Here is a 53,645-nt window from a genome sequence, read left to right as displayed (position 1 = left end):
GCGGGCCTTGGCGTCGCCCTTGGCGGCCTGCTTGCTCAGGCTCACCAGCTGCAGCACTTCACGCGGCAGGGCGTTGCCGATGCCGGTGATGGCACCGGTGGCGGCGCAGTTGACGAAGCCGTGCACCACCTGGGTGTCGACGCCGACCATCAAGGTCACGTCGTCATCCTTCGACGTGATGTGCTCGGCGGCGTAGCGCAGGTCGGCGCCGCCGCCGAACTCCTTGAAGCCGATCAGGTTTGGGAACTCGCGGCGCAGTTCGAAGAACAGGTCGGCGCGAGTAGCGAAGCCGTAGTAGGGGCTGTTGTAGATCACCGCCGGCAGCTTTGGCGCGGCGGCGAGAATCGCCGAGAAGTGGTGCTTCTGGGCGATCAGCGAGGCGCCGCGGCTGAGCACGCGGGGGATGACCATCAGGCCGGCGGCGCCGACCTTGGCGGCGTGGGCAGCGTGGGCCACGGCTTCACGGGTATTCACCGCGCCGGTGCCGACAATGGTCGGGATACCGGCGGCCACCAGGCGGGCCACGCCTTCCTGGCGTTCGGCTTCGGTCAGCAACGGCCAGTCGCCCATCGAGCCGCAGTAGACCACGGCGCTCATGCCGGCCTCGATCAGCTCGCGGCCCTTGCGCACCAGGGCGTCGAAGTCCGGCTTGCGCTCGGCGGTGCAGGGGGTCATCAGGGCGGGCATGGTGCCGGTGAAGATGTTGTCGGTCATTGTTGTCACTCCTGGCGGTATTCAGTTGGGTAGAAAAGCCGGGGTCAGATGCCCCAGGCGAACGGGTCCTGTTCGTCGATCAGCAGGGTGCTGTCGGCGGTCATGTAGGCGCGGCCGGTGATGAACGGGCGAATACGATCGCCGTCGCGCTCGTAGCGGCCGTGGAACTGGCTGCCGGTGATGCTGGCCTGCACCCAGGTCTGGCCTTCTTCGAGCTTGCCGTCGGCGGCCAGGCAGGCCAGCTTGGCGCTGGTGCCGGTGCCGCAGGGCGAGCGGTCGTAGGCCTTGCCGGGGCACATGACGAAGTTGCGGCTGTCGGCATTGGCGTCGTCGGCGAACAGCTCGACATGGTCGATCGGCGCGCCGTTCTCGCCGGTGATGCCCTGGGCTTCGAGGGCCTTGAGCATGGCCCAGGTGTACGCGGTGAGGGTTTCGCGGTTGTCCAGCTCGATGCGCTGGCCGTGCTCTGCAACCAGGAAGAACCAGTTGCCGCCCCAGGCGATGTCGCCATGCACCACGCCGTGGCCGGGCACGTCCACCGCCACCTGCTGGCGGTAGCGGTAGGACGGCACGTTGCCGACGGTGATGGCGCCGTCCTCATGCAGGGTGGCGCTGACCTGGCCGACCGGCGTGTCGATCTTGTGCACGCCCGGCTCGATCAGGCCCAAGTGCTGCAGTGAGGCGATCAGGCCGATGGTGCCGTGGCCGCACATGTTCAGGTAACCGGCGTTGTTGAAGAAGATCACCCCGCAGGTGGCGTCGGCCGAGACTGGCGGGCAATACAGCGCGCCGACCAGCACATCGTTGCCGCGTGGCTCCAGCAGGCAGGCACGGCGCCACTGATCGTGCAGCTCGCGCAGTTCGTCGCGCTGCTCGGCCATGCTGCGCCCATGCAGCGGGGGGAAGCCTTTGATCACCAGGCGGGTCGGTTCGCCGCCGGTATGCGAGTCGATGACGTGAATCTGTTTCATGGGCTTGTCCATTGCTTGAAGGGTCAGGAGGCGACGGCGGCGGGGCGGCCGGTATAGGTTTCAGTGCCGGCTTCGCTTTCGTCCTCGCCTTCCAGGCGTACCAGGTGGGCTGGCACGCCGGTGGCGGCGCCCCAGTAGTAGATGCCCAGGGCGCAGACGGCCACGGCCAGGGTGTCGAACGGGTGGCCGATCACGCCCAGGCCGCCGAAACTGCCCAGCCAGGACAACAGAATGGTCACGGCGTAGAAGCCGATCAGCCAGGCAGACGAACGTACTTGCTGGGCCAGCGACAGGTGCTGGGTCGGGACGAAGCGGCCGCACAGCAGGTAGAGCACGAACATCACGATCTGCAGGGCCAGCAGCCAGGACACGGTGTTCCAGCCCGACCAGTAGACGATCAGTGCGGCGATGATGAACGACAGCGGGCCCAGCACGCCCATGCCCTTGACCCGGAACGGGCGCGGCATGTCCGGCGCATTGCGGCGCAGGGCGGCGACGGTGACCGGGGCCACGGCGTAACTCAGTACCAGGGCGGCGGAAACCACGTTGATCAGCGCTTCCCAGGAAGGGAACGGCAGGGTCCAGAACACCGACAAGGCGAAGGTCAGCCACAGTGCCGGGCGCGGGATGCCGGACTCGGCATCGATGCGGGTGAAGTACTTGAAGAAGGTGCCGGTCTGCGCCCAGCCATAGACCACGCGCGGGGTGGCGTTCATATAGATGTTGCCGCAGCCGCTGGGCGAGATCACCGCGTCGGCCACCACCAGGTAGGCGAGCCAGCCGACCCCCAGGGCCAGGGCGATGTCACGGTAGGGCAGGGCCAGTTCCGTGGTCACTGCAGCCCAGCCGTTGGCGATCATCTCGGTCGGCACGCTGCCGAGGAAGGCCAGCTGCAGCAGGGCGTAGATCGCGGTAGAGAGCAGCACCGAGAGGATCAGCGCGATCGGGATGGTGCGCTGCGGGTTCTTCACCTCGCTGGCCACCGAAATGATCGGCGTCAGGCCCAGGTAGGCGAAGATGATGCCACCGGCCGACACTGCCATTTCCACGCCAGACAGGCCGAATGGGGCAAACCCCTGGACTTCGAAGTTTTCCGGCTTGAAGAAGCTGAACAGCACGCCGATCACCAGCAGCGGCACGATGAACTTGAACACGCTGACCAGGTTGTTGGCCTTGGCGAAGGTCTTGACGCTGCGGTAGTTGAGGAAGAAGAACAGCCCCAGCAAGGCGAACTGCACCAGCCAGCCGAGCACGGTCGGGTCGCTGGAACCGGCCTTGGTCAGCCCCGGGAACCACGCTGCGGCGTACTGGCGCGAGGCGACCACTTCGATGGCGATCAGGCTGGAGAAGGCGATCAGGGTGATGAACCCCATCAGGTAGCCGAGCAACGGGCCGTGCGAGTACACCGGGTAGCGCACCACGCCACCGGCACGCGGCAGGGCGGCACCGAGTTCGCAGTAGACGATGCCCAGCAGCAGCACGGCGAACCCGCCGAGGAACCAGGAGAGGATACCGGCCGGGCCGGCGATGGCCGAGACGTGGCTGGCGGCGAACAGCCAGCCGGAGCCGAAGATGGCGCCGAGGCCGATGAAGGTGAGGTCGAGCAATGACAGCTGTTTCTTGAATTTGCCTGACATGGGTGCGCCTTTTTGTAGGTTTTGGATAGGCAGGTCTGATGTCACGTGATGCGGCTTTTTACAGCCGCGCTCTTGTCGTTTTGGGCGGCTTGCGTGGGGCATAGAGTGGACCCGAACCGGGGAGGGGTTCTTGATGGTTTTCTGCAGGGTGGATGACGAAATCGGCACAGTTGCTTAAAAGCCTGGCGCTCGGGAAGGGTAGATATATAGGCTGGAAGGCATGCCGCATAAGGGCTGTAGAGGTGCGTTGGTAGTGCTGGCCTCTTCGCGGGTAAACCCGCTCCTACAGGTACAGCACTGCTTTGAAGACGTGTGATATTTCTGTGGGAGCGGGTTTACCCGCGAAGAGTCCGGCAAAGCCGGTAGAGAACCTGAAGATGACCGATAACCCCCTGGCAACCCTGTACCAGTCCCTCGACCAGCACCGCCCGGCCACCCTGGAGGCCTTGCTGGGCGGTGTCTCGCTGCTGCTGCCGATCCTCGACGCCATCCCCAACGCCGCGATCTTCATCAAGGACCCGGCCGCCCGCTATGTGCTGGCCAACAACACCCTGGTCCAGCGCTGTGGCCTCAAGCGCCTGCAACCGCTGCTGGGCAAGACCAGCGCCGAAGTGTTCCCGGCGCAACTGGGCCCCGGCTACACCGAGCAGGACCGCCGCGTGCTCAAGGATGGCCTGGTACTGGAAGACCAGCTCGAACTGCACCTGTACGGCAGCCGTGAGCCGGGCTGGTGCCTGACCCACAAGCGCCCGCTGTACAACCCCGAGGGTGAGATCATTGGCCTGGTGGGCATCTCCGTCGACCTGCAGTCAGCCGCCGACACCCACCCCGCCTATCAGCGCCTGGCTGCCGTGGACGAGCATATCCGCCGCCATTTTCACCAGCCGGTCAGCATGAGTGAACTGACCCGCATCGCCGGCATTTCCGTGGCGCAGCTGGAGCGTTACTGCAAGCGGGTGTTCCACCTCACGCCGCGGCAGATGATCCACAAGGCACGCCTGGAGCACGCCCATCGGCTGCTGCATTCTGATTTGCCGATCACCGAAGTGGCGCTGCGCTGCGGTTACACCGACCACAGCGCGTTCAGCCGCCAGTTCAAGCAATTGACCGGCTTCACGCCCCGGCAGTACCGCCAGGCGACGGCGGATCAGGCCGGTTGAAACAGCAGCCTGGCTTCGTCGAAGCACTGCTCGGCAATGGCCGAGCGCGGTTCGCTGCGGCGCAGCAGCAGGCCGACCGGGCTGTGGATGCTGGCGTCGGCGATGGGGATGATGCGCATGTGTTCGCTGAGGTCTTCCAGGCCGCAGCCCAGCGGCATGATCGCGCAGCACACGCCGGTGTTGATGGCCTGCACCAGCTGGAAGGTCGAGTCGCTTTCCAGCACGGCATTGGGTTCCAGGCCGCGGCTACGGAAGCTCAGGTCCAGTGACTGGCGGTAGTGCATGCCCTTGCTCAGCAAGCCCAGGGGAATATCGCCGAGTTCGTCCCAGCGCAGGCTGTCGGCGTCGAACTGGAAGTGCTGGGTGTCGAACAGCAGGCCCATGGTGGTGGTGCCCAGTTCGATCACTTCGAAGAAATTGGCGTTGACCTGGTCGAGGTAGCAGATGCCCAGGTCGAGCTGGTTGCGGCTCAGGCCATCCATGATCTGCTCGGTGCTGTGCGAGCTGAGCTGAAACTGCAGCTCGGGGTATTTCTCGCGCAGCGGCAGCAGCAGGTGCATGGGGTTGAAGCTGGCCAGCGGCACGGTGCCCAGGCGCAGGCTGCCGACCACCTGGCCACGGCAGCTGGCGGCCTCGGCCTGCAGGCCATCATGGGCGGCGAGCAAGGTGCGGGCCCAGGCCAGGATGCGCTCGCCAGCCTCGGTGAAGCCCTCGAAGCGCTGGCCGCGCTTGACCAGCACCAGGTCCAGTTCGTCTTCCAGGTTGCGCAGGCGCATGGACAGGGTCGGCTGGGTGATATGGCACAGCGCCGCGGCCTGGCCGAAGTGGCGGGTCTGGTCGAGGGCGATGAGGAACTTGAGCTGCTTGATGTCCATGGAAGTGCCTGGAGTCTGGTTGTGCAGACCTTAACCCACGTCTGCGATAGATGTCATTGATCGGCCGGTTCGCCCTTTCGATTGGACGCCTGTCGGGCTTGCCTCTAGCGTGACGACAATGCCATTCAAGGAGCTTCACCGTGCGCGTCCAACCCGATGCGGTTTTCGTACCGCTGAACATCGCCGTGCTGACCGTCAGCGACACCCGTACCTACGACAACGACACCTCCGGCGAGCTGCTGGCCAGCCGCTCGGTGGAAGTTGGCCATCGCCTGGTGGCGCGGGCGCTGCTCAAGGACGACCTGTACAAGATCCGCGCCCAGGTGGCGACCTGGATCGCCGATGACGACGTGCAGGTGGTGCTGATCACCGGCGGTACCGGCTTTACCGGGCGTGACAGCACGCCGGAGGCAGTGCAGTGCCTGCTGGAGCGCAGCGTCGATGGCTTTGGCGAACTGTTCCGCGCCTTGTCCATTCTCGATATCGGCAGCTCGACCGTGCAGAGCAGGGCACTGGCGGGGATTTCCAACGGCACCCTGGTGTGCTGCCTGCCCGGCTCGACCGGTGCTTGCCGCACTGCCTGGGAAGGCATTCTGGTGGAACAGCTGGATGCGCGGCATCGGCCCTGTAATTTCGTCAAGCATCTGAAGCCCATCGAAGCCTGCGAAAGCCGCGGTTAGCCTGCACTGGCTTTTCGCGGGTAAACCCGCTCCCACAGGAATTGCGCCCAACCTGAGGCCTGTGCTGTACCTGGGGGAGCGGGTTTACCCGCGAAAGGGCCAGTACAGAAAAAGCCATTCGTCAGCTCAATACAAAGTCCACCGGCAGCAACACCGGTGGCAGCGGCTCCACTCCCAGGGCCCCCAGCACATCCCGCTCCACCGTGCGCACCATCGCATCCATCGGCAGGTCGTTCTCATCCCGCCCGAACGGGTCCTCCAGCTCGTTGCCGATCGCATCCAGGCCGAAGAAGGTGTAACCGACGATGGTGGTGAACAGGGGTGCCAGCCAGCCCAATGGCTCGGCCAGGGCAAATGGCAGCAGCAGGCAGAAGATGTAGATGGTGCGGTGCAGCAGCAGCGTGTAGGGGAACGGCAATGGCGAGCCTTTGATCCGCTCGCAGGTGGCCTGCACCTCGGTCAACCCGGCCAGGCGCTGTTCCAGCAGGGCATAGCGCCATTCGCTGATCTGCCCGTGTTCTGCCAGCTGTGAACAGCGCGTACCGATAGCGCGCAGGATGCCATCGCACACGTTGTGCGCGGCCACCGGGGCAGTGCCATCCAGCCAGGGGCGCGTGGCGTCCACTTCGCTTTCGTTGCGCAGCCGCGCATTCAACCCATGGGCAAACCCGCACAGGCTGCGCAACAGCTCGGCGCGTAGCTTCTCGTCGGCGATCGCCCCGCTTTCACGCACGAACGAGCGGGTCTCGATGATCAGCTTGCCCCAGGCCTTGCGGCCCTCCCACCAGCGGTCGTAGCAGGCGTTGTTGCGAAAGCTCATGAAGATCGACAGCGACAGGCCAAGCAGGGTGAACGGCGTGGCGCTGACCGGATAGAAGAATGCCGGGAAATGCCGCTCGACCAGTACGATCAGCGCGGCCAGCAAGGTGACCATCAGGCAGCGCAGGGCAATGCGCTTGACGATCGACCCCTTGAGGGTGAACAGCACGCGCAGCACATCGGGGCGGGGGTGGACGATCATGGAAATCCAGAGGCGGCCGTTCAGCCGCCGGTCATGTTCATGAAGCGCAGGATCTGCACCTCGCCGCCGACTTCGAAATGGTGGCGGTAGGGCTTGAGGTGCAGCGAGTCGCGGATGGCCTTCTCCAGCCTTGCAGCATCGCCTGGGTGGGCGCGCAGTACCTGCTTGAGGTCCATCGAGTGTTCGTTGCCCAGGCACAGCAGCAAGCGGCCCTCGACCGTCAGGCGCACGCGGTTGCAGGTGGCGCAGAAGTTGTGGCTGTGCGGCGAGATGAAGCCGACGCGGGTGTGCGCGGCTTCGGCCAGGCGCCAGTAGCGCGCCGGGCCCTGGGAGGATTCGGTGGATTCGATCAGGGTGAAGTGCTCGGCCAGGCGCTGGCGCACTTCGTCGCTGGAGCAGAAGGACTCGCCGCGCTCATGCTCGCTGATCACCCCCAGCGGCATCTCTTCGATGAAGGTGATGTCCAGCTCACGCTCGATGGCGAAGCGCACCAGGTCGACCAGTTCGTGGTCGTTGCGGCCCTTGAGCACCACGCAGTTGAGCTTGGTGCGCGTGAAGCCGGCCTGGCGTGCAGCATCGATGCCGGCGATTACCTGGTCAAGTTCGCCGGTGCGGGTGAGCTGCTTGAAGCGCCCGGCATCAAGGCTGTCGAGGCTGATGTTCAGGCGCGTGACGCCGGCGTCGAAAAGGGGCTGGGCCAGGCGCCCGAGCTGCGAGCCATTGCTGGTCATGCACAGTTCGCGCAGGCCGGGCAGGGCGGCGATGCGCCCGCACAGGTCGACGATGCCCTGGCGCACCAGTGGCTCGCCGCCGGTCAGGCGGATCTTGCGGGTGCCGAGGGCGACGAAGCGCTCGGCTACCTGGAACAGTTCTTCGAGGCTGAGGATCTGCTGGCGCGGCAGGAACTGCATGTCTTCGGCCATGCAGTACACGCAACGGAAGTCGCAGCGGTCTGTGACCGACATCCGCAGGTAGTCGATTTTCCGGTTGAAGCCGTCGATCAGGGCCCGGCTGTTCTGTTCCACGTTGGCGCTCGAAAGGAAATGGGGGCTACAGGATCCAAGCTATCGCCTGTGGGCAGCCCCGTCAAATTGCTTTCCCCGACCGATTCATCAATGCCCTCTATCACGGCTACAGGCCTTGCATTTCAAGGGGTGGATCGCGTCGCGGCCTTCGCGGGCAAGCCCGCTGCCACAGGGGAATCACGGGGGCCGAGGGCAGCGGTGTGCCAGTGGGAGCGGGCTTGCCCGCGAAAGCCGCGATGCGGTCTGAGGCCATGATCGAAATGGCCTATCAAGGGGTAAGACATTTCGATTGGACGGCACTATCACGGGGTCCATAGGCTGGAAAAAAGCACCGAAGCGTGAGGATGCATCGCATGAGCCAGGACCAACACATCAGGGACTACAAAGGCCCCGCCGCTGGCTGGGGCGCGCTGAAAAGCGTGACCAAGAGCTGGCTGGGCAGCGACAACGCCTTCAAGAACCTGCGGGCCATGCTCAAGACCAACCAGAACGGTGGTTTCGACTGCCCGGGCTGCGCCTGGGGCGAATCGCCGGAAAGCGACATGGTCAAGTTTTGCGAGAACGGTGCCAAGGCGGTGAACTGGGAGGCCACCGGCCGCTCGGTGGACCCGGCGTTCTTCGCCAGGTACAGCGTCAGCGCGCTGCTCGAGCAGACCGACTACTGGCTCGAGTACCAAGGCCGTTTGACCCACCCGATGCGTTACGACGCGGCCACCGACCATTATGTCGAAACCACCTGGCAAGAAGCCTTCGAGCTGGTCGCCCAGCACCTGCGCGCGCTGGATTCGCCTGACCAGGCCGAGTTCTACACCTCGGGCCGGGCCAGCAACGAGGCGGCGTTCCTTTACCAGCTGTTCGTCCGCGCCTACGGCACCAACAACTTCCCCGACTGCTCGAACATGTGCCACGAAGCCAGCGGCACCGGTATGTCGGAAACCCTCGGGGTGGGCAAGGGCACCGTGGTGTTCCACGATCTGGAGCTGGCCGATGCGATCTTCGTCATCGGCCAGAACCCTGGCACCAACCACCCGCGTATGCTCGAACCACTGCGCGAGGCGGTCAAGCGGGGTGCCCAGGTGGTGTGCTTCAACCCGCTCAAGGAGCGTGGCCTGGAACGTTTCCAGCACCCGCAGCACCCGTTCGAAATGCTCAGCAACGGCTCCGAGCCGACCACCAGCGCCTACTTCCGACCGGCCCTGGGCGGCGACATGGCGGCCATGCGCGGTATCGCCAAGTTCCTCTTGCAGTGGGAGCGTGAGGCCCAGGCCAAGGGCGAGCCGGCGGTGTTCGACCATGCCTTCATCGCCGAGCACACCAGTGGCGTCGATGATTACCTGGCGGCGGTGGATGCCACGTCGTGGGACCACATCGTCAAGCAGTCGGGCCTGACCCTGGCCGAGATCGAACTGGCTGCGCGCATGTATCGCAAGGCCGAGCGGGTGATCATGTGCTGGGCCATGGGGGTCACCCAGCATCGTCATTCGGTGCCGACCGTGCAGGAAATCGTCAACTTGCAGCTGCTGCGCGGCAACGTCGGCAAACCCGGTGCCGGCCTGTCGCCGGTGCGTGGCCACAGTAACGTGCAGGGTGACCGCACCATGGGCATCGACGAGAAGCCCAAGGCAGCGCTGCTCGATGCCATCGAAAAACGCTTCAAGTTCCGGGTGCCGCGTGCCCACGGGCACAATGCGGTGCTGGCGATCAAAGCCATGGAAGAGGGCCAGGCCAAGGTGTTCATCGCCCTGGGCGGCAACTTCGCCCAAGCCACGCCGGATACCCCGCGCACCCACGCGGCGCTGCGCAACTGTGCGCTGACGGTGCAGATTTCCACCAAGCTCAACCGCTCGCACCTGGTTACCGGCCGCGATGCGCTGATTCTGCCGTGCTTGGGGCGTACCGAGATCGACATGCAGGCCGAAGGGCCGCAAGGCGTGACCGTGGAAGATACGTTCAGCATGGTGCATATCTCTAACGGCCAGCTGCGCCCGCGTTCGCCGCATATGCGCTCGGAGCCGTGGGTCATCGCCGGCATGGCCAAGGCCACGTTGGGCAACCAGCCGATCGACTGGGAATACGCGGTCGCCGACTACAACCGCATTCGCAGCATGATCGCCGACGTTATCCCGGGCTTTGCCAATTTCAACGAGCGCTTGCAGCACCCCGGTGGCTTCCACCTGGGCAACAACGCGGCCGATCGCAACTTCCGCACGGCCACCGGCAAGGCGCGATTCATGCCTCACTCGCTGCCTGAAGAGCTGGTCAATGCCAAGGTGCTGGCGCGGGGCGACAAGCCGGACCTGATCCTGCAGACCATGCGCTCGCACGATCAGTACAACACCACGCTGTACGGGCTCGATGACCGTTATCGTGGGGTATTCGGCCTGCGCGAGGTGGTGTTCGTCAGTGAGGCGGACATCCGCCGCCTGGGCTTCGAGCCGGGCGAGCAGGTGGACCTGGTGTCGCTGTGGGAAGATGGCGTGGAGCGGCGGGTGTCGGGCTTCCGCCTGGTGCCCTATGACATTCCGGATGGCCAGGCAGCGGCGTATTACCCGGAGACCAACCCGCTGGTGCCGCTGGAGAGTTATGGCGAAGGGACTTACACGCCGACTTCCAAGTTCATCGCGATCAAGCTGGAGAAGGCCAAGGCCGGGAACCGGATCGAGGCGGTGCTGGCGGCTGACTAACTTGGATTTGCCAGGGGCCGCTTTGCGGCCCTTTCGCGACACAAGGCCGCTCCTACAGGAAATCGTGTTCCCCTGTAGGAGCGGCCTTGTGTCGCGAAAGGGCTGCAAGACAGCCCCGGCTATCTATGCACTGGAAAGGCCGTGGTGTATTTCATCTGCTCCATGGCAAAACTGGAGGTGATGTTCGACAGCCCCTCGGTGCTGTTGATCAGCTTCTTGTAGAAGCGGTCATACGCGGCGATATCACCCACCACCACCCGCAGCATGTAGTCCCAGTCCCCGGACATCCGGTAGAACTCCATCACCTCCTCGAACCCCTTGACCGTCATCGCGAACTGCTCCAGCCAGGCGCTGTCGTGGCGCTGGGTCTTGAGCTGGACGAACACGGTCAGCCCCAGCCCCAGGCGCTCGGGGTCGAGCAGGGCGACACGGCCGAGGATGTAGCCTTCTTCCTCCAGGCGCTTGACCCGCTTCCAGCATGGCGTGGTCGAGAGGTTGACCGCTTCGGCCAGGTCCTTGAGCGAGATCGAGGCGTCGCGTTGCAGCAGGGTGAGGATGTGTTGGTCGAAACTGTCCATGGCAGGGGCAAACCATCGAGAAAAATTTTCCCCAGATTACCCCAGGGCTAGGAAAATTTCCTGTACGGGCCTGGCATTGCCGCCGCGTCAGGTTGTTGCCATAGTTGCAGGCTTGAATCCTGCCAATGGGCCCGACCATGTCCGACAAGCCGCGTAATTTCGCCACCCGTGCCATCCACGCCGGCGAGCAGTCCAGTGTTGCCGATAACGCCATCTTCCCGCCCATCTACACCGCCAGTTCCTATATCAAGCGTAGCCTCGACGATAACCCCGAATATGCCTATAGCCGTGTTGGCAACCCCACTCGGCATGCCTATGAAAGCTGTGTTGCCGCGCTGGAGGAGGGTGTTGGTGCGGTGGCCTGTGCCTCGGGTGTGAATGCCACCGCCACGGTGCTGGAACTACTGCCCAAGGACGCCCACGTTGTGGTGATGAATGGCGTTTACGGCGGCACCTTCCGCATCCTCGAAGACTACCGCGGGCGCACATCGGGCCTGACCACTACTTATGTCGACCTCAATGACATCGAGGCGGTGGCAGCGGCGATCAAGCCCGAGACCCAGCTGATCTGGATCGAGTCACCGACCAACCCGCTGCTGCACCTGGTGGATATCAAGGCGGTCTGCGACCTGGCCCGTGCCCGCGGCATCCTCACCTGTATCGACAACACGTTCTGCTCGCCGTGGAACCAGCGGCCGATCACCCTCGGCGTGGACTTGGTGATGCACTCGGCGAGCAAGTACATCGGCGGCCATTCCGATCTCACCGGGGGCGTTGTGGTCGCAGCCAACGACCAACTGCTGGCGCGGCTGCGCAAGATCAGCATGGCGGTCGGGGCGATCCAGGGGCCGTTCGACTGCTACCTGGCATTGCGCGGGCTGAAGACCCTGGATGTGCGCATGGAGCGCCAGTGCGCCAACGCGTTGCAGGTGGCGCGCTTCCTCGAGGGTCATCCGCAGGTCGAGCAGGTGTATTACCCGGGCTTGGAAAGCCATCCGCAACATGCGTTGTGCAAGCGCCAGATGCGTGCAGGCGGGGCAGTGGTGGCGATGAAGGTCAAGGGTGCCGACCGCGCAGCGCTCAACCGGCTGGTCGAGGCCTTGCAGATCTTCGTGCTGGCAGACTCGCTGGGCGGGGTGGAGAGCATGATCAACCACTCCTGGAGCATGTCGCACAACTCGTTGAGCCCGGCGCAGAAGGGCGAGATGGGGATCAGCGAGAACCTGCTGCGGCTGTCGGTGGGGATCGAGGATTACCGCGACCTGATCGAAGACCTGGATGGCGCGTTGAAGGCTTCGGCTGCGGTGTAAGGGCTGCTGGCCCTTTCGCGGCTGAAGCCGCTCCTACAGGTTATGCGCAGATCCTGTAGGAGCGGCTTTAGCCGCGAAGAGGCCGGTAAATTCAATTAAGGGTTGTCAGGCCTTGGGCGGATGGATGATCCGCTCGATCTTGTCCTTGAGCAGCAGCCTTTCCTTGCGCAGGCGGTTGACCGCCTCGTCGTTGGTGCCATTGGCCTCGGCGGCCAGCACTTCCTTGTCCTTGGTGTTGTATTCCTTGTGCAGCTTGTGAAGGTCCTGATCCTTGTCAATGAGTGCCTGGAATGCGTCAGCGGTAATGTGCAGGTCAGCGAGCAGATCATGCGGAACTGGCATTTCTTCACCTCTGTCAGGGTTGTCGGTAAGGTCCTGATCTTTGAGGATAGCCGCCTTTGCGCAGGTGGGGGACTGGGGTAGGCTGTCGCATTCCTTCCCGTGCCTGGAACCTGCGCCATGCCTCACCTGAACCTGGAATACAGCGACAACCTGTGTGATCTGAATGTCGATGTCCTGCTGCTGCGCCTGAACCACGCCCTGGTCGGCAGTGGCCAGTTCGCCGACGAGGCCGACATCAAGAGCCGGGCCCAGGCCTTCAAACAGTACCGGGTGGGTATCGCGCCAGATGAGCGGGCCTTCGCCCATGTGCGCCTGGCGATACTCAGTGGCCGCTCGCCGGAGGTGAAGCAGCAGTTGTCCGGCAGCTTGCTCGAAGTATTGCGCGAAGCCATCCCTGCTCGGGCCGGCGTGGACATCCAGTTGTGTGTCGAGGTGCTCGACATCGACCGCGAACCCTATGCCAAGCTGCGTCTGCCTGGCTGAACGAGCGCTGAATGACGTTAATTTAATGAAAAAAAAGACATCGGCTTACGAAATTGTTACCGTCTTTTTCACGAAAAATTGATGGTGCGCTTTCTAGAGTTTCGCGACTTTCCCACAGTGCCATAAAGGCCTGGGGGTTGATAATGACTCTTGATTGCGAATGCCGATGCTCAACTTCAAATCCCTGCGGACTGAATGGGTCACGCTGTTGGCCAGCGTTTACCTGCTGGTTGGTCTCAACATATACCTCTGGGAGCACCTGCAAGAGGTGGTACCCGCAGGGCTTTCAGGGCTTTGGCTGAGCCTGGCGTTCGCCGTGCTGATGCTGTTCGCGTTCAACCTGGTATTGACGCTGTTCGCCTTCCGTTATGTATTGAAGCCGCTCTTGATCGTGTTGTTCTTGAGTGGCGCAAGTGCCGCTTACTTCATGAACCAGTACGGCGTACTTATTGATGCCGGCATGTTCCGTAACATGGCCGAGACCAATGTTACGGAAGTGCGCGATCTGATGTCGTTCAAGTTCGCCGCTTATATTCTGTTGCTCGGCGTATTGCCCTCGATAGTGCTGTGGAAAGCGCAGATCGCCTACCGCCCGTGGCACCGCGAATTGCTGGGCAAGCTGGTGGTCAGCGGTGCCTGCGTGGTGGCCTTGGGCTCGGTGGCACTGATCAACTATCAAGGGCTGTCGTCGCTGTTTCGCAACCATCACGAACTGCGCCTGATGCTCACCCCGAGCAATGTCGTCGGCGCGACCATCGGTTACGTCAACGAGCGCGTCGGTACTGCAGCGCGGCCGTTCCAGAGTTATGGCGAAGATGCCAAGCGTGATGTGGCCTGGCAGAAACACGCGCGCAAGTCGCTGACCGTGCTGGTGGTGGGTGAAAGTGCGCGGGCCGATCACTTCGGCGTGCTGGGCTATGACCGCGATACCACCCCGAACCTTGCCAGGCAACAGGGCTTGCTGAGCTTCTCCGATGTGCATTCCTGCGGTACCGAAACCGCCGTCTCGGTGCCCTGCATGTTCTCTGGCATGAAACGCAAGGAATACGACGCCCGTGTGGCGAAGAACCGCGAAGGGCTGCTGGACATCCTCCAGCGTGCCGGCCTGGCCGTGCAGTGGCGCGACAACCAGTCGGGCTGCAAGGGCACCTGCGACCGCGTGCAGTTCATCGACGTCAGCAACCTCAAAGTCCCGCAGCTGTGCGCCAACGGCGAATGCCATGACGAAATCCTGTTGCAAGGCCTGGGCGAGCTGATCGACAACCTCGACAAGGACACCGTGCTGGTGCTGCACCAGATGGGCAGCCACGGCCCCGAGTACTTCAAGCGCTACCCCAAAGACGGCGAGCGCTTCACCCCGGTGTGCCAGAGCAACGCGCTGAACCAGTGCAGCGAGCAGGAAATCATCAACGGCTACGACAACACCCTGGCCTACACTGACAAGGTGTTGTCCTCGCTGATCGATACCCTGCGCAGCAAGCAGGACAAGGTCGACACCGCAATGATCTACCTGTCGGACCATGGCGAGTCGCTGGGCGAGTACAACCTGTTCCTGCACGGCACCCCGTATGCCATTGCCCCGGAACAACAGAAGCATGTGCCGTTGCTGACCTGGTTCTCCGACAGCTACAAGGAGGACTTCGGCCTCGACACCGACTGCCTGGCCAAGCTCAGCGATGCACCGCTGTCGCAGGACAACCTGTTCCACTCGATGCTGGGCCTGCTGCAGGTGCGCACCGAGCTCTACCAGCAGTCGCTGGACATGTTTGCCAGCTGCCGGCCGTGGTTGACCGCCCAGCGCTGAGGCCGTTCATCTAAACCAGGGATGGCGCAGGTTTCACCAGCAGGGCCCGCGCCGTATATACTGCGCGCCAATGTTTGTGGGAGAGCCTTGTGGCCATCGAAATTCACTGGATCCGTGACGACCAGACCCTGGCCGAACAATGCCGCAAGTGGCGCGAACTGCCCTTCGTGGCGCTCGACACCGAATTCATGCGGGTCGACACCTTCTACCCGAAAGCCGGCCTGGTCCAGGTCGGTGACGGGCAGCGGGCTTTCCTCATCGATCCGTTGCTGATCGGCGACTGGCAGCCGCTGGGCGAACTGCTCGACGACAGCAGCGTGGTCAAGGTGCTGCACGCCTGCAGCGAAGACCTTGAAGTGCTGCTGCGCCTGACCGGCAAGCTGCCGCAACCGTTGTTCGACACCCAGCTGGCGGCCGGCTACCTGAACCTCGGTTTCTCCATGGGTTACTCGCGCCTGGTGCAGGAAGTGCTGGGCATCGAGCTGCCCAAGGGCGAAACCCGCTCTGACTGGTTGCAGCGCCCGCTGTCTGAAACCCAGGTCAGCTACGCTGCCGAAGATGCCGTGCACCTGGCCGAGCTGTTCGCTGCCCTGCAGCCACGCCTGTCCGGCGACAAGTACGCCTGGGTGCTGGACGATGGCGCCGAGCTGGTGGCTGCGCTGCGCCGTGAGGTCGAACCCCAGACCCTGTATCGCGACGTAAAGCTCGCCTGGAAGCTGAGCCGCCAGCAACTGGCGGTGCTGCGCGAGCTGTGCGCCTGGCGCGAGCGTGAAGCGCGCAGCCGCGACGTGCCGCGCAATCGCATCCTCAAGGAACACTCGCTTTGGCCCATGGCCAAGAGCCAGCCAGACAACCTTTCGGCCCTGGCCAAGATCGAAGAAATGCACCCGCGCACCATCCGGCAGGACGGCGCCTACCTGCTCGAGCTGATCAAGCGCGCCGGCAACCTGCCGCCCGAGCAATGGCCACAGCCGCTGCCTGAGCCGCTGCCGATCGAGGCCGCCGGTATCCTCAAGCGCCTGCGCGCCATCGGCCAGGCCGAAGGCGAGCGCCTGGGGATCGCCCCCGAGCTGATGCTGCGCAAGAAAGCCCTGGAAGCCCTGCTCAAGAGCGGCTACCCCAATGGCCCCTACCAACTGCCCGATTCGCTGCGCGGCTGGCGCCGTGAGCGGATGGGCCAGGCCCTGCTGGACGACCTTGCAGGCGCCGGAGACAAGCAATGAAACGTATCTGCTCGATCTACAAGAGCCCACGCAAGAACGAAATGTACCTCTACGTGCTCAAGGCCGAAGGCCTGGAACGCGTGCCAGAGGCGCTGCTGCCATTCTTTGGCAAGCCTGTGCACGCCTTCGACCTGGTGTTGACCCCCGAGCGCCAGCTGGCCCGCGAAGACATCACCAAGGTGCTGGAAAACCTCGAGAGCCAGGGCTATCACCTGCAGATGCCGCCTGCCGAGGACGAGTACATCGAGCACTTGCCCGAAGAGCTGCTGCGCCGTAACGACCCGGTCTGATCATGCGCGTACTGATCGCTGAGCATGATCATGCTCGATACGCCGAGTTATTGTGCCAAGCCGTGCCTGAAGTGGAAATCCTGACCAGCGACGACTCCGCCGAACTGGCCCGCCAGGCGCCGCAGTGCCCGGTCTGGCTGGGCCAGCCGGATTTGCTGGCGAGCCTGTTGCGCCAGGGCCACAAGCCGGCGTGGATGCAATCGACCTGGGCCGGCATCACGCCGTTGCTGGCCGAGGGCCTGCCGCGTGATTACCGCCTGACCCGCGCCGTGGGCATCTTCGGCCAGGTGATGGCCGAATACATGCTGACCTACATGCTTGGCCACGAGCGCGAAGTGCTGTCGCGCCTGGTCAGCCAGGTCGAGCGACGCTGGGATGACCGCCCGGGGCGCACCCTGGAGGGGCGCAAGGTGCTGATCGTCGGCACCGGCGATATCGGCCAGCGTGTGGCGGAGTTTCTCGTGCCGTTTGGGGTGACCCTCTACGGTATCGCCAGCAGTGCCCGCGAGCAGGCGCCGTTCGTCGAGGTTGCCGGGCTTGCGGATTTGCCGCGCATGGTCGGGCAGGTGGACTACGTGCTCAACCTGCTGCCGGATACGCCCGCAACCCATGACCTGTATGACGCCGCACTGTTCCAGTGCTTCCAGCCCACAGCGCTGTTCATCAATGCCGGACGCGGCGCAGCGGTGGTCGATGCCGACCTGGTCGAGGCGTTGAAGGAAGGGCACCTGGCCGGAGCGGTGATCGACGTGTGCCGGCAGGAACCGCTGCCGCAACGGCATCCGTTCTGGACTGCCTGGGGGTTGTTGCTGACCGGCCACAGTTCGGCGCCGACCTCGCCGGCGGCGATGGTGCGGTTGTTTGCCGAGAATGTGCGGGCGTATGCAGAGGGGCAGGGGTTGCGCGGGGAAGTCGACTTCGCCCGGGGCTACTGACTTCTTGGCCTGTACTGGCCTCTTCGCGGGCTTGCCCGCGAAGGCGCCAGTCCAATCAACACAAGGATTACAGGCTGAAATCACCCTCAGCTGCCAACTCGCTCAGCGGCCGGCGCGAGCTCGGCAATTCGCGCGCCTGCAGCGCTTCGTCCAGGCTTGCCTTGTCGCCCAGCTTGCCGATCGCCACCATGGCATGCAGCTCATAGCCTTCAGGAATCTTCAGCGCCTGGCGCGCCAATGCCTGGTCGAACCCGGCCATGCCATGGGTGTGCCAGCCGCTGATGCTGGCCTGCAGCGCCAGGTGGCCCCAAGCGGAACCGGTATCGAAGGTGTGCCACAGTGCCGGCTTTTCTTCGCTGGCACCTGGCGCGGCGAAGGTGGTCTTGGAAATGATCAGCACCAGCGCCGACGCCTGCTGTGCCCAGCTGCGGTTGAACGGCACCAGCAGGCTCAGGTAGCGTTCCCAGTTCGGCGTGTCGCGGCGTGCATAAAGGAAGCGCCAAGGCTGAGAGTTGTAGGCCGATGGCGCCCAGCGTGCCGCTTCGAGGAAGCTCAGCAAGGTCTCTTCGCTGATCGGTTCGGCGGTGAAGGCGCGCGGCGACCAGCGGTTGATGAACTGCTCGTTGATGGCGTAATCGGCAATGCGGGGGGTGGCGCTCATGGTGGCTCCTGCAAGTGGATGGCAAAGCACGCACGCTACTGCGTCCGCCTGGCACTGACAAGCGGTCTGGCGTTGCCGAAGGCCAGGCTCTAGACTGGCGCCGCCGCGCGCCGCGGCCTGAAGATGAATGCAGGAAACCCGTGTGATGATCGCTGACAGCGCGCCGTTCTGGCGGCGCAAGACCCTCGAACAACTCAGCCCGCAAGAGTGGGAGTCGCTGTGTGACGGCTGTGGCCTGTGTTGCCTGCAAAAGCTCGAGGACGAAGACGACAACAGCGTCTATTACACGCGCATCGCCTGCAAGCTGCTCGACCTCGATACCTGCCAGTGCAGCGACTACCCCAACCGCTTCGCCCATGTGCCGGACTGCATCCAGCTCACCCCGGGCAAGGCCGACCAGTTCAAATGGTTGCCTGGTACCTGTGGTTACCGCCTGGTCAGCGAGGGCAAGGACCTGCCAGAGTGGCACCATCTGGTCTGCGGTGACCGCAAGCAGGTGCATGAACAGCGCATATCGCAATCGGGGCGTATGCTCAGTGAACATGATGTGGATGAAGACGACTGGGAAGACCACTTGATTTTCCGCGCCAGCTGAAGGGCGCACGCACCCTGTCGCCTCTGAGGAACAAGGAGTTTCGCCATGCGTTGCCAGTTGTTGTTGCTCCTCGCGCTAGTGGCCTGTTCACCGGCCTGGGCGAAAAAAGTCGACCTCGATTACCAGGTGCGTCTGCTGCCTGCCAATGGCCAGGCCGAAGTGCGCCTGACCCTGGCTGAAGGCAGTGCCGTGCGCAGCCTGGATTTCGACTTGGGCAAGGCTGGCGCCTACAGTGGCTTCCAGGCCGATGGCCAGTGGCAGCAGCAGGGCGAGCGCGGGGTATGGCACCCGGCGACGGGCAAGACCAGCCTCAGCTACCGGGTAAAGCTTGACCAGAAGCTGCGCAGCGGCGCCTACTCCACGCGCATCACCTCGCATTGGGCGCTGTTCCTCGGCGATCAGCTGGTGCCGCCTGCGCGCCTCGACCAGCAGGACGGTACCGAGCTGGTGGCGCGCCTGACCGTCGACTTGCCAGAAGGCTGGAAGAGCATCGAAACGTCCTGGCCACGCATCGGCAAGGATAAGTTCCGTATCGACAACGTGTCCCGCCTGTTCGACCGCCCGACCGGCTGGATGCTGGCGGGCGACCTTGGCAGCCGCCGTGCCCGCCTGGGCGAGACCGAGGTGACCGTGGCCGCGCCAGTGGGGCAGGGCATGCGGCGGATGGACAGCCTGACCCTGCTGACCTTCGTCTGGCCGCAGCTGCAGGCGGTGTTCCCGCGCAACCCGGCCAAGCTGCTGCTGGTTGGCGCCCGCGATGGCATGTGGCGCGGGGCGACGGCGGCCGATGGTTCGATCTACCTGCATAGCAGCCGGCCGATGGTCAGCGAGCGTGGCAGCAGCCCGCTGCTGCGCGAGCTGGTGCAGCTGTTTGCGCAGATTCGTGTGCGAGACAACAGCGACTGGCTGGGCCAGGGCCTGACCGAGTACTACGCCACCGAGCTGTTGCGCCGTGCCGGAGGCATCAGCGACGACCGTTACGAGGTATGGCAGGCTCGCTTGCAGAAGCAGGGCGGCAAGGTCACCCAGCTGCGTGCCGAGCACGCAAGCCCCGCGCAAGTGGCCCGTGGGGTGATGTTGCTGCAGGCGCTGGACAAGGAAATCCGCATCCATACCCAGGCCAAGCGGTCGCTGGACGACGTCACCCGGGCACTGATGCGCCTGCCCAGCGTGAGCACAGAAGAGTTCGTGCAGATCAGCGAGAACGTGCTGGGGCGTCGCTCCGACGTCCTGCAGAGCAAGGCCCTGCGCTAGCCTGCACTGGCCTCTTCGCGGGTAAACCCGCTCCCACAGTGACCCCAACAGTTCTTGAAATCTGTTGTGAACCTGTGGGAGCGGGTTTACCCGCGAAGAGGCCGGCACAAGCATCACAAGACTCAGCTGCCAGTCAACGGATCTTTCCCGGTCACGGTTACCCCACGGGTAGCCGCCTCGGCACTCGCCCTGAGCACCTCAAGCTCCGCCGCACTGCGCTGTATATCCGAGCGCAAGCGCTGATACTCCTGCCGATGCCTCAGCCACCAGGCCTTGGTCGAACAATGCCCGCTGACCCCACGGGCCACCGCCAGGCCGCCCACCACCATCTGCAACAGCCCGATCAGGCCGCCGTGGCGCAGCCCCTTGCTGAACATCAGTGCGCCGCCGGCCAGTGAGCCGGCGCGTTCCAGGCCATGGACATTGTGCTCCCGCGACCCCGCGGCGGAATGGATATCGAGCATGGCAAGCCCTCCTTGTGGAATGTAAGCAAGTGACCCGACCACGGCAGCCAGCGTTCATTCGCCGTGCCGGGCGGTCGCGAAGGCTCTGCCATGGGCCTTGCGTGCGTGTCGATGTCTGGTCCGGTCAATTGCTGGGTGGATACCGGCAACTGAAGCTTGCTCATGCAGGATTAACTGGTCCCCGCGCGAAGCTCATCCACGCTGGGTTTCGATCCAGGAGCGTCCCCCTCCACAAAAGAACAACAGCAGGGGTCAGGATGACCATGACAAGCGCGAGTGGCGCCGGCAATCGCTGCGTCGCCGGATACCCAGCATGGAACTGGCCCCGGGCGCGGTGGTGGACGAACTTGAAGGACTGGAAGCTGGGCGATCCGCTCGGCCCGCAAAACCGCCTGGGCGCGATGGTCAGCAAGTCGCACTTCGAGAAGGTGAAGTCGTATCTGGAATACGCTGCCGAGCAGAAACTCAGCATCGTTCAGGGGGGCGAGACCGAGGAAGGTGTGTTCGTGCAGCCGACCATCGTCGACAACGTTGGCCGCGACAACAAATTGTTCGTCGAGGAAATCGTTGGGCCGGTGCTGCGCGTGACCCGCTTCGAAACCCTGGATGAGGCCATCGAGTTGGCCAACGACACCGTTTGCGGCCTGGCCGCTTCGGCTTACACCGGCAGCCTGCGCAATGCGCTGCGCCTGTCGCGTGAAATCCGTGCGGGCGTGGTGTCGGTCAACTGCTTCGGTGAAGGTGATGTGACGACGCCGTTCGGTGGCTACAAGGAGTCTGGCTTCGGTGGGCGCGACAAGTCCATCTGGGCCCACGACCAGTACACGGAGCTGAAGACCATCTGGATCAACGCTTCGTGACCTGAGCAAGACCGGTGCTGTTCTGACGGAGCTCAGCACCAGCCGGCCGTCTTGCGATGGCAGGGCCGGCCTCTTCGCGGGTAAACCCGCTCCCACAGGAACTGCACAAGCCTTGAAGTCTGTGAGTTCCCTGTGGGAGCGGGTTCACCCGCGAAGAGGCCGGCTCTGCCAACGCAAGGCGGCCTTTTTATTTGAATTTGGGCCCAGATCGGGTATTCAAGCCCTTGGCCATGCGGTCATACAGCACCACGTTCACCGTCGCTGCCAGGTTCATGCAGCCTTCGGTGGGGATGTAGATGGTCTCTTCGCACCACCCGCGCACTGCCTCGCTCAACGAGCCATCCTCAGGCCCGAAGATATAGATCGCCCGGTCCGGGTGGGTGTATTCCGGCAGCGGCCGTGCACCGTCCACCAGCTCCACCGCCACCGGCGTGCAGCCCAGGGGAATGATGCGCTGCAGGTCGTCGATGCCGATCAGCGGTATGTCGTAGTGCACCCGCTTGGTGTCGGTGACGAAGTCACGTGCGCGCTCGTAGCGCTTGCCGGTGTAGAACACCGAGTTGACGCCGTAGCAACCCGCTGCGCGCATCACCGAACCGACGTTCTCCGCAGACTTGGGGTTGAACAGGCCGATGCAGCTGTACCGTTTGTTTGCCACGTGCCGGGGCCCTTCTCGAAAAAAGAGCGCGATTATACGGGCTTGCCGGCAGCAGCGGGGTTTTGCACCGACAGGAGTCGTGACGGTCAGTCTTTTTTCAGCATGCCCGCCAGCCCGGCGAACGGGTTGTGGGTGGCCTTGGCGATGCTCGGGGTGCTGGTCGAGCCTTCGCTGAAGTACTGCTGGTCGGTGTAGCGCGAGTGTTCGTTGTCGTGGCAGTACAGGCACAGCAACTCCCAGTTGGAGCCGTCCTGCGGGTTGTTGTCGTGGTTATGGTCACGGTGGTGCACGGTCAGCTCGCTCAGGCGCTTGCCGGCGAACTCGCGGGCGCAGCGGCCGCACACGTGCGGGTACATTCTCAGGGCTTTGTCGCGGTAGCCCATCTCCTTGTCGCGCTTGGCGTCGGCGAGGATGCGGTCGAGGCGGGCGGTGGCGGCGGAGGTGGAAGCCGAACTCATGGTGTTTCCTTTGTTCTGATCAGGCAGGTGACGGTTATGCCCTTGAGTCTAGCGCGCTTGCGGGGCAGGCGGACAGGCGAAAACTCGAATATCGGCGTAGCCTGTACAGAGGTTCCCGACAGGAGGTTGCTGATGTTCCACGCGATCCTCGCCGCGCTGCTTGTCGCCGCCATGCCCCTGGCTGAAGCGGCGAGCACGCCACCCCGGCTCAGTACCCCGGTGCCTGGTGCACCCGGCACGCCGACGCCCACGCCTTACCCGCAGATTACCCCGAGCACGCCACCCAAGGCCTACGACAGCACGCCGGGCGCGCCACTGTTGCCGCCGATGCCGGTGCCAGGCCCGCCCAAGGATCAGGACTTGCCTGGTTTGCGCCAGGAGCTGCCGAAACCGCCTGCGCAAGATGATTAGAGAGAGTTCTGCGCCAGCGAGATCGAGCGCCGCCCGCGCGGCGCATCGTGGATAAATCCGCTCCTGCATGTGTTGCAACGTGACCACGCCTGTGAGGCCATGTCTGTCAGCCGGTTTACACGGCTCAAGTCACGCGCCAAGGCGGGCAACCATGGCGTAACAGGTTCGGCACGATGCAACGGATGTAGGAGCGGATTTATCCGCGATGCGCCGCGCGGGCGGCGCTCGATCTCACAGGCGCAGAACACTCAACGGCGAACTTCGGAAACTCACTTCACCCCCAACTCGCCAAACACAAACGCATATTCCAGCGCCACATCACGCAACCCCTGGTAACGGCCGCTCATCCCGCCATGCCCAGCCCCCATCTCGGTCTTGAGCAGCAGCAGGTTGTCGTCGGTCTTGCGGGTACGCAGACGCGCCACCCACTTGGCCGCCTCCCAGTACTGCACCCGGCTGTCGTTGTAGCCGGCCACCACCAGCATGGCCGGGTAGGCCTGGGCGCTGACGTTCTCGTAAGGTGCATAGGCCTTGATGCGTGCGTACACCTCAGGTTCTTCGGGGTTGCCCCATTCGTCATATTCGGTGACGGTCAACGGCAGCTCGGGGTCGAGCATGGTGTTGAGCACGTCGACGAACGGTACCTCGGCGATGGCGCAGCGGAACAGCTCCGGGCGCAGGTTGAGCACCGCGCCCATCAGCAGGCCGCCGGCGCTACCGCCGCTGATGGCCAGGCGATCCGGTGCAGTCACACCCTGGGCGATCAGGTGTTCGGCGCAGGCAATGAAGTCGCTGAAGGTGTTGTACTTGTGTTCCTGCTTGCCGGCGCGGTACCAGGCCTCACCCAGCTCGCCGCCGCCGCGCACATGGGCGATGGCGAAAGCCACGCCGCGCTGCAGCAGGCTCAGTCGGGCGTGGGAGAACCACGGGTCGAGGCTTTCACCGTAGGCGCCGTAACCATACAGGTAGAGCGGCACGGTCTTGTCTTGGTCTTCGCGGCGGCGCACCAGGCTGATCGGCACTTGGGTGCCGTCCGCCGCGGTGGCCCACAGGCGCTGGCTGACGTAGTCGTCGGCGTCGAACTGGCCGAGCACCGGAGTCTGCTTGAGGACTTCCTGGGCACCCGTGGCCAGCTCCAGCTGGCGCACTTGGGCCGGGCGGTTGAGCGCTTCGTAACGCAGGCGCACGCGGCGGCTGGCGAACTCCAGGCTGTCCTGCACGTACAGGCTATAGGCCGCATCGGGCAATTCGACCCGGTAGGGGGCCAACCCTTGCGGGCGTACTTCGATGATCGGCAGGCCGCCTTCACGCAGGCTCAGGGTCAGCGCGTCGGCATTCAGGCTCAGGCCTTCGAGCATGATGTCGTCGCGGTGCGGCACCAACACCTGCCACTGGTCGCGGCTGGGTAGCGGGGCGACCGGTGCATGGTACAGGGCAAAGTTGATGCCCTCCTGGTTGCTGCGGATGAACCAGCGCCATTGGCCATCGAGCTGGCCGTGATCAGGGAAGTACTCGTGGCCTTCGACCCGTGGCGCCAGGCAGGTGAACGCCGCCTGTGGTGTTTCGGCGTCGAGCACCCAGGCTTCGCTGGTGGTCTTGCTGTTGAGCAGCAACACCAGCTGGCGTTCGGAGCTGGTGCGGTAGCAGTGCAGGAAGAAACGGCCGTCAGGCTCTTCGAACACGGTGCTGGCGTCAGCCGCGCCGAGGGTGTGGCGGCGCAAGCGCCAGGGGCGGTGGGTATCGTCCAGTTCGGCGAAGAACAGCGTCTGGCTGTCGTTGGCCCAGGTCATGCTGCCGTCGCAGTCGTCAAAGGGCAGGGCGGTCAGGTTGCCGCTGGTCAGGTCCTTGACGTAAAGGGTGTAGATTTCGTCGCCGCTGGTGTCGAGGCTATAGGCCAGCAGGCGGTGGTCGGGGCTGACATTGAACGTGCCCAGCGACAGGAAGCCGCCGTTGGCCAGGGCGTTGGGGTCGAGCAGCAGTTGTTCCTGGCTTTCATCGACCGTGTTGGAATCGTCCGCCGGGCGGGGGCAGCGGTAGTGACGTGGGTATTCGTCACCTGCCGTGGTGCGGGTGTAGTACAGGTACGGGCCCCAGGGCGAGGGCAGCGACAGGTCGGTTTCCAGGATGCGGCCCTTGATCTCTTCGAACAGCTGCTCGCGCAGCGCTGCCTGGTCGGCCAGGCAGGCCTCCTGGTAGGCGTTTTCCGCCTGCAGGTAATCGAGCACTTCCTGGGTGTCGCGCTGTTGCAGCCAGGCATAGGGATCGGTGGCCTGGTCCTGGCGGGCAATGGGGGGCTGGGGCTTGGTTGGCATCGGGGATCTCTTGACCGGGACAGGGAGACGCTGTTTGCGCCCTGAAAAGTGTTTATCATAGGCATCTCTTTGCCTGGCTTGCACGAACCACCATGATCGAGAATGACTACACCTTCGCCTGGGGCCTCTACGCTGTCGCCGCGCTGGGCTGCCTGCTGGTGGGCTTCAAGCTCACCGGCTGGATGTGGCGCTGGCTGCGTGAACCACTGCGGGTGATCCTGGCGGTGCTGCTGCTGACGCCGACCATCGTCGACCCGGGCAAGGACATCTTCGCCCCGGCGATCGCCATCACCGCCCTGGACCTGGCCTTCAAGGTCGGCAACAACGCCTGGCGGGCGATTTCCGATTTTGCCATGTACGGCATGATCGCCTTCGTCTTGTACATCGTCTTCGTGCTGATCCGCTGGCCGCTGGAAAAGCGCGCCCGCGAGCGCCGCGCGCAGGCTGAAGCCGCCGCCGAGCGCCGTGTGGCCGAGGACAATGCAGTCACGGCCGGCGCACCAATGGCTGCCGAGCGCCATGACCGTTACCGCGACGACCCGCCACCTGCCGCGCCCAGCGGCGGCCGTGGCCGGGTCGAACCACGCCTGTAAGCGGAGACACCCCCATGTGCGAACTGCTGGGCATGAGTGCCAACGTCCCCACCGACATCGTTTTCAGCTTTACCGGCCTGATGCAGCGTGGCGGGCGCACCGGCCCGCACCGTGACGGCTGGGGCATCGGCTTCTACGAGGGGCGTGGCCTGCGCCTGTTCCAGGACCCGGCCGCAAGCAGCGAGTCGGAAGTCGCCAACCTGGTGCAGCGCTATCCGATCAAGAGCGAAGTGGTGATCGGTCATATACGCCAGGCCAACGTCGGCCGCGTGTGCCTGTCCAACACGCACCCGTTCGTCCGCGAAATGTGGGGCCGCAACTGGTGTTTCGCGCACAACGGCCAGCTTGGCGAGTTCAAGGGTGAAGCGACCTTCTATCGCCCGGTGGGCGATACCGACAGCGAAGCGGCCTTCTGCGATCTGCTCAACCGCATCCGCGCGGCCTTCCCGGAGCCGGTCGAGGTTGAACAGCTGCTGCCAGTGCTGGTCGAAGCCTGTGCCGAGTATCGCGGCAAGGGCGTGTTCAACTGCCTGCTCAGCGATGGCGACTGGCTGTTCTGCTTCTGCTCGACCAAGCTGGTACACATTACCCGGCGTGCGCCATTTGGCGCAGCTCGGTTGAAGGATGTAGACCTGATCGTCGATTTTCACACCGAAACCACGCCTAATGACGTGGTCACGGTAATCGCCACCGAAGCCTTGACCGAGAACGAGACCTGGCGGCGCTACGAGCCCGGCCAATGGGCCCTGTGGCGGCACGGAGAGTGCGTTTCGCAAGGCCAGAGCTAAGGACGCTGCATGTTCAGAAGTTACCTGCGGTTGCTGCTGTTCACCTTCGGCCTGCTGGCCGGTATCCAGGTGCCTGGGCTGGTCAAGGACTACAGCCAGCGGGCCGAGGCGCACCTGTTCGAATCGCGCCAGGCGCTGGATGGCTTCAAGCAGACCGCCGAGCGCTTCTTCAAGGGTGATCTGCAGGCCCTGGTGCGGCATTACCGGGACAGTGACGACCCGGTGTTCCTCAGCGATGCCAACAGCATCGAGAGCCTGCTGATTCGCAATCAGTTGCTGGAAAACGAGTGGCTGGCGCTGCAAGGGTCCTGGCTGAGCCGGACTTGGCATGTGCTGGTGCAACCGGATGCGCAGCTGCGCGAAGAGACACTCAAGGGCTACAGCTATCAGATTCTGCTGGTGCCTGAGGCGATTGGCTGGGGCGTCGGGGCCGGGTTTGTGCTGGCTTTCGTGGTCGAGAGCCTGTTGCTCGGGATTGGCTGGGTGATCCTTGGCGGGCGGCGGCGTGGGGCAGTGAAAGAGAGCTGGCGCTGAGGGCTTGCCTCAAATCTTGCGGCGCCTGGGAAATCGAGCGCCGCCCGCGCGGCGCATCGCGGATAAATCCGCTCCTACATTTGTTGCAACGTGCCGAACCTGTTACGCCATGGTTGTCAGCCTTGGCGCATGACTTGAGCCCTACGAACAGGCTGACAACCATGGCCTGACAGGCATGGCCACGTTGCAACAAATGTAGGAGCGGATTTATCCGCGATGCGCCGCGTGGGCGGCGCTCGATCCCACAGGCGCAGAAAACCTAACGGCGAACATCTACGAAACCAGCACTATCCGCTGCCCCCCCACATCCCGCGCATACCGCTCCAGCACCTGCCGGCACACGCCGACCACCTCATCCACCAACGCCACCCCTGTCTGCCAGGCCACCACCAGCTCCAGGCTCGGTGGCGGCTGCAAGCCTTCCAGCAACACCAGCTCACCGCGGCTCAACTCCGCATCCACCAACGCCGGTGGCAAGGCACCAACCCCGAAGCCATCGCGCAGCAGTCGGGTGATGGCCGCCACCGAGTTCACGCAGTTCAGTCGCGGCGCCTCGGCGCCGGCGCCCTGCAACAGGCTGAGTACCTCCTGGTGCGGCCGCGAGTTCTTCGAGAAGGTAACAATCCGCTCGCGCCCCAGTTCGGCCAGCGAGGCGAAGTCACGGTGGTACACGGAACCCGCCGCCACCACCCAACCCATCGGGTAGCGCGCCAGGTCCTGGCTGCGGATCGATTGTTCGCGCAGCAGGTCGGTCTGCAGGATCACGTCCAGGAAGCCCTTCTGCAACTGCTCGCGCAGGTTCAGCGCGGTGTCGGCGACCAGTTCGATTTCCACCTGCGGGTAGCGCTCTGTCAGTTCCGCCACCAGCGCGCTCATCCAGGTGTGGATCACCGTGTCCATCACGCCGACGCGAATGCGCCCGACCTTGGCCCGGTCGTTATCCAGCGACTGCTTCATGGCCTTGGCCGTGTCGAGCATGCGCTCGGCGTACTCCAGCACTTTGCTGCCCTCTGGTGTCAGGCTGACGCCGCGGGAGTCGCGCAGCAGCAGTTTCACCCCAAGGTCGGCCTCCAGCGCGGCAATGCGGCTGGACACCGAGGCCTGGGTGGTGAACAGCTTGTCTGCAGTCAGGCGGAAGCTCTTGAGCCGGGCGACCCAGACGAAGGTTTCGAGGAAGCGAAGGTTCATGATCAGTTTTTCTTGTTCCAGACCGGCGGTTTTTCTCGTTGGACTCAGGCGGCACAGCCTCTGAACATGACGCCCAGGCCGCGACGCCCGACGTCGCCCATAAAACAATACCAACAAGCCGAGGCAAGCATGAACCCAAGCGGCGTGCAGCAGCAGGTGCAATCCCCTCCTTCGACCGGGCCGTTCGCCTGGTACCGTGACATCGACCAACAGCAACGGCGCACATTCTGGAGCTGCAAGATCGGCTATGGCCTGGACGGCATGGACACGCAGATGCTCAGTTTCGTCATCCCGACGCTGATCATGTTGTGGGGCATCAGTACCGCCGAAGCCGGGCTGATCCACACCAGCACGCTGATCGCCTCGGCCGTCGGCGGCTGGGTTGCCGGCATCCTCTCCGACCGCATCGGCCGCGTGCGCACCCTGCAACTGACGGTGTTGTGGTTCGCCTTCTTCACCTTCCTCTGCGGCTTTGCCCAGAACTATGAGCAGCTGCTGATCGCCCGCACCCTGATGGGCTTCGGTTTCGGCGGTGAATGGACCGCCGGCGCAGTGTTGATCGGCGAGGTGATCCGTGCCCAGGACCGCGGCAAGGCGGTGGGCATGGTGCAGTCGGGCTGGGCCATCGGCTGGGGCTTGACGGCGATCCTGTATGCGCTGCTGTTCTCCTGGCTGCCGCCCGAGCAGGCCTGGCGTGCGCTGTTCTTGCTCGGCCTGGTACCGGCAATCTTCGTGATCTTCGTTCGCCGGCTGGTCAAGGACCCTGAGGTGTATCGCCAGGCCAAGGCGGGGGAGAGTGCTGAGGCCCCGTCGCATTTCTACGAGATCTTCGCCCCCGGCATGCTCTGGACCACCGTGCGTGCGTCCCTGCTGACCACCGGTGCGCTGGGTGGCTACTACGCCATCACTTCGTGGCTGCCGACCTTCCTCAAGAACGAGCGCGGCCTGAGCGTGCTGGGCACCGGCGGCTATCTGGCGATGGTGATCATCGGTTCCTACATCGGCTATGTGGTCAGCGCGTACCTGTCCGACCTGCTGGGGCGCAAGAAGAACTTCATCCTGTTCGCCGTAGGGTCGTTCATCATCGTGCTGCTGTACACGCAGATGCCGGTCAGCGATGGCGTGATGCTGTGGCTTGGCTTCCCGCTGGGCTTCTTCGCCTCAGGCATCTTCAGCGGCATGGGCGCGTTTCTGACCGAACTGTTCCCCACCCGAGTGCGTGGCTCGGGGCAGGGCTTCTGCTACAACATCGGCAAAGTCATCGCCGCCCTGTTCCCGCTGCTGATCGGCCTGCTTGGCGAGAAGATCCCCCTGGGCCTGGGCATCGGCGTGTTCTCTGCGGTGTCGTATGGCGTGGTGATCGTGGCGGCGTTGAGCCTGCCGGAAACACGCGGCAAACAACTTCAGGCGCGCTAAGGTAGGCCTATGAACATCGACACGGGAGCACGTCAGGTGAAACCCCTGCTACTCAATTGCGACATGGGCGAGAGTTACGGCAGCTGGCGCATGGGCCTGGATGCCGAGGTGATGCCCTACATCGACTGCGCCAACATCGCCTGCGGCTACCACGCTGGCGACCCGAGCATCATGCGCCGCACCGTGGCCATGGCGCTGGAGCACGGCGTGACCATCGGCGCGCACCCGGCCTACCCGGACCTGGTCGGTTTCGGCCGCCGCTCCATGGCCTGCAGCGCTGAAGAAATCCGCGACATGCTGCATTACCAGATCGGCGCCCTGGACGGTATCTGCAACGTGCTCGGCGGGCGCGTGGCTTACGTGAAGCCCCACGGCGCACTGTACAACGACATGATGGCCGACCCGCTCAAGCTGCGCACCGTGCTGGAAGCTGTGGCGGCCTATGGCAGTGGCCTGCCGCTGATGCTCATGGCCACAGCCGACAATAGCGCGGCCCAGGCCCTGGGCGATGAAATCGGCGTGCCGCTGTGGTTCGAGGCCTTCGCCGACCGTGCCTACACCGCCAGCGGCCACCTGGTTTCGCGGCGTCTGCCGGGGGCAGTGCACCATGAGCCGGCGCTAGTGGTGGAGCAGGCCCTGCGCCTGGCCCGCAGCGAAGCACTGGTGGCGGATGATGGCAGCGCGTTGAAGCTTGCCGCCAGCACCCTCTGCGTGCACGGCGACAACGACAGTTCGGTGGCGGCCGTGCGGCAGATCCGCCAGGCCCTCGATGCGCTGGAGGCGCGATGAAGCTGCGTATCGAAACCGTCGCCATCGACAGCCTGATGGTGCGCCTGTTCGACCGTATCGACGAAGCCAACATGCCCTGGATGCTCGCCGCCAGCCAGCGCCTGAGCGCGGCGTTCGGCGTGCACCTGGTGGACCTGGTGCCGTCCTACACCACGCTGATGCTGCAATCTGACCTGCCACCAGGCGAGGCGAAGGCGCTGATCGGCCAGGCGCTTGGTGGCTTGCAGCCGGATACCGGCAACGGTGGCCGGCGCCATGAAATCCCGGTGTGGTACGACGCCAGCGTCGGCCCGGAACTGCCCGTGCTGGCAGCCCGCAGCGGGCTGAGCGAAGACGAGGTGGTCCGCTTGCACAGCGAACGTGAATACCCGGTGTTCGCCCTTGGCTTCGCCCCAGGTTTCGGCTTCATGGGGCTGGTTGACGAGCGCCTGGCCAGCCCGCGCCTGAGCACCCCGCGCAAGCGTGTGGCGGCCGGCAGCGTTGGTATCGCCGAACGCCAGACGGCGGCATATCCTGCGGTGTCGCCGGGTGGCTGGAACCTGATCGGGCGTACACCGGTGCGCCTGTTCGACCGCGAGCGTGAGGGTTACAGCTTGCTGCAGCCGGGCGACCGAGTGCGCTTCGTGGCGGTGTCGCGGGCCGAGTTCGTGGCCTTGGGCGGTGACGTGGAGATGCAGGCATGAAGCAGTTGAAAATCGAGGCCAGCACCGCATTGTGCCAGTTGCAGGACACCGGGCGCTTTGGCGTGCGCCACCTGGGTGTGACCCAGGGTGGGGCGCTGGACTGGGTAGCGATGCATTGGGCCAACTGGCTGCTGGGTAACCCGCTGGGGGCGCCCGTGGTCGAGGTGGCACTGGGTGGTTTTGCCCTGGTGGCCGAGCAGGACTGCGTGCTGGCGCTGGCCGGGGCCGACCTGGATGCGCGGGTGGATGATCAGCCATTGCTGCCATGGCGCAGCTTCGGCTTGGCCAAAGGGCAACGCTTGACCCTGAAGCAGCCAAAGCAGGGTGTGCGGGCGTATCTGGCAGCGCCGGGCGGGTTCCTTGGTGAGGATGTGCTGGGCAGCTGCGCCACGGTCGTGCGCGAGGCGCTGGGCGGTATTGATGGACGAGGCAAGGCACTTGAGAAAGGCCAGGGTCTGACCTTTGTCGGCGACGCGCCGTCCCTGCGCGAGGTGCCAGCTACCTTGCGTCCGAGCTATCCGCAAAAACCGGTGCTCGACCTGGTGATGGGCGCGCAGATCGGTGACTTCAGCGGGACCAGCCTGTTCGAGGCGTTCAACCGAGACTGGACGCTGGACAGCCGGGCCGACCGCATGGGTATCCGGTTGCTGGGGCCGCAGTTGGTCTACCAGGGCGCGCCGATGATTTCCGAAGGGATTCCGCTGGGGGCGGTGCAGGTGCCGCCGGACGGTCAGCCTATCGTGCTGCTCAATGATCGGCAGACCATTGGCGGCTATCCGCGATTGGGGGCTTTGACGCCGTTGGCGTTGGCGCAGCTGGCGCAGTGCATGCCGGGGGCGGTGGTGCGGTTCAGGGCAGTGGTGCAGGACGAGGCCTGGCGGGAGCAGCAGCTTTACCTGGGCCGTTGGCAATAAGGCTACAGGCCTCTTCGCGGGTGAACCCGCTCCCACAGGTACGGCAGGCCATTGTGGGAGCCTATCGTGCTGCTCAATGATCGGCAGACCATTGGCGGCTATCCGCGATTGGGGGCTTTGACGCCGTTGGCGTTGGCGCAGCTGGCGCAGTGCATGCCGGGGGCGGTGGTGCGGTTCAGGGCAGTGGTGCAGGACGAGGCCTGGCGGGAGCAGCAGCTTTACCTGGCCGTTGGCAATAAGGCTACAGGCCTCTTCGCGGGTGAACCCGCTCCCACAGGTACGGCGCAGGCCATTGTGGGAGCGGGTTTACCCGCGAAGAGGCCAGGACAGGCAATATCACTTGGACAGGTAACGCATCCCTTCTTCCAACCCCTGCAAGGTCAGCGGATACATTTTGCCCTCGATCAGGTCACGCACCAGGTGCGTAGACGCCGTGTAGTCCCAGGCCTGCTTCGGATAAGGGTTGATCCAGATGACTTTCTTGAATTTCTCCATGAAGCGCTGAATCCACACATACCCGGCTTCTTCATTCCAGTGCTCCACGCTGCCACCCGGCTGGGTGATCTCGTAGGGCGCCATGGCTGCGTCACCGACGAATACCACCTTGTAGTCATCGCCGTACTTGTGCAGCAAGTCGAAGGTGGAGAAGCGCTCTGATGTACGCCGCAGGTTGTTCTTCCACACCGACTCATAAACGCAGTTGTGGAAGTAGTAATACTCCAGGTGCTTGAACTCGGTCTTGCAGGCCGAGAACAACTCTTCGCAGACCTTGACGTGGGCGTCCATCGAACCGCCGATGTCGAACAGCAACAGCAGCTTTACTGTGTTGCGCCGCTCCGGGCGCATCTGGATGTTCAGCAGCCCGGCGTCACGCGCGGTGTGGTCGATGGTGCCGTCGATGTCCAGCTCTTCGGCGGCGCCTTCGCGGGCGAACTTGCGCAGGCGGCGCAGGGCCAGCTTGATGTTGCGCGTACCCAGCTCGACCTGGTCGTCGAGGTTCTTGTACTCGCGCTGGTCCCAGACCTTGACCGCCTTGCCCTGGCGCTTGCCGGCCTCGCCGACGCGGATGCCTTCGGGGTTGAAACCGCCCGAACCGAACGGGCTGGTGCCGCCGGTGCCGATCCACTTGTTGCCGCCAGCGTGGCGTTCCTTTTGCTCTTCGAGGCGTTTCTTGAATTCTTCGATCAGCTTGTCCAGGCCGCCGAGGGACTGGATCTGCGCACGCTCTTCGTCGCTCAGCGAGCGCTCGAACTCCTTGCGCAGCCATTCATCGGGGATCAGCGCCTCGAGGTGCTGGTCGAGGTTTTCCAGGCCCTTGAAGTAGGCGGCGAAGGCACGGTCGAACTTGTCGAAGTGGCGCTCGTCCTTCACCAGGATGGCGCGGGCCAGGTAATAGAAGGCGTCCATGTCGGCAAACACCACGCCTTTTTGCATGGCGTGGTGCAGGTCGAGCAGTTCGCGCACCGATACCGGCACCTTCGCCGCGCGCATTTCATTGAACAGGTTGAGCAGCATGGCCCGGCTCCTGTCAGCGGTTGCCGCGCCGGCTCATGAAGGCCAGGCGCTCGAGCAGCGTCACGTCCTGCTCGTTCTTCACCAGGGCGCCAGCCAACGGCGGGATGGCCTTGGTCGGGTCGCGTTCGCGCAGCACGGCTTCGCCGATATTGTCGGCCATCAGCAGCTTGAGCCAGTCGACCAGTTCGGAGGTGGACGGTTTCTTCTTCAGGCCCGGTACCTTGCGCACGTCGAAGAACACGTCCAGCGCCTCGCTGACCAGCGACTGGCTGATGTTCGGGTAGTGCACGTCGACGATCTGCTGCAGGGTGCTGCGGTCAGGGAAGGCGATGTAGTGGAAGAAGCAGCGGCGCAGGAAGGCGTCGGGCAGCTCTTTTTCGTTGTTGGAGGTAATGATGATGATCGGGCGTTGCTTGGCCTTGATGGTCTCGTCGATTTCGTAGACGTAGAACTCCATCTTGTCGAGTTCTTGCAGCAGGTCGTTGGGGAACTCGATGTCAGCCTTGTCGATCTCGTCGATCAGCAGGATCACCCGCTCGTCGGCCTCGAAGGCCTCCCACAGCTTGCCCTTCTTCAGGTAGTTGCGCACGTCGTGGACCTTGTCCACGCCCAGCTGCGAGTCGCGCAGGCGGCTGACCGCATCGTACTCGTAGAGGCCCTGATGAGCCTTGGTGGTGGACTTGATGTGCCAGGTGATCAGGCGTGCGCCGAACGAAGCGGCGAGCTGCTCGGCGAGCATGGTCTTGCCAGTGCCAGGCTCGCCCTTGACCAGCAGCGGGCGTTCGAGGGTGATGGCCGCGTTTACCGCCAGTTTCAGGTCGTCTGTGGCGACGTAGTCGCGGGTGCCTTCGAACTTCATGGGTCTGTCCTCTGCCGGGTGCCTGTGCCGGCCTCTGCGCGGATAAACCCGCTCCCACAGGTACGGCACAGAATTCAAGTCTTGTGCAATCCGTGTGGCAGCGGGTTTACCCGCGAAAGGGCCGGTACTGACAATACATGTTCTTAATTTGTTTCCGACTATAACGCGGGCTTGGGCGGCTGGAAACGCAGACCGGGTATTCAGTCCCTGAATGGCCCGTCACGGATTTTCAGTCAGCCTTGGGCGGGGGCTGTTCATAGCGGGCATTGAACGCCTGGATGAAGCCATTGCGCAGGATCTGCAAGAACGCCTCGAAGGCACTGATGTCCTGCTTGTGCACGCTGCCACTCAGTTCGACGCGGGTGGCGAACTGGTTCTTCGGCTGGTTCTTCAGCACCGTCTCGCTGGCCCCTACCAGCGCCTCCCAGACCGAGCGGAAGATGTTCTTGTTCTTGTTCTCCACGTCCTGCTGCCAGTCGAATACATCCACATCGCGCAACAACGGCTTGATGTAGCCATGCAGGCGGCCGTCTTCGGCCTGGGCCTCGATGACCAGGTCGCCGTGCCCGGCATTGAAGTCGAACTTGCCGTAGGCACTGGAAAAATCGTTGAGCCTGCGCAGCTCGATGCCGGTGGCACGCAGGCGGAATTCAAAGTCGTCGAAATCACTGAAGGGGTCGAAGGTGGCGCGGCTCTCGACCTTGGCATCGCCCAGCAGCAGGGCGCTGGCGTCGAAGCTGGCATCGCGCCGGCCCTTTTCGTCGCGCACGTTGGTCAGGTTGCGGATGTTGGCATCGAGCTGCGTGGCCTTGAGGTCGACCGGCGGTTTGGAGGTGAAGTTATGAAAAGTCAGTGTGCCGTTCTCGATCTGCACGTCGTTGAGGGTGATCGGCAGCAGTTTCTCCAGCTGCTGGCGCCAGTCGGTACCGCGACCGGTCTGCGAGGCCTGCTTGCTGCCGCCGTCGACGAAGTTGAGCACAGGGCGACTGAAGGTCACCTTGGCAACCACGGCCTGGTCGTGGATCAGTGAATGCCAGCTCACCGACAGGTCGATCAGCGGCGCTTCCAGCAGCGGTACCGGGACCTTGCCGGTGGCCTTGACGATCTTCAGGCCATTGATCTGGTAGGCGCCGCGCCACCAGGCCAGGTCGACGTCGGCCACCTGGCCACGGTATTCGCCCATGTGGGCGAGTTTGTCGTTCAGGTAATCGCGCACCAGGTAGGGCAGGGCCAGCTGCAAGGCCACCAGCAGCACGATCAGGCTGGTCAGGCCAATCAACGGCCAGCGATAGCGAGCTTTCATCGCAAGGCTCTCCGTGGCGGGTTGCACGGTTGACCGCAGGTAAAGCCCGGGAGTTCGAACAGGCTTTACTGGCCACCGGGGCGGGCTTACCCTTTAAGTCTTTCCCTGTTGTTTCTCATGTTCAAGGACCCTGCCATGAGCCGTATCTTTGCAGACAACGCCCACTCCATCGGCAACACGCCGCTGGTGCAGATCAACCGCATCGCCCCGCGTGGGGTGACCATCCTGGCCAAGATCGAAGGGCGCAACCCGGGCTACTCGGTCAAGTGCCGGATTGGCGCGAGCATGGTCTGGGACGCCGAGAGCAGCGGCAAACTCAAGCCGGGCATGACCATCGTCGAGCCGACTTCGGGCAACACTGGCATCGGCCTGGCCTTCGTCGCTGCCGCCCGTGGCTACAAGCTGATCCTGACCATGCCGGCCTCCATGAGCCTGGAGCGACGCAAGGTGCTCAAGGCACTGGGGGCAGAGCTGGTGCTGACCGAACCGGCCAAGGGCATGAAAGGCGCCATCGAGAAGGCCAATGAAATCGTCGCCTCCGACCCTGCCCAGTACTTCCTGCCGGGCCAGTTCGAGAACCCGGCCAACCCGGCGATCCACGAAAAGACCACAGGGCCGGAGATCTGGAACGACACCGACGGCGCGGTCGACGTACTGGTTGCAGGCGTCGGTACCGGCGGCACCATCACTGGCGTGTCGCGCTATATCAAGCACACCCAGGGCAAGTCGATTTTGTCGGTGGCGGTCGAGCCGGTGGCTTCGCCGCTGATCAGCCAGACCCTGGCCGGTGAAGCGCTCACGCCCAGCCCGCACAAGATCCAGGGCATCGGCGCAGGCTTCGTACCGAAAAACCTCGACCTGTCGATCGTCGACCAGGTCGAGACCGTGACCGATGAAGAGTCCAAGGCCATGGCCATTCGCCTAATGCAGGAAGAAGGCATTCTCTGCGGTATTTCCTGTGGTGCGGCCATGGCAGTCGCGGTGCGCCTGGCCGAGAAACCGGAGATGCAGGGTAAGACCATCGTCGTAATCCTGCCCGACTCGGGTGAGCGGTATCTGTCCAGCATGCTGTTCAGCGACCTGTTCAGCGAGCAGGAAAACCAGCAGTAATCAGCCCTGCCGCTGATCCGGCGCAGCATTCGGCGGCTTGGTTTATTGCAAAATCTTCATGAGTGAGATCCTGCCCTGGTTGTTTTTACCGGGGCGGGATGGGTTTATGATGGCCGGATGATTTTTCTGGGAGCAGGCAGCGCTGGCCTGCGTCCCATCCAAGGAGTGTTGCATGACCTTTTCCTTCCTCGCCAAGGCAGGTGTCCTGCTGGTGTTCTTCGGCAGCGTGCTGTACGTGCACCTGCGCGGCAAGGCACGCCTGCCGGTACTGCGCCAGTTCGTCAACCATTCGGCGCTGTTCGCACCCTATAACAGTCTGATGTACCTGTTCTCCGGCGTGCCGTCCAAGCCTTACCTGGACCGCCAGCGCTTCCCTGAGCTGGACGTGCTCAAGGACAACTGGCAGGTGATCCGCGAGGAGGCCATGCGCCTGTTCGACGAGGGTTACATCCGTGCTGCCGAAAAGGACAACGACGCCGGCTTCGGTTCGTTTTTCAAGAAAGGCTGGAAGCGCTTCTACCTGAAGTGGTACGACAAGCCGCTGCCGTCTGCCGAAGCCCTGTGCCCGAAAACTGTCGAGCTGGTCAGCAGCATCCCCAATGTCAAAGGCGCGATGTTCGCCCTGCTGCCGGGCGGTAGCCACCTGAACCCGCACCGCGACCCATTTGCCGGTTCCCTGCGCTACCATCTGGGCCTGTCGACCCCAAACTCCGACGCTTGCCGCATCTATGTCGACGGCGAGGAATACGCCTGGCGTGACGGCGAGGACGTGATGTTCGACGAGACCTACGTGCACTGGGTCAAGAACGAAACCGACGTGACCCGGGTGATCCTGTTCTGTGACATCGAGCGGCCGCTGAGCAGCCCGCTGATGACCCGTATCAACCGCAAGGTCAGTGCCTTCCTCGGCCGCGCCACCGCGCCGCAGAACACCGACGACGAGCGTGTGGGCGGGATCAACCAGGCCTATGCCTGGAGCAAGCGCTTCAGCAACAAGATCAGCACCCGCGTGAAGCAGTTCAAGCGTGCCAACCCCAAGGCCTACCGCATCCTGCGGCCGGTGCTGGCGGTGGTGGTGGCTTACGTGTTGTACCGCTGGTTGTTCTAAGGCAGGTCTGGCTTCTTCGCGGGTAAACCCGCTCCCACAGGGATCGCGCAGTACTTGAAGCCTGTGCACTACCTGTGAGAGCGGCTTTACCCGCGAAGAGGCCGGAACAGGCTATTGCCCAACCCAGGATTCACCGCTATATTCCGAAACACTTCTCTTCCCTGAAGACCCGATCATGCCAGCCATCCCTTCCACCGCAAGCTTTGCCATCGCGCCAGTCGCGGGCATGGTCGTGCGTGGCAGCCAGCAGCCGGCCATGATCAGTCACTACCCACCACCTGTCAGTGGCGTCGTAGGCGGCGTAGCTCCGCCTCGTTGTGTGGTCGTACTGGGCTGATCGGCTGCTGCCGAATCCCCTCGCACCCGCAACCTACTGAACACGGTCGGCACCTTCCCTCGCTGAAGTTCACGCCCGCCGTCTGGCTTATTCGCCTTATATCAGGTGGCAATACATGTCTGTCTTCAACAAAGCATCCGTGGCCTCGGCGGCCACCACCAGCCTGTTCGTCCTGCTCTGGAGCAGCGGCGCGATCGTTTCCAAACTTGGCCTGGCCCATGCCAGCCCCTTCGCCTTCCTGCTGTTGCGCTCGGCGCTGGCCCTGACCGGCCTGCTGCTGATCGGCCCGTTGCTTGGCCTGCGCTGGCCGCGCAGCAGGGGGGCGATACTGCGTGCCTTGGGTACCGGCTGCGTGCTGCTCGGCGCCTACCAGATCTTCTACCTGTTGGCACTCAACACCCATGTCACCCCAGGCGTGATGGCCACAGTGATGGGGGTACAACCGATCCTCACCGTGGTGCTGATGGAGCGCCAGCGTTCCTGGAGCCGGCTGTTCGGGCTGACGCTGGGGCTTGGTGGGCTGGTGATGGTGGTCTACCAGGGCATCAACCTGGGCGGGGTTTCGCTGCTCGGCATGCTGTTCGCCCTGCTGGCGCTGGCCAGCATGACCTTGGGTTCGATCCTGCAGAAGCGCATCACCGACAACCCCATGGGCACACTGCCATTGCAATACATCGCAGGCTTCGCCATGTGCGCGGTGTTTGCACCGCTGCAGCCGTTGCAGGTGGCATGGACCGGCGGCTTCATCGGCGCGCTGTTGTGGATGGGGCTGGTGGTGTCGCTGCTGGCAACGCTGCTGCTGTACCGGCTCATCGCCAAGGGCAACCTCGTCAACGTCACCAGCCTGTTCTACCTGGTGCCGGCAGTGACTGCAGTGATGGATTTCCTGATCTTCGGTAACCGCCTGGCGCCGCTGAGCCTGCTGGGCATGGGGCTGATCGTGGTCGGCCTGCTGTTCGTGTTCCGCAAACCGGCCGCGCGGCTGGCTGAGGCGTAAGGCCTAGCGGAATTCTTCGGGGATGGCGTGGCGTAACACGCCTTCCTCGAAGTCCAGGGTGCCGGCTTCGCGCTGGGTCAGCAGGTAGTAGAGCAGGGTGTCGGCCGATCGCGTTGCCGGCACCTCGACTGCCAGCATCCTGACCGCTTTTTCCACTTCGCAGGTGCAACCGAACTCGATCAGGGCCGCGTGCACCTGCTCCAACGTTTCCGGTGGTTTGACCACGACCCGGAACACCGACGCTCCGGCGCTCTGCTGCAAAGCATCGAACCAGGCCTGGTCGCCTTCATTGCGGATGCTGATGATGTCGCCGGGCGCGATGCCGTAGACGTGGAAGGGGATGCTGTCGACCCGATGGCCACCTGCGACCGCTTGCGTCCACAAGCCTTCCACCGAGGCTGGTGGGTAGCCGTGTTCGTCCTGCTCCAGGCGGAACAGCACCTTTTTGTATGTGTCGCTCATGGTTCGCTTCGCCTCACATACGCGCCGGGCGTAGCACCAGCCACAGTGCCAGGGCAATCAGCACACCGCCATACACATGCGCCATCGACAAAGGCTCATCCAGCAACCACGCGCCCCACACTACGCCGAATACCGGGATGAGGAAGGTCACGGTGCTGGCCTTGACCGGACCGATCTCGGCCAGCAGGCGGAAGTACAGGATGTAGGCGAAGGCGGTGCACAGCAGGCCCAGGCCCAGCAGCGACAGCCATACCTGCCAGCCGCCCCAGCTTGCCGGTGGCTGGGTCAGGGCGCTCCAGGCGAACAGCGGGCTCATCATCAAGGTGGCGCCGAGCATGCTGCCCAAGGCCGACAGGCGGCTGTCCAGGCCGCTGATCCAGCGCCGCGCGAGGAAGCCGGCAAAGCCGTAACAGGTGGTGGCCGCCAGGCAAGCCAGGGCCCCTTGCACCAGGGCCATGTCCAGCGCGACCGGGCCAGCGCCGCTGAGGATGCCGACACCGAACAGGCCAAGAAAGATACCGCCGAGCTTGGGCAGGGTCATGGCCTCGCGGAAGAACAGCGCGCCGATGAGTACGCCCATCAGCGGCGTGGTGGCGTTGAAGATGGCCGAGTAGCCAGCGGGCAGCACTTGCGCGGCGACTGAATAGAAGGTGGCCGGGATGCCTGAGTTGATCATGCCCAGCACCAGGCAGGCGCCGAGTTTGCCGTTGAAGTTCCAGCGCACCCGGGTGGCCGCGAGGATGGCGACAAGGCCCAGGCAGGCGATGGAGACGCGGAAGAACGCGGTAGGGATGGTGCCCAGCTCCGGGGCGATGATGCGCATGAACAGGAAGCTCGCCCCCCAGACAGCGGCAAGGGTCAGCAGGCGGGCTAGGGCGATGGGGCTCACAACGGTCTCCGGGTACAGGGCAGGGCGCGAGTGTACGCCAGGCGCCGGGTGTGTTTCTTGTGCTTTCTTGCGCTGTAAACCTGTGCCGGCCTCTTCGCGGGTAAACCCGCTCCCACAGGGAGATCACTGCCTTCAAGCACTGCGCAAACCTGAGTGAGCGGGTTTACCCGCGAAGAGGCCAGTACAGGCTAAGCTCTTCATCTCACCAGGCGTGAGGTTCATCGCATGACCCAGCATTGGCCAGCCGGCGAGATCGCCCGGATGATCCTCGACGGTTTTGACGACTATCGCGAGCATTTTCGCCGCATCACCCTGGGGGCTCGCGAGCGCTTCGAGCAGGCGCGCTGGCAAGAGATTCAGCGGGCGTCGGCCGTGCGTATCAACCTTTATGAACAGAAGGTCGGCGAGGTCAACAGCTGGCTGCGTGACGGCTTCGAGGCAGACGTGCTGCTGGATGTGGAGCAGTGGCCGCTGGTGAAAAACGCCTACATCCGCCTGATCGACCCACGCCTGGACGATGAGCTGGCGGAAACCTGGTACAACTCGCTGTTCTGCAGCCTGTTCAGCCATGACCAGATCAGCGACGGCTGCATGTTCATCCACACCACCCGGCCTTCGATCCGCGCCCATGAGCGCGCTGCGCAGACCCGCACCTACACACTGGGTGCCGGCCTGAAGAGCCTGCTGCGGGCGATCTTCGCCGATTACCCGTTCGATGCGCCCTATGGCGACCTGGAAGGCGACCTCGCCCGCCTTGAGGAGCAATTGCGCGAATGCCTGCCGGACTGGGTGTGCAAGGACCCGGCCCTGACCGTGGAGCTGTTCGTGCCGGTGCTGTACCGCAACAAGGGCGCTTACCTGGTCGGCCGCTTGTACAACAGCGACGAGCAGTGGCCGCTGGTGATTGCGCTGCTGCACCGTGAAGGCCACGGCATCGAGGCCGACGCCTTGATCACCGACGAGGCCGACGTATCGATCATCTTCTCGTTCACGCGTTCGTACTTCATGGCTGACGTGCCGGTGCCAGCGGAGTTCGTCAACTTCCTCAAGCGCATTCTGCCCGGCAAGCACATTGCCGAGCTGTACACCTCGATCGGCTTCTACAAGCAGGGCAAGTCAGAGTTCTACCGCGCCCTGATCAACCACCTGGCCAGCAGCGACGACCGCTTCGTCATGGCGCCCGGGGTGCGCGGCATGGTCATGAGCGTGTTCACCCTGCCGGGCTTCAACACGGTGTTCAAGATCATCAAGGACCGCTTCTCGCCGTCCAAGACCGTCGACCGCGCCACGGTGATCGACAAATACCGGCTGGTGAAAAGCGTCGACCGGGTGGGGCGCATGGCCGATACCCAGGAGTTTGCCGATTTCCGCTTCCCGCGTGGCAAGTTCGAGCCCGAGTGCCTGGCCGAACTGCTGGAAGTCGCACCCTCGACCGTGGCGCTGGAGGGCGACACGGTGCTGGTGCGCCACTGCTGGACCGAGCGACGCATGACCCCGCTCAACCTGTACCTGGAGCAGGCCAGCGAAGGGCAAGTGCTCGAAGCCCTGGAGGACTATGGGCTGGCCATCAAGCAGCTGGCGGCGGCGAACATCTTCCCGGGTGACATGCTGCTGAAGAACTTCGGCGTCACCCGGCATGGGCGGGTGGTGTTCTACGACTATGACGAGATCAGCTTCCTCACCGAGGTGAACTTCAGGCACATCCCGCCGCCGCGCTACCCGGAGGACGAGATGTCTGGCGAGCCGTGGTATTCGATCGGGCCGCACGATGTATTCCCCGAGGAGTTCCCGCCGTTCCTGTTTGCCGATATCAGCCAGCGCCGGCTGTTCAGCCGGTTACACGGGGAGTTGTATGACGCGGATTACTGGAAGGGGCTGCAGGCGGCGATCCGCGAAGGCAAGGTGATCGACGTGTTCCCCTATCGGCGCAAGGGGCGCTGATCCTCGGCTTCCAGGCCCGGCCTCTTCGCGGGTAAACCCGCTCCCACAGGTTTTGTGCGCACGTGAGTCCAGTGTGGAATCTGTGGGAGCGGGTTTACCCGCGAAGAGGCCGGGCCTGCTGTTCACTTCACTCTTTCAGGCACTTCAACTCACTGAAATCGGTGCGCACCTTGGCCAGCCGCTCTTGCAGGTATTGGCGCTGCACCGGAGTGCTCAAGCGCAGCAAATCGATCAACAGGCTGCGTGCCTGCTGCTCGCTATTCTGATAGGCAGCGCGATACTCCGGCGTCCACAGGCTTTCCTTGCGTTGCAACAACGTCGCCATTCGCGGCTCGAAGCTCGCGTCGTTACGCTGGTTCATGGCCAGCAGCAGTTGCTGCTGCCAGTGCTGGCGGTTGGCGATCCATTGGCGGTTCTGGTCACCCAGCGCCTGCGACCAGGCCTGCACACGCTGGTGTTGGGCAGAATTGAGCTCGCCGAACCAGGTGTTCAGGCGTTTTTCCATGCGTTCGCTGCGGCGGGCGATCTGTTTGGCCAAGGGGGTGTCGACATATTGCTTTTGCCGCTCGCTGATATCGTCGCGGAAGGCATCGCGCATCTGCGCCACTTGCGCATCGCTCATGCCGCGCAGCAGCTCGGTGGCCGAGGGGGTGATTTCTTCAGCCACCCGGCCAATCGCCTGGCGTGCTTCGACCGTGCGTTGCTGCAGGGCCTGGTCGGTCACCTGGTCCTCGGCGACCATGTCGCGCACGCGGTCGAGCCAGTCGAGGTAGCCGGGCAGCTGGGTCTTGCAGTGCCAGGCCAGGTGCTCCTTCAACCGTTCGTCGAGCAAGGTCTTCTGCTCACGGTTCATCGCCATGTAGTCGCCCAGCGACCAGGGCACCAGGCGGTCGAGGTTGCGGTAGGCCAGGTCGATCCGGCTGCAGGCGGCCAGTGCCACTGTGCAGGCGATGGCGAGGAACAGGGCTTTGGACTGGCGTACAGGCATGTGCGAATCCTTGCAGTGGCTGGCCATTCGGTAGACGCAAGGGGGGCGGCGCGGTTCCGCCGAATCAGCGACCGGGCAGCGCGCTGGCTTCAGGTGTAGAATAGCCGCCTTGTCTTGAGGAACATCGGAAATGGCTCTGCTTGGGCGTTACAACAGTTTGCAAATCGTGAAACACGTGGAATTCGGCCTGTACCTGGATGGCGGCGCCGACGGCGAAATCCTGCTGCCCGGGCGTTACATCCCGAAGGACGCCGAAACCGAGGTCGACGACTGGCTGAACGTGTTCATCTACCTGGACAGCGAAGACCAGCTGATCGCCACCACCGAGAAGCCCAAGGTGCAGGTCGGCGAGTTCGCCAGCCTCAAGGTCAAAGACATCAACGGTGCCGGCATCTTCCTCGACTGGGGCCTGTCCAAGGACCTGCTGATGCCGTATTCGGAAGAATCACGCCAGCTGAAGATCGGCGACTACTGCGTGGTGCATGCCTACCTCGACAAGCGCACCCGGCGCATCACCGCCACTTCGCGTCTGGACCGCTACCTCGATCGCACGCCTGCTGACTACGCGGTCGGCCAGCCGGTGCAGTTGCTGGTGGCCGGCGAGACGCCGATGGGCTTCAAGGCCATCATCAACAACCGCCACTGGGGCCTGATCCACAAGAACGAGGTGTTCAAGTTCCTGCGTTCGGGCATGCATGTGGAAGGCTTCATCAAGGAAGTGCGCCATGACGGCAAGATCGCCCTGAGCCTGCAGCCGGTCGGCAAGGCGCTGGGCGACGACCTGCAGGAGCGCATCTTGGCGCGCCTGGATGCCGAAGGCGGGGTGTTGGCGGTGAGCGACAAGAGCGCCCCGGAAGTGATCAGCCAGATGTTCAACGTCAGCAAGGGCAACTTCAAGAAGGCCATTGGCGGGCTGTTCAAGCAAGGCCGCATCGTCATCCATGACGATCGTATCGAAAAGGCCTGATCAGGCCTGGACGAAGGTGCGGAAGTCCAGCTGCTCGCCACCCGGGCGGGTGTCGCGCAGCAGCGAGTCGCGGTCGGCGCTCAGGGCCAGGCTGATGGTCGAGCGGCGCTTGCCAGGGTTGCGCACTTCCATCTGCTCCTGGTGAGCACGCAGGAAGTTGGTTGGCACCTTCAGGTGTTGCAGCTCGTCGCTTTCCGGGGTGTGCAGCAGCAGGTTGACCCAGTCGGGCTGGCCCTTGCGCAGCAGTGCCACCGGCACCTCGAACCACCACAGGTTGCGCTTGCGGTCGAGGATGGCGAACAGGGTATTGGCGCTGGTCAGCACCGGGTTGGCCAGGGCCTGGTTGCGGCGGGCGATGGCGGCTGGTTTGTCGAGTTTCATGCAGGTTCCTGCGGGTTGACGCTTGATTAGGGCTGCATTGTGAGGGGTGGCACCGGGCCTAGCAAGGTTTACAGGCTTCTTCGCGGGCAAGCCCGCTGCCACAGGAATGTCATTGCCTTCAGGCTCTGTCACATCCCTGTGGCAGCAGGCTTGCCCGCGAAGAGGCCATCAGCCCTAACGGCTGATCGGCCTGCTCAACGCTGAAGTAGCCCCATCCGCAGTGGTCACCGTCGCAGTGAAACTCTTCAACTGGCCGATGTTCTCCAGCGCCTGAGCAAACCTTGCCTGCCCTTGCGCATCGCTATTGACCAACAGCTCCCCCAGATATTGCTCCGCCTCGGCCCCATTCGCCTGGGCATTGCCAAACACCTCGATGCGCAACAAGCTCGACACCGGCCCCTGCACCTCGCCACGCAGCACGTTGCCGTCCAGGGCGATCAGCCGTGGCGCCTGCTGGTTGTGGTTGGGCAACGGCTGGCACGGCTTCGGCTCACCCTTGGCATCGCAGATGATCGCCTGGTCCTGCTTCGGCAAATCCGCGCCGACCCCGCGTGAACCCACATACAGCGCATGGGCCTGGGCCGGCACGCCGAAGATGATGGCCCCGGTGCGCTGGTCAGGCACGCACGAGCCGCCGGCCTCGCAGCGACGGATGTCCCGGCTGTTGCCCCAGATGCGGTTGCCGGTGAGGCGCGTGGCAGTGACATCCGGCTCCGGGCGCAGGGCCACGCCGATACGGTTGCCGTGGATCAGGTTGCCGTCGAGGATGTTGCCTTCGCCGGTGACGCTGACGCCGATCGAGTTGCCGCTGAAGGTGTTTGCGCCGAGGTAGTTACGCTTGCCCCAGTTGATCTGCAAACCGTCGGAGTAGTTTTCGAAGCGGTTGCGCACCACGCTGTTGTCGTTGCCCAGCAGGATCTCGATGCCCTGGGAAGGCTCGGGGTTGGCCGCAGTGGAGCGGAACAGGTTATCGGCCACCAGGTTGAAGGCCGCGCCGCGGGTCAGCTCAAGGCCATCGCCGTTGTCGATCAGCTGGTTGCGCAGCACCTTGTTGTTGACCGTAGTGGTGGCGGTCGGGTTGCCGGCGCCGTCGTCGCCCGTGAGCATGATGCCGGCGCCGCCTTTGTTGGCAACGATGCGGTTGTCTTCGATGACGTTGCCGCTGGCACGGTTGACCAGGATGCCGATGCAGAAGTTGCGCACCTCCAGGCCGCTCAGGTGCACGCCCTGGGTATCACGCAGCACCAGCCCAGGGTTGGTGGTGGTGCGCACGTTGGTGCCGAACTGGCCGGGCAAGGCGCCGGGGCAGGTGCGCACGCCCTGGTCCTTGATATAGCCCGAGCCGTCGATGGCGATGTACTGGCCGTCACGGGCCCAGGGCAGCCCGGTGATCTGCACTGGGCCCTTGATTTCCGGCAGGGCGCGGGTTGGGCGAATCACATAGGGCGGCTTGCCCACTGCGGCGATATCAATGCGGTAGTGGCCGGGGTTCTGGTTGCTGGTTTCGATGGCCCAGCGCAGGGTGCCGGGTTGGTCATCGTCGGCATAACGCTCGACTTTCAGGGTTTCGCTGGCCGGTGCGGCGGCCAGGGCAGACAGGGGCAGCAGCGGCAGCAAAGCCGCGATCAGGGGCATAAGGCGCATCGGGGTATCCGGAAGCTGTTGTTTTTATAGGCTGTTTGCTGGCGATTCTAAGGGAGTCGCCCGGCAGTGCGCAGCGCTGCGAGGCCGATTCGGTGCGGTATTCGCCCGCAGAGTGACCGCTTGGCTTGAGTTGAGCAAAATGTTTGAAACTCCTGGCGAGGGTGCTTGGTCCACCTACTGTCGACACGGTTCTCGTGTCTCCATTTGCAGGAGATTTGCCATGAGCGGCACCAAAGACAAAGCAAAAGGCCTGGCCAACGAAGCAATGGGCAACATCAAACAAGGCGTGGGCAAGGTCACCGACAACGACAAGCTGCGCGCCGAAGGCAAGGCACAGGAGCTCAAGGGCGAAGCCCAGCAAATCAAGGGCGACGTCAAGGATGCAGTGAAAAAGCCTTGATTCTGCGCCTGCACCGGCCTCGTTGGTGAGGCCGGTGCATGTTGCCTTAGCATTTTTCCGGGCGTGGCAGGGAGCAGTACATCGACCGCGTGGTCTATTAGACTTACCCGTTGTACACATGAATCGAGCGGCGAAAGGAGACGCTATGATTTTTCCCGACCTGCGCGGGCTGCCCCTGCACCGTGTGCTGGTGCGCACCGTCAAGGAGTTCGTCGACGACGAGATGTCGACTTATGCATCCGCACTGGCCTACCAGATGCTGTTCTCGCTGTTCCCCTTCATCCTGTTCCTGATCGCCCTGATCGGCTTCCTGCACCTCCCAGACTTCTTTACCTGGTTGCGCTTGCAGTCGGAACTAGTGCTGCCACCCCAAGCGCTGGAGCAGGTAAACCCGGTGATCGACCAGTTGCAACAGTCCAAGGGCGGGCTGTTGTCGGTGGGTATCGTCATCGCGCTGTGGACTGCCTCGGCGGGTGTGCGCCTGATGATGAGCGCGATGAACGCCGCCTACGACGTGCCCGAAGGACGAGCGGTGTGGAAGCGCATCCCGCTGTCGATCTTCTATACCGTCGGTATTGCCGGCATGTTGCTGGTGGCGGCGGCGTTGATGGTGCTTGGCCCGCAAGTGATGGAGTGGATCGCGGCGCAGGTTGGCATGCAGGAAGTCATCGTCACGGTGTGGACGATCTTGCGTTGGCCGGCGATTGTGATTCTGTTGATGGTAGCAGTCGCGCTCATTTATTACGTGATGCCGGACGTGAAACAGAAGTTTCGCTTCATCACCCCCGGTTCGGTACTGGCGGTAGTAGTATGGATCATCGCCTCCCTGGGCTTTGCCTACTACGTCAAGACCTTTGCCGACTACAACGCCATGTATGGCAGCATCGGTGCGATCATCGTGCTGTTGCTGTACTTCTACATTTCCGCCGCCGTGCTGTTGTTGGGCGCAGAGATGAATGCGGTGATCGAGCACATGTCGGAGGAGGGCAAAAACCCGGGTGAAAAGGATTTCGAGGCTGAAAAACCCAAGGAAACCCTCACCGTGCTTGGCCATGAACACCCGGTCAAGCCTGAACCGACCGAGCCGAACCCGCGATGATCCGTGAAATTCTCAAGATGGGCGACGAGCGCCTGCTGCGCATCGCCCCGCCGGTCCCCGACCATCTGATCGGCAGCGCCGAGCTGCAGCAGTTGATCGACGACATGTTCGAAACCATGCACCACGTCGGCGGCGTGGGCCTGGCCGCGCCGCAGATTGGCATCGACCTGCAGCTGGTGATCTTTGGTTTCGAGCGCAGCGAGCGTTATCCGGACGCCGAGCCGGTACCGCAAACCATCCTGCTCAACCCGGTGATCACGCCGCTGACCCCCGAGATCGAGGACGGTTGGGAAGGCTGCCTGTCTGTGCCTGGCCTGCGTGGAGTGGTGCCGCGCTTCAAGCACATCAGCTATGAAGGCATCGACCCGCAGGGCAACCCGATCAACCGCTTTGCCGATGGCTTCCATGCGCGGGTGGTGCAGCACGAATGCGACCATCTGATCGGCCGCCTGTACCCCTCGCGCATTCAGGACTTTGCCAGGTTCGGCTACACCGATGTGCTGTTCCCTGGGCTGGATGCCAGCGACGACTGAGCCCGCACCATGGCCAGCAGGCTTTTGCTGCGCTGGTAGCGCTGCAGGCGCGAGGCCAGGGCTTCGGGCAGTTGCGCAGCGATGCTGAAACCCAGGCGCTGGTAGTAGGCGGCAAGGTCGGGGTGGCAGAACAGCCAGGTCGGGCCACTGTGCCCGGCCAGCGCGGCCTCGATCAACTGCGCGGCCACGCCACGCTTGCGCGCTTGCGGGGCAACGAACAGGCCGGTGAGCCATTGGCCGTCGGCAATCGCACTGAGGCAAAGGCCGGCAACGATCCCGTCACTGCGCGCCACCCACGATTCACCATCATTGGCTGCACGCATGCGCGAACCCTGCTGTTTGTAGAAGTGTTCAAGCAATCGACGCTCGGGGCCGATGAGCAGGGCGCAGTGCAGGGCAGTCATGGGTATACCTGGAACGGTGGGCTCTAGCTCGCTGATTGCAGGCTATCGAGCCGTTTCGCTTTGTCGCAGATTGTTGCAAAACCTGCAAGGGTGAATGTCCGAGTTCAGGGTTCAACTATTCCCGGCCAGGAGTAGAATTTTAACCATTCCCCCTGGCAGTAGACGAAGCGGGATCGGTACTTCGTGTCATCTTTGCAGTTGATGACAACTTCTCCGCGCCATTGACGGCATAAGAAGTCACTCGATCAGCTGGATTGCTTTAAAGGTCAAACCCCATGAAACCATTACTGATTCTTGCTCTGGTCGGTATGTCCTCGTTCGCCCTCGCCGATGAGGCCAAACCGGTCTCCAGCGAGCCTGTGGCCCAGCAGTACGACTATTCCATGAACCTTGACATCAAACGGGTGATCAACCTGTCGACCATCCCCAATGTCTGTGAAGTGGTGCCTGCGACCATGACCTATGAAGACCACCATGGCCAGGTGCACACCATTCAGTATCGGGCGATGGGTGAAGGTTGCCAGCAGGGTTGATAGCGCTGCGTCAGCGGCCTCTTCGCGTTGAGCAGTAGCGAAGTGGCTGCTTTCGTCCCCTGGTTCATTGGCCCGAAAGTACCTGCTGTACTACCTCCAGGCCTTGTTTCAGTTCTGCTCGGCTGCCTGCTGCCGACAGGCTGATGCGCACGGCTTGCACCTCGGTCGCGCCAACGGCAAATACACTGGCCGGGACGACTTCCACGCCTCGCTCGCGACATAGCGTTACCACCGCCTCGGCCCCCCGCGGCGTGCCCAGCCACGCATGGGGCGAAGGCTGGCCTGTGTGGTGCAGCCCATCACCCAGCAGCCTGCGAGCCAGGCGCCATCGCTCGGTGATTTCCGTTTTCTGCCAGGCGAGCCGCCGCGCGGCTGTACCGTCTTCGATCCATTGGCAAGCGATGTCCAGGCTCAATGGCGACACCGGCCAGTGGCTGGCCTGGGCATGCGGGTCAACCTGTACCAGCAGCTTCGGGCTGGCCGCAATCCATCCCAATCGCACGCCAGCAGCCACTGTCTTGGACAGGCTGTTGATGTAAACCCCTTGATCGTCCAGCAGTGGGTAGAGCGGCGGTTGGTCGCTGAATGCGCCGTACACATCATCCTCGATCAGCAACAGCCCCAGACGTTTGACTACCTCAGCAATCGCCGCGCGGCGAGCATCATCCATGCAGGCGCCTGTGGGGTTATGCAGGGTCGGGGTAGTTACCAGCACGCGGGCACCGCTGGCGCGCGCCACACGGTCCAGGTCATCGGGCCGCAGGCCGTGGTCGTCCAGTGCCACGCCATGCACGGGCAGACGCAATTGCCGGCAGGCCGCCTTGATACCCGGTGCGGTCAGGGCCTCGAGCATGACCGGCTCACCTGCCTGGCAGAACGACTGCAGCACCAGTGCCAGCGCCTGATGGGCTCCGCCACACAGCAACAGTTCGTCCGCTGACAGGGCCAGGCCGCGGCTGGCCATCCACTGGGCGCCACGCATACGCCCAAGCAGCAACTGCTTGGGGCCCAGGTAATGATCGAGCAAGTCGCTATCCGGGCGTTTCAGCAGACTGCGCAAGCTGTCGTGCAAATCATGATTGTGCGGATCGGCCACTGGAACGTTGGTCGACAGGTCGATCAGCGGGCGTTGCCCGTCATGATGCTTGATGCGGAACAGGGTCGCTTCCTTGCTGCCCGCCAGTACGTAGGTGCCGCGGCCCACCTCGCCAGCCACCAGGTGCCGAGCGGCAGCTTCGCGGTAGGCCTGCTGGGTGGTACTAGGGTTGAGGCCCAGTTTCCAGGCCAGCCGGCGTTGCGGGGGCAGGCGGTCACCGACCTTGAGGGCGCCACTTTCGATGGCATTGGCAATTGCATCGACCAAGGCGAGATAACGGGGTTGGTCATCGTCGATCAGCTGGGGGATCCACACGAAATTGCTGCCCATGCAATATAAGGTTGTACCCATACAATGCCTGGCGCTTAGGATCGGATCAACCACCTGCCGAAGAGGGATGATCGCCATGTTCGACCTTGCTGCCCTGCGCGAAGCCGCCGATTTCGTCCATCAGCATGTACCCGCCACCCCTCAGCACGCCTGGCCCTTGCTGGCCCAGCGGCTGGGCTGCCAGGTGTGGGTAAAGCACGAAAACCACGCGCCCACCGGTGCATTCAAGGTGCGGGGCGGGCTGGTCTATGTGCGCTCGCTGTTGGCGGGGGGCCAGCCACCGCGCGGGTTGGTCACCGCGACCCGCGGCAACCACGGCCAGAGCATGGCGCTGGCCGCGAGACAGGCCGGGGTGCCGCTGGTGATCGTAGTGCCCGAGGGCAACTCGAAAGAAAAGAACGCCGCCATGCGTGCACTGGGCGCTGAGCTGGTGGAGCATGGTGTCGACTTCGACGTGGCTCGCGAAGAGGCGGCGCGCCTGGCGGACGAGCTGGGCTATGACATGGTGCCATCGTTCCACCCTGAACTGGTGCGCGGGGTGGCTACCTATGCCCTGGAGCTGTTCGAGGCCGTGGGCCAGCTGGATTGCGTGTACGTGCCGATCGGCATGGGGTCGGGCATCTGCGGGCTGATCCAGGCACGCAACCTGCTGGGGCTGAAAACCGAGATCGTCGGCGTGGTGTCCAGTGCGGCCGATGCCTACGCGCAGAGTTTCGAGCAGGGCCGCATCGTCACCACGGCCACCGCCGATACCTTTGCCGATGGCATGGCCTGCCGGGTTCCACACCCGGATGCCTTCGCCCTCGTACGCGAGCATGCCGCGCGAATCGTACGGGTCACCGACAGCGAAGTGGCAGAGGCCATGCGGATCTATCACGAAACGACTCATAACACGGCCGAAGGCGCCGGTGCTGCAGCGCTGGCGGCGTTGCTGCAGGAGCGCGAGCACCAGGCAGGCAAGCGCGTGGCAGTGGTGCTGAGCGGGGCCAACGTGGATCGCGGGCGTTATGCGCAGGTGCTGGCAGGGGCTGAAAAACCCTGAATGACTATCGGGGAAAAGTGCTAGCTTATTTTGATAGCACTTTACGATGAACACTCGATACCGAAAGATCTACGACGCTATCTTCAAGGCGCCCACGACGGCCTCATTGGCGTTTTCCGAGGTCGAAGCCCTGCTGCTTCACCTCGGCGGGCAAGTGCTGGAGCGGCAAGGCTCCAGGGTCAAGCGGGTGCTTGGCGACCAGAGCTTTAGGTGCCATCGCCCCCATCCTGGCAAGGAAGCCAAACGGTATCAGATTGAAGAAGCCCGCGAATTCTTGCTGCGGGCAGGAGTCAGCCTATGAGTTGCATGCGTTACAAGGGCTATGCCGCCCGTATCGAATACGATGAGCGTGACGACATTTTTGTTGGCCGTGTGCTGGGCATGCGCGACATCATCAGTTTTCACGCAAGCTCGGTGGCCGAGCTTAATGAAGCCTTCCGCGGGGCGCTGGAGGATTACCTGGCCGATTGCGCGGAGCAGGGCATCACCCCGGAAAAACCCGCGTCCGGCAAGGTCATGCTGCGCATTCGTCCGGAGGTGCACGCGGCCGCGAGTGTTGCCGCCCGAGCAGCCGGCAAAAGTCTTAACCAGTGGGCGGATGAGGTGTTCGAGCAGGCAGCTCTGGCTTGATCGTACACCCTTCCATCCCATGACCGCTCGTGGCAGGCTCTACGGCGCCTGATTGCCCTGACTTCGAGTGTTCAATGCCTTTTTCCAACGGTTTCTTCCTCAGCCTGTCCCTGTGCCTGGACATCGGCGTGGCCAACATCGCCATGATCACCCTGGCCATGCAACGCGGTTTTCTCCAAGGCTTCTGGCTCGGCCTGGGGACCTGCGTGGGCGACCTGGTCTACGCCATTGCGGCGCTGGCTGGCATGACCGTGCTGCTGCAGTTCGAAAGTGTGCGCTGGACCCTGTGGCTTGGCGGTTCGGTGATGCTGGTGTGGTTCGCCATCAAGATGCTGCTGGCCGCCTGGCGTGGCGGGCACATGGATGCCAGTGCGCAGGTGGTGGTTGAGTCGGGCTGGCGCGAATTTCTGCGTGGCATCTTCCTGGCCATGTCGTCGCCCAGCGCCATCCTCTGGTTCGCCGCGGTCGGTGGCGTGCTGATTTCCCGCTCAGGCAGCGGCAGCCTGCTGGACGCCGGGTTGTTTCTTGGCGGCTTCTTCGCGGCCGGGTTGGTCTGGTGCATGAGCCTATGCGGCATCGCCAGCCACGGCGGGCGCTTGCTGGGGGATCGCCTGCTGACTTGGTCATACCTTCTGTCGGCGGCTATTTTCTGTTATTTCGCGGTGTACGTGATTGTCTCGGGTTACCGGGAATTCGTTGGCGCCGGCGTTTAGGTTGTGGTTGGGGCATGGGTGCATGCCTGGAGTTGTTTGGCGCTTGTGAGATCG

The 53,645-nt window shown here is 63.6% G+C and carries 57 protein-coding genes and 2 pseudogenes (1 of these 59 running past the window's edge); 35 read left to right on the top strand and 24 right to left on the bottom strand.

The window, feature by feature from the left end; all coding sequences use genetic code 11:
• The 3 genes in view from APH27_RS16940 to APH27_RS16930 are tightly spaced (at most 44 nt apart) and all read right to left on the bottom strand, a layout consistent with a single transcriptional unit that may run on beyond the window.
• Positions 1 to 714: the 5' portion of a dihydrodipicolinate synthase family protein gene (locus APH27_RS16940; protein WP_027918637.1), read on the bottom strand. The gene continues 234 nt to the left of window position 1, outside the view; 714 of the gene's 948 nt are visible here — the first part of the coding sequence; it begins with the start codon at positions 712 to 714; the stop codon falls past the left edge of the window.
• Between the two features lie 44 nt (positions 715 to 758).
• Positions 759 to 1,685, bottom strand: coding sequence for a 4-hydroxyproline epimerase (locus APH27_RS16935; RefSeq protein WP_060485423.1), 927 nt, complete (start codon positions 1,683 to 1,685; stop codon positions 759 to 761).
• Positions 1,686 to 1,708: 23 nt separating this feature from the next.
• Positions 1,709 to 3,322 (bottom strand): APC family permease, encoded by a 1,614-nt coding sequence (locus tag APH27_RS16930; protein ID WP_060485422.1) that lies wholly within the window; start codon positions 3,320 to 3,322, stop codon positions 1,709 to 1,711.
• A 377-nt stretch (positions 3,323 to 3,699) separates the two neighbouring features.
• Here APH27_RS16930 and APH27_RS16925 point away from each other — a divergent pair, with 377 nt between their 5' ends.
• The gene (locus APH27_RS16925) at positions 3,700 to 4,482 is read left to right on the top strand and encodes an AraC family transcriptional regulator (protein WP_027918640.1); all 783 of its coding nucleotides are present in this window, start codon (positions 3,700 to 3,702) and stop codon (positions 4,480 to 4,482) included.
• On the opposite strand, the gene APH27_RS16920 is transcribed toward APH27_RS16925, so the two are convergent.
• Complete coding sequence (locus APH27_RS16920) at positions 4,470 to 5,357, bottom strand: LysR family transcriptional regulator (RefSeq protein WP_027918641.1); 888 nt, start codon at positions 5,355 to 5,357, stop codon at positions 4,470 to 4,472. The genes APH27_RS16925 and APH27_RS16920 overlap by 13 nt on opposite strands.
• 140 nt (positions 5,358 to 5,497) lie before the next feature.
• Between APH27_RS16920 and moaB the strand changes: the two genes are divergently transcribed.
• Positions 5,498 to 6,037 (top strand): molybdenum cofactor biosynthesis protein B, encoded by a 540-nt coding sequence (gene moaB / locus APH27_RS16915; RefSeq protein WP_027918642.1) that lies wholly within the window; start codon positions 5,498 to 5,500, stop codon positions 6,035 to 6,037.
• Positions 6,038 to 6,158: 121 nt separating this feature from the next.
• Here moaB and APH27_RS16910 read toward each other — a convergent pair whose 3' ends face one another.
• Positions 6,159 to 7,058 (bottom strand): bestrophin family protein, encoded by a 900-nt coding sequence (locus APH27_RS16910; protein ID WP_060485421.1) that lies wholly within the window; start codon positions 7,056 to 7,058, stop codon positions 6,159 to 6,161.
• Between the two features lie 20 nt (positions 7,059 to 7,078).
• On the bottom strand, positions 7,079 to 8,083 hold the full coding sequence (moaA, locus tag APH27_RS16905) for a GTP 3',8-cyclase MoaA (RefSeq protein ID WP_027918644.1): 1,005 nt from the start codon (positions 8,081 to 8,083) through the stop codon (positions 7,079 to 7,081).
• Between the two features lie 353 nt (positions 8,084 to 8,436).
• Between moaA and APH27_RS16900 the strand changes: the two genes are divergently transcribed.
• Positions 8,437 to 10,767, top strand: a complete 2,331-nt coding sequence (locus APH27_RS16900) for an FdhF/YdeP family oxidoreductase (RefSeq protein ID WP_060485420.1) — start codon at positions 8,437 to 8,439, stop codon at positions 10,765 to 10,767.
• A gap of 119 nt (positions 10,768 to 10,886) precedes the next feature.
• On the opposite strand, the gene APH27_RS16895 is transcribed toward APH27_RS16900, so the two are convergent.
• Entirely contained in the window at positions 10,887 to 11,345 is a 459-nt protein-coding gene (locus APH27_RS16895; RefSeq protein WP_027918646.1) for an Lrp/AsnC family transcriptional regulator, read from the bottom strand.
• Positions 11,346 to 11,470: 125 nt separating this feature from the next.
• On the opposite strand from APH27_RS16895, the gene APH27_RS16890 reads away from it, so the two are divergent.
• A complete protein-coding gene (locus tag APH27_RS16890) occupies positions 11,471 to 12,655 on the top strand; it encodes a PLP-dependent aspartate aminotransferase family protein (RefSeq protein WP_027918647.1) in 1,185 nt (394 codons plus the stop codon).
• Positions 12,656 to 12,760: 105 nt separating this feature from the next.
• On the opposite strand, the gene APH27_RS16885 is transcribed toward APH27_RS16890, so the two are convergent.
• The gene (locus APH27_RS16885; protein WP_027918648.1) at positions 12,761 to 12,997 is read right to left on the bottom strand and encodes a YdcH family protein; all 237 of its coding nucleotides are present in this window, start codon (positions 12,995 to 12,997) and stop codon (positions 12,761 to 12,763) included.
• Between the two features lie 117 nt (positions 12,998 to 13,114).
• Here APH27_RS16885 and APH27_RS16880 point away from each other — a divergent pair, with 117 nt between their 5' ends.
• The 5 genes from APH27_RS16880 to APH27_RS16860 all read left to right on the top strand — a co-directional run bounded on the left by APH27_RS16880 (position 13,115) and on the right by APH27_RS16860 (position 17,732).
• Complete coding sequence (locus APH27_RS16880; RefSeq protein WP_060485419.1) at positions 13,115 to 13,480, top strand: 5-carboxymethyl-2-hydroxymuconate Delta-isomerase; 366 nt, start codon at positions 13,115 to 13,117, stop codon at positions 13,478 to 13,480.
• Between the two features lie 166 nt (positions 13,481 to 13,646).
• Positions 13,647 to 15,284, top strand: a complete 1,638-nt coding sequence (locus APH27_RS16875; RefSeq protein ID WP_060485438.1) for a phosphoethanolamine transferase — start codon at positions 13,647 to 13,649, stop codon at positions 15,282 to 15,284.
• Positions 15,285 to 15,373: 89 nt separating this feature from the next.
• Entirely contained in the window at positions 15,374 to 16,507 is a 1,134-nt protein-coding gene (rnd, locus tag APH27_RS16870) for a ribonuclease D (RefSeq protein WP_027918651.1), read from the top strand.
• The gene (locus APH27_RS16865; protein WP_027918652.1) at positions 16,504 to 16,797 is read left to right on the top strand and encodes a YcgL domain-containing protein; all 294 of its coding nucleotides are present in this window, start codon (positions 16,504 to 16,506) and stop codon (positions 16,795 to 16,797) included. Before rnd ends, APH27_RS16865 begins: the two co-directional genes overlap by 4 nt.
• Positions 16,798 to 16,799: 2 nt before the next feature.
• Positions 16,800 to 17,732 carry a D-2-hydroxyacid dehydrogenase gene (locus tag APH27_RS16860; RefSeq protein WP_027918653.1) on the top strand — a complete coding sequence of 311 codons (933 nt, stop codon included), beginning with the start codon at positions 16,800 to 16,802 and terminating at the stop codon, positions 17,730 to 17,732.
• 67 nt (positions 17,733 to 17,799) lie between these two features.
• On the opposite strand, the gene APH27_RS16855 is transcribed toward APH27_RS16860, so the two are convergent.
• Entirely contained in the window at positions 17,800 to 18,393 is a 594-nt protein-coding gene (locus APH27_RS16855; RefSeq protein WP_060485418.1) for a nitroreductase family protein, read from the bottom strand.
• A gap of 145 nt (positions 18,394 to 18,538) precedes the next feature.
• On the opposite strand from APH27_RS16855, the gene APH27_RS16850 reads away from it, so the two are divergent.
• Together APH27_RS16850 and APH27_RS16845 are read left to right on the top strand one after the other, a co-directional pair.
• Entirely contained in the window at positions 18,539 to 18,988 is a 450-nt protein-coding gene (locus APH27_RS16850; protein WP_027918655.1) for a YcgN family cysteine cluster protein, read from the top strand.
• A gap of 45 nt (positions 18,989 to 19,033) precedes the next feature.
• Complete coding sequence (locus APH27_RS16845; protein WP_060485417.1) at positions 19,034 to 20,242, top strand: hypothetical protein; 1,209 nt, start codon at positions 19,034 to 19,036, stop codon at positions 20,240 to 20,242.
• Positions 20,243 to 20,364: 122 nt separating this feature from the next.
• Here APH27_RS16845 and APH27_RS16840 read toward each other — a convergent pair whose 3' ends face one another.
• A complete protein-coding gene (locus tag APH27_RS16840; protein WP_027918657.1) occupies positions 20,365 to 20,706 on the bottom strand; it encodes a DUF2892 domain-containing protein in 342 nt (113 codons plus the stop codon).
• Positions 20,707 to 21,050: 344 nt separating this feature from the next.
• On the opposite strand from APH27_RS16840, the pseudogene APH27_RS16835 reads away from it, so the two are divergent.
• A pseudogene (locus APH27_RS16835) lies at positions 21,051 to 21,566 on the top strand (aldehyde dehydrogenase family protein); the annotation flags it as partial.
• A 187-nt stretch (positions 21,567 to 21,753) separates the two neighbouring features.
• On the opposite strand, the gene APH27_RS16830 reads toward APH27_RS16835, so the two are convergent.
• Positions 21,754 to 22,224, bottom strand: a complete 471-nt coding sequence (locus tag APH27_RS16830; protein ID WP_027918659.1) for an RNA methyltransferase — start codon at positions 22,222 to 22,224, stop codon at positions 21,754 to 21,756.
• 86 nt (positions 22,225 to 22,310) lie between these two features.
• Positions 22,311 to 22,682, bottom strand: a complete 372-nt coding sequence (locus APH27_RS16825) for a YajD family HNH nuclease (RefSeq protein ID WP_027918660.1) — start codon at positions 22,680 to 22,682, stop codon at positions 22,311 to 22,313.
• A gap of 132 nt (positions 22,683 to 22,814) precedes the next feature.
• On the opposite strand from APH27_RS16825, the gene APH27_RS16820 reads away from it, so the two are divergent.
• Positions 22,815 to 23,093, top strand: a complete 279-nt coding sequence (locus APH27_RS16820; protein WP_027918661.1) for a hypothetical protein — start codon at positions 22,815 to 22,817, stop codon at positions 23,091 to 23,093.
• Positions 23,094 to 23,362: 269 nt separating this feature from the next.
• On the opposite strand, the gene APH27_RS16815 is transcribed toward APH27_RS16820, so the two are convergent.
• Complete coding sequence (locus APH27_RS16815) at positions 23,363 to 25,405, bottom strand: S9 family peptidase (RefSeq protein WP_060485416.1); 2,043 nt, start codon at positions 25,403 to 25,405, stop codon at positions 23,363 to 23,365.
• A gap of 92 nt (positions 25,406 to 25,497) precedes the next feature.
• Here APH27_RS16815 and APH27_RS16810 point away from each other — a divergent pair, with 92 nt between their 5' ends.
• The 3 genes from APH27_RS16810 to APH27_RS16800 are packed head-to-tail and all read left to right on the top strand — an operon-like array spanning position 25,498 to position 27,320.
• A complete protein-coding gene (locus tag APH27_RS16810) occupies positions 25,498 to 25,998 on the top strand; it encodes a hypothetical protein (protein ID WP_027918663.1) in 501 nt (166 codons plus the stop codon).
• Positions 25,999 to 26,012: 14 nt separating this feature from the next.
• Entirely contained in the window at positions 26,013 to 26,786 is a 774-nt protein-coding gene (locus APH27_RS16805) for a class II glutamine amidotransferase (RefSeq protein WP_027918664.1), read from the top strand.
• A 9-nt stretch (positions 26,787 to 26,795) separates the two neighbouring features.
• On the top strand, positions 26,796 to 27,320 hold the full coding sequence (locus APH27_RS16800) for a DUF2937 family protein (RefSeq protein WP_060485415.1): 525 nt from the start codon (positions 26,796 to 26,798) through the stop codon (positions 27,318 to 27,320).
• Between the two features lie 273 nt (positions 27,321 to 27,593).
• Here the strand turns inward: APH27_RS16800 and APH27_RS16795 are convergent, their stop codons facing one another.
• Positions 27,594 to 28,508: a LysR family transcriptional regulator gene (locus tag APH27_RS16795; RefSeq protein ID WP_060485414.1), complete on the bottom strand. Its 915-nt coding sequence runs from the start codon at positions 28,506 to 28,508 to the stop codon at positions 27,594 to 27,596.
• 129 nt (positions 28,509 to 28,637) lie between these two features.
• On the opposite strand from APH27_RS16795, the gene APH27_RS16790 reads away from it, so the two are divergent.
• The 5 genes and pseudogenes from APH27_RS16790 to APH27_RS26015 all read left to right on the top strand — a co-directional run.
• Entirely contained in the window at positions 28,638 to 29,924 is a 1,287-nt protein-coding gene (locus APH27_RS16790; protein ID WP_027918667.1) for an MFS transporter, read from the top strand.
• A 9-nt stretch (positions 29,925 to 29,933) separates the two neighbouring features.
• Entirely contained in the window at positions 29,934 to 30,713 is a 780-nt protein-coding gene (locus APH27_RS16785) for a 5-oxoprolinase subunit PxpA (protein WP_060485413.1), read from the top strand.
• Positions 30,710 to 31,396 (top strand): 5-oxoprolinase subunit PxpB, encoded by a 687-nt coding sequence (pxpB, locus tag APH27_RS16780; RefSeq protein ID WP_060485412.1) that lies wholly within the window; start codon positions 30,710 to 30,712, stop codon positions 31,394 to 31,396. The genes APH27_RS16785 and pxpB overlap by 4 nt, the downstream gene beginning before the upstream one ends.
• Complete coding sequence (locus APH27_RS16775) at positions 31,393 to 32,310, top strand: biotin-dependent carboxyltransferase family protein (protein WP_060485411.1); 918 nt, start codon at positions 31,393 to 31,395, stop codon at positions 32,308 to 32,310. The genes pxpB and APH27_RS16775 overlap by 4 nt, the downstream gene beginning before the upstream one ends.
• Before the next feature lie 60 nt (positions 32,311 to 32,370).
• Positions 32,371 to 32,535: pseudogene (locus tag APH27_RS26015) on the top strand (allophanate hydrolase); the annotation flags it as partial.
• A 111-nt stretch (positions 32,536 to 32,646) separates the two neighbouring features.
• Here APH27_RS26015 and APH27_RS16770 read toward each other — a convergent pair.
• From APH27_RS16770 to APH27_RS16760, 3 genes are all read right to left on the bottom strand, one after another.
• Positions 32,647 to 33,825, bottom strand: a complete 1,179-nt coding sequence (locus tag APH27_RS16770; protein WP_060485410.1) for a VWA domain-containing protein — start codon at positions 33,823 to 33,825, stop codon at positions 32,647 to 32,649.
• Between the two features lie 13 nt (positions 33,826 to 33,838).
• A complete protein-coding gene (locus tag APH27_RS16765) occupies positions 33,839 to 34,684 on the bottom strand; it encodes a MoxR family ATPase (protein WP_027918672.1) in 846 nt (281 codons plus the stop codon).
• Positions 34,685 to 34,913: 229 nt separating this feature from the next.
• Positions 34,914 to 35,987 carry a DUF748 domain-containing protein gene (locus APH27_RS16760; RefSeq protein WP_027918673.1) on the bottom strand — a complete coding sequence of 358 codons (1,074 nt, stop codon included), beginning with the start codon at positions 35,985 to 35,987 and terminating at the stop codon, positions 34,914 to 34,916.
• Between the two features lie 135 nt (positions 35,988 to 36,122).
• Here APH27_RS16760 and cysK point away from each other — a divergent pair, with 135 nt between their 5' ends.
• The 4 genes from cysK (at position 36,123) to APH27_RS16745 (ending at position 39,539) form a co-directional block, all read left to right on the top strand.
• On the top strand, positions 36,123 to 37,097 hold the full coding sequence (cysK, locus tag APH27_RS16755; protein ID WP_060485409.1) for a cysteine synthase A: 975 nt from the start codon (positions 36,123 to 36,125) through the stop codon (positions 37,095 to 37,097).
• A 172-nt stretch (positions 37,098 to 37,269) separates the two neighbouring features.
• The gene (locus APH27_RS16750) at positions 37,270 to 38,205 is read left to right on the top strand and encodes an aspartyl/asparaginyl beta-hydroxylase domain-containing protein (RefSeq protein ID WP_027918675.1); all 936 of its coding nucleotides are present in this window, start codon (positions 37,270 to 37,272) and stop codon (positions 38,203 to 38,205) included.
• Between the two features lie 175 nt (positions 38,206 to 38,380).
• Positions 38,381 to 38,542 (top strand): hypothetical protein, encoded by a 162-nt coding sequence (locus APH27_RS26440; protein WP_156335891.1) that lies wholly within the window; start codon positions 38,381 to 38,383, stop codon positions 38,540 to 38,542.
• A 115-nt stretch (positions 38,543 to 38,657) separates the two neighbouring features.
• Positions 38,658 to 39,539 carry a DMT family transporter gene (locus tag APH27_RS16745; protein WP_027918676.1) on the top strand — a complete coding sequence of 294 codons (882 nt, stop codon included), beginning with the start codon at positions 38,658 to 38,660 and terminating at the stop codon, positions 39,537 to 39,539.
• A 3-nt stretch (positions 39,540 to 39,542) separates the two neighbouring features.
• Here the strand turns inward: APH27_RS16745 and APH27_RS16740 are convergent, their stop codons facing one another.
• Complete coding sequence (locus tag APH27_RS16740; protein ID WP_027918677.1) at positions 39,543 to 40,001, bottom strand: DUF4265 domain-containing protein; 459 nt, start codon at positions 39,999 to 40,001, stop codon at positions 39,543 to 39,545.
• A 13-nt stretch (positions 40,002 to 40,014) separates the two neighbouring features.
• Complete coding sequence (locus APH27_RS16735; protein ID WP_027918678.1) at positions 40,015 to 40,890, bottom strand: DMT family transporter; 876 nt, start codon at positions 40,888 to 40,890, stop codon at positions 40,015 to 40,017.
• 225 nt (positions 40,891 to 41,115) lie between these two features.
• On the opposite strand from APH27_RS16735, the gene aceK reads away from it, so the two are divergent.
• On the top strand, positions 41,116 to 42,831 hold the full coding sequence (aceK, locus tag APH27_RS16730) for a bifunctional isocitrate dehydrogenase kinase/phosphatase (RefSeq protein WP_027918679.1): 1,716 nt from the start codon (positions 41,116 to 41,118) through the stop codon (positions 42,829 to 42,831).
• A 127-nt stretch (positions 42,832 to 42,958) separates the two neighbouring features.
• On the opposite strand, the gene APH27_RS16725 is transcribed toward aceK, so the two are convergent.
• The gene (locus APH27_RS16725; protein ID WP_060485408.1) at positions 42,959 to 43,819 is read right to left on the bottom strand and encodes a DUF6279 family lipoprotein; all 861 of its coding nucleotides are present in this window, start codon (positions 43,817 to 43,819) and stop codon (positions 42,959 to 42,961) included.
• A gap of 130 nt (positions 43,820 to 43,949) precedes the next feature.
• Between APH27_RS16725 and APH27_RS16720 the strand changes: the two genes are divergently transcribed.
• Entirely contained in the window at positions 43,950 to 44,786 is an 837-nt protein-coding gene (locus APH27_RS16720; RefSeq protein ID WP_060485407.1) for a S1 RNA-binding domain-containing protein, read from the top strand.
• Here APH27_RS16720 and APH27_RS16715 read toward each other — a convergent pair whose 3' ends face one another.
• Both APH27_RS16715 and APH27_RS16710 read right to left on the bottom strand, forming a co-directional pair.
• Entirely contained in the window at positions 44,787 to 45,167 is a 381-nt protein-coding gene (locus APH27_RS16715; RefSeq protein WP_016391875.1) for a hypothetical protein, read from the bottom strand.
• Between the two features lie 174 nt (positions 45,168 to 45,341).
• Positions 45,342 to 46,811 (bottom strand): nitrous oxide reductase family maturation protein NosD, encoded by a 1,470-nt coding sequence (locus APH27_RS16710; RefSeq protein WP_027918682.1) that lies wholly within the window; start codon positions 46,809 to 46,811, stop codon positions 45,342 to 45,344.
• Between the two features lie 220 nt (positions 46,812 to 47,031).
• Here APH27_RS16710 and APH27_RS16705 point away from each other — a divergent pair, with 220 nt between their 5' ends.
• The 3 genes from APH27_RS16705 (at position 47,032) to def (ending at position 48,843) form a co-directional block, all read left to right on the top strand.
• Entirely contained in the window at positions 47,032 to 47,211 is a 180-nt protein-coding gene (locus APH27_RS16705) for a CsbD family protein (RefSeq protein ID WP_027918683.1), read from the top strand.
• A gap of 145 nt (positions 47,212 to 47,356) precedes the next feature.
• Positions 47,357 to 48,310, top strand: coding sequence for a YihY/virulence factor BrkB family protein (locus APH27_RS16700; protein WP_027918684.1), 954 nt, complete (start codon positions 47,357 to 47,359; stop codon positions 48,308 to 48,310).
• Positions 48,307 to 48,843, top strand: coding sequence for a peptide deformylase (gene def / locus APH27_RS16695; protein WP_060485406.1), 537 nt, complete (start codon positions 48,307 to 48,309; stop codon positions 48,841 to 48,843). Before APH27_RS16700 ends, def begins: the two co-directional genes overlap by 4 nt.
• Here the strand turns inward: def and APH27_RS16690 are convergent.
• Complete coding sequence (locus tag APH27_RS16690; RefSeq protein ID WP_082435169.1) at positions 48,798 to 49,247, bottom strand: GNAT family N-acetyltransferase; 450 nt, start codon at positions 49,245 to 49,247, stop codon at positions 48,798 to 48,800. The genes def and APH27_RS16690 overlap by 46 nt on opposite strands.
• 275 nt (positions 49,248 to 49,522) lie before the next feature.
• Here APH27_RS16690 and APH27_RS16685 point away from each other — a divergent pair, with 275 nt between their 5' ends.
• Entirely contained in the window at positions 49,523 to 49,780 is a 258-nt protein-coding gene (locus APH27_RS16685) for a DUF2790 domain-containing protein (RefSeq protein WP_054885703.1), read from the top strand.
• 64 nt (positions 49,781 to 49,844) lie between these two features.
• Here the strand turns inward: APH27_RS16685 and APH27_RS16680 are convergent, their stop codons facing one another.
• Positions 49,845 to 51,206 carry a PLP-dependent aminotransferase family protein gene (locus tag APH27_RS16680; RefSeq protein WP_082435167.1) on the bottom strand — a complete coding sequence of 454 codons (1,362 nt, stop codon included), beginning with the start codon at positions 51,204 to 51,206 and terminating at the stop codon, positions 49,845 to 49,847.
• 76 nt (positions 51,207 to 51,282) lie between these two features.
• Between APH27_RS16680 and APH27_RS16675 the strand changes: the two genes are divergently transcribed.
• The 4 genes from APH27_RS16675 to APH27_RS16660 all read left to right on the top strand — a co-directional run bounded on the left by APH27_RS16675 (position 51,283) and on the right by APH27_RS16660 (position 53,591).
• On the top strand, positions 51,283 to 52,248 hold the full coding sequence (locus APH27_RS16675) for a threonine dehydratase (RefSeq protein WP_027918688.1): 966 nt from the start codon (positions 51,283 to 51,285) through the stop codon (positions 52,246 to 52,248).
• Positions 52,249 to 52,294: 46 nt separating this feature from the next.
• Positions 52,295 to 52,549: a type II toxin-antitoxin system HicA family toxin gene (locus tag APH27_RS16670; RefSeq protein WP_060485405.1), complete on the top strand. Its 255-nt coding sequence runs from the start codon at positions 52,295 to 52,297 to the stop codon at positions 52,547 to 52,549.
• Positions 52,546 to 52,878, top strand: a complete 333-nt coding sequence (locus APH27_RS16665) for a type II toxin-antitoxin system HicB family antitoxin (RefSeq protein WP_060485404.1) — start codon at positions 52,546 to 52,548, stop codon at positions 52,876 to 52,878. Before APH27_RS16670 ends, APH27_RS16665 begins: the two co-directional genes overlap by 4 nt.
• 74 nt (positions 52,879 to 52,952) lie before the next feature.
• Positions 52,953 to 53,591: a LysE family translocator gene (locus APH27_RS16660; RefSeq protein ID WP_060485403.1), complete on the top strand. Its 639-nt coding sequence runs from the start codon at positions 52,953 to 52,955 to the stop codon at positions 53,589 to 53,591.
• Positions 53,592 to 53,645 lie beyond the last annotated feature (54 nt).

This window comes from Pseudomonas sp. NBRC 111123, from assembly GCF_001320205.1.
Lineage (GTDB): Bacteria > Pseudomonadota > Gammaproteobacteria > Pseudomonadales > Pseudomonadaceae > Aquipseudomonas > Aquipseudomonas putida_J.
This window is presented reverse-complemented; position numbering and strand designations above follow the sequence as displayed.

What these genes read in the sequence shown, in the direction of transcription:
- APH27_RS16935 (WP_060485423.1), bottom strand. Translation starts at nt 1,685, where the DNA reads ATGAAACAGATTCACGTCATCGACTCGCATACCGGCGGCGAACCGACC.
- APH27_RS16930 (WP_060485422.1), bottom strand. Translation starts at nt 3,322, where the DNA reads ATGTCAGGCAAATTCAAGAAACAGCTGTCATTGCTCGACCTCACCTTC.
- APH27_RS16925 (WP_027918640.1), top strand. Translation starts at nt 3,700, where the DNA reads ATGACCGATAACCCCCTGGCAACCCTGTACCAGTCCCTCGACCAGCAC.
- APH27_RS16920 (WP_027918641.1), bottom strand. Translation starts at nt 5,357, where the DNA reads ATGGACATCAAGCAGCTCAAGTTCCTCATCGCCCTCGACCAGACCCGC.
- APH27_RS16910 (WP_060485421.1), bottom strand. Translation starts at nt 7,058, where the DNA reads ATGATCGTCCACCCCCGCCCCGATGTGCTGCGCGTGCTGTTCACCCTC.
- APH27_RS16900 (WP_060485420.1), top strand. Translation starts at nt 8,437, where the DNA reads ATGAGCCAGGACCAACACATCAGGGACTACAAAGGCCCCGCCGCTGGC.
- APH27_RS16895 (WP_027918646.1), bottom strand. Translation starts at nt 11,345, where the DNA reads ATGGACAGTTTCGACCAACACATCCTCACCCTGCTGCAACGCGACGCC.
- APH27_RS16890 (WP_027918647.1), top strand. Translation starts at nt 11,471, where the DNA reads ATGGGCCCGACCATGTCCGACAAGCCGCGTAATTTCGCCACCCGTGCC.
- APH27_RS16885 (WP_027918648.1), bottom strand. Translation starts at nt 12,997, where the DNA reads ATGCCAGTTCCGCATGATCTGCTCGCTGACCTGCACATTACCGCTGAC.
- APH27_RS16880 (WP_060485419.1), top strand. Translation starts at nt 13,115, where the DNA reads ATGCCTCACCTGAACCTGGAATACAGCGACAACCTGTGTGATCTGAAT.
- APH27_RS16875 (WP_060485438.1), top strand. Translation starts at nt 13,647, where the DNA reads ATGCTCAACTTCAAATCCCTGCGGACTGAATGGGTCACGCTGTTGGCC.
- APH27_RS16865 (WP_027918652.1), top strand. Translation starts at nt 16,504, where the DNA reads ATGAAACGTATCTGCTCGATCTACAAGAGCCCACGCAAGAACGAAATG.
- APH27_RS16860 (WP_027918653.1), top strand. Translation starts at nt 16,800, where the DNA reads ATGCGCGTACTGATCGCTGAGCATGATCATGCTCGATACGCCGAGTTA.
- APH27_RS16855 (WP_060485418.1), bottom strand. Translation starts at nt 18,393, where the DNA reads ATGAGCGCCACCCCCCGCATTGCCGATTACGCCATCAACGAGCAGTTC.
- APH27_RS16850 (WP_027918655.1), top strand. Translation starts at nt 18,539, where the DNA reads ATGATCGCTGACAGCGCGCCGTTCTGGCGGCGCAAGACCCTCGAACAA.
- APH27_RS16845 (WP_060485417.1), top strand. Translation starts at nt 19,034, where the DNA reads ATGCGTTGCCAGTTGTTGTTGCTCCTCGCGCTAGTGGCCTGTTCACCG.
- APH27_RS16840 (WP_027918657.1), bottom strand. Translation starts at nt 20,706, where the DNA reads ATGCTCGATATCCATTCCGCCGCGGGGTCGCGGGAGCACAATGTCCAT.
- APH27_RS16825 (WP_027918660.1), bottom strand. Translation starts at nt 22,682, where the DNA reads ATGAGTTCGGCTTCCACCTCCGCCGCCACCGCCCGCCTCGACCGCATC.
- APH27_RS16820 (WP_027918661.1), top strand. Translation starts at nt 22,815, where the DNA reads ATGTTCCACGCGATCCTCGCCGCGCTGCTTGTCGCCGCCATGCCCCTG.
- APH27_RS16815 (WP_060485416.1), bottom strand. Translation starts at nt 25,405, where the DNA reads ATGCCAACCAAGCCCCAGCCCCCCATTGCCCGCCAGGACCAGGCCACC.
- APH27_RS16810 (WP_027918663.1), top strand. Translation starts at nt 25,498, where the DNA reads ATGATCGAGAATGACTACACCTTCGCCTGGGGCCTCTACGCTGTCGCC.
- APH27_RS16805 (WP_027918664.1), top strand. Translation starts at nt 26,013, where the DNA reads ATGTGCGAACTGCTGGGCATGAGTGCCAACGTCCCCACCGACATCGTT.
- APH27_RS16800 (WP_060485415.1), top strand. Translation starts at nt 26,796, where the DNA reads ATGTTCAGAAGTTACCTGCGGTTGCTGCTGTTCACCTTCGGCCTGCTG.
- APH27_RS16795 (WP_060485414.1), bottom strand. Translation starts at nt 28,508, where the DNA reads ATGAACCTTCGCTTCCTCGAAACCTTCGTCTGGGTCGCCCGGCTCAAG.
- APH27_RS16790 (WP_027918667.1), top strand. Translation starts at nt 28,638, where the DNA reads ATGAACCCAAGCGGCGTGCAGCAGCAGGTGCAATCCCCTCCTTCGACC.
- APH27_RS16785 (WP_060485413.1), top strand. Translation starts at nt 29,934, where the DNA reads ATGAACATCGACACGGGAGCACGTCAGGTGAAACCCCTGCTACTCAAT.
- pxpB (WP_060485412.1), top strand. Translation starts at nt 30,710, where the DNA reads ATGAAGCTGCGTATCGAAACCGTCGCCATCGACAGCCTGATGGTGCGC.
- APH27_RS16775 (WP_060485411.1), top strand. Translation starts at nt 31,393, where the DNA reads ATGAAGCAGTTGAAAATCGAGGCCAGCACCGCATTGTGCCAGTTGCAG.
- APH27_RS16770 (WP_060485410.1), bottom strand. Translation starts at nt 33,825, where the DNA reads ATGCTGCTCAACCTGTTCAATGAAATGCGCGCGGCGAAGGTGCCGGTA.
- APH27_RS16765 (WP_027918672.1), bottom strand. Translation starts at nt 34,684, where the DNA reads ATGAAGTTCGAAGGCACCCGCGACTACGTCGCCACAGACGACCTGAAA.
- APH27_RS16760 (WP_027918673.1), bottom strand. Translation starts at nt 35,987, where the DNA reads ATGAAAGCTCGCTATCGCTGGCCGTTGATTGGCCTGACCAGCCTGATC.
- cysK (WP_060485409.1), top strand. Translation starts at nt 36,123, where the DNA reads ATGAGCCGTATCTTTGCAGACAACGCCCACTCCATCGGCAACACGCCG.
- APH27_RS16750 (WP_027918675.1), top strand. Translation starts at nt 37,270, where the DNA reads ATGACCTTTTCCTTCCTCGCCAAGGCAGGTGTCCTGCTGGTGTTCTTC.
- APH27_RS26440 (WP_156335891.1), top strand. Translation starts at nt 38,381, where the DNA reads ATGCCAGCCATCCCTTCCACCGCAAGCTTTGCCATCGCGCCAGTCGCG.
- APH27_RS16745 (WP_027918676.1), top strand. Translation starts at nt 38,658, where the DNA reads ATGTCTGTCTTCAACAAAGCATCCGTGGCCTCGGCGGCCACCACCAGC.
- APH27_RS16740 (WP_027918677.1), bottom strand. Translation starts at nt 40,001, where the DNA reads ATGAGCGACACATACAAAAAGGTGCTGTTCCGCCTGGAGCAGGACGAA.
- aceK (WP_027918679.1), top strand. Translation starts at nt 41,116, where the DNA reads ATGACCCAGCATTGGCCAGCCGGCGAGATCGCCCGGATGATCCTCGAC.
- APH27_RS16725 (WP_060485408.1), bottom strand. Translation starts at nt 43,819, where the DNA reads ATGCCTGTACGCCAGTCCAAAGCCCTGTTCCTCGCCATCGCCTGCACA.
- APH27_RS16720 (WP_060485407.1), top strand. Translation starts at nt 43,950, where the DNA reads ATGGCTCTGCTTGGGCGTTACAACAGTTTGCAAATCGTGAAACACGTG.
- APH27_RS16715 (WP_016391875.1), bottom strand. Translation starts at nt 45,167, where the DNA reads ATGAAACTCGACAAACCAGCCGCCATCGCCCGCCGCAACCAGGCCCTG.
- APH27_RS16710 (WP_027918682.1), bottom strand. Translation starts at nt 46,811, where the DNA reads ATGCGCCTTATGCCCCTGATCGCGGCTTTGCTGCCGCTGCTGCCCCTG.
- APH27_RS16705 (WP_027918683.1), top strand. Translation starts at nt 47,032, where the DNA reads ATGAGCGGCACCAAAGACAAAGCAAAAGGCCTGGCCAACGAAGCAATG.
- APH27_RS16700 (WP_027918684.1), top strand. Translation starts at nt 47,357, where the DNA reads ATGATTTTTCCCGACCTGCGCGGGCTGCCCCTGCACCGTGTGCTGGTG.
- def (WP_060485406.1), top strand. Translation starts at nt 48,307, where the DNA reads ATGATCCGTGAAATTCTCAAGATGGGCGACGAGCGCCTGCTGCGCATC.
- APH27_RS16690 (WP_082435169.1), bottom strand. Translation starts at nt 49,247, where the DNA reads ATGACTGCCCTGCACTGCGCCCTGCTCATCGGCCCCGAGCGTCGATTG.
- APH27_RS16685 (WP_054885703.1), top strand. Translation starts at nt 49,523, where the DNA reads ATGAAACCATTACTGATTCTTGCTCTGGTCGGTATGTCCTCGTTCGCC.
- APH27_RS16680 (WP_082435167.1), bottom strand. Translation starts at nt 51,206, where the DNA reads ATGGGCAGCAATTTCGTGTGGATCCCCCAGCTGATCGACGATGACCAA.
- APH27_RS16675 (WP_027918688.1), top strand. Translation starts at nt 51,283, where the DNA reads ATGTTCGACCTTGCTGCCCTGCGCGAAGCCGCCGATTTCGTCCATCAG.
- APH27_RS16670 (WP_060485405.1), top strand. Translation starts at nt 52,295, where the DNA reads ATGAACACTCGATACCGAAAGATCTACGACGCTATCTTCAAGGCGCCC.
- APH27_RS16665 (WP_060485404.1), top strand. Translation starts at nt 52,546, where the DNA reads ATGAGTTGCATGCGTTACAAGGGCTATGCCGCCCGTATCGAATACGAT.
- APH27_RS16660 (WP_060485403.1), top strand. Translation starts at nt 52,953, where the DNA reads ATGCCTTTTTCCAACGGTTTCTTCCTCAGCCTGTCCCTGTGCCTGGAC.